The organism is Nocardia sp. NPDC087230, from assembly GCF_044744725.1.
GTDB lineage: Bacteria > Actinomycetota > Actinomycetes > Mycobacteriales > Mycobacteriaceae > Nocardia > Nocardia canadensis.
On the sequence record NZ_JBIUYV010000012.1, the window covers coordinates 1 to 55,810 of the forward strand.

Here is a 55,810-nt window from a genome sequence, read left to right on the forward strand (position 1 = left end):
TTGAAACACCCGAAGGCGAATCAGAAATATCTAAACTAGAGTCCGAAAACCTAGCAATGCCGAACACCAGCAAAAGTTTGCTGACATTCAAAATGTCCGACCTCGTCAACCGGGGGGTATGAGAGGCCGGAACCAATAAAATATTGGCACTGACATTCATCGACACACTATTGAGTTCTCAAAGAACACACGCACAAGCAGAACCACCGGCTCTCGTCCGGATCTTCTGCAGGGCAACTGTTCCAGCCTAACTGCGCTTCCAGGCGATGTCAATCGTAACGCTGGTCACGCAGTCGAGGCAACGCCAGGCGCTCCCCGTCCTACCTCGTTGTCCCTTGCCCGCCGACCCTCTGGATCAGCGTCTCGGCTCCGGGTTGGTGTCCGTGTCGCTCTGACTTCCAATAAGTTACGCGCCGGAAAACGCTGCGTCAAATCGCCTGGACAGCAGGGCAACTGCGCTGGTCAGCGCCGTGTGTCCGGCCCACGCGCAGGCCTGAATCACACGGGTGTGACTCAGGCCTCCACCGCGAGATCAGGCTATGCGACGCACGCCGGCCATGTTCTTCTTGCCCCGGCGCAGCACCAGCCACTCGCCGTGCAGGTAGTCGGCGTCGGACGGGGTCCAGTCGATGTCGCCGATGCGCTCGTTGTTCACCGACGCACCGCCCTCGGTCACCACCCGCCGGGCCGCTCCCCTGCTCTCGGCCAGGCCGGAGGCGACGAGCAGGTCGACGATCGTGTTCGGTTCGCCGGGCACCACTTCGGCGACCTTGCCGTCGATCGCGGTCTCGCGCAGCGCGGCCCCCAGGGTGGACACCGGCAGGTCACGCAGTTCGCCGCGACCGAACAGGGCCTGGCTGGCCAGTTCCACCGCCGCGGTCTCGGCTTCGCCGTGCACCAGCGTCGTCATCTCGGCGGCCAGGCGCTTCTGGGCCTCGCGCGCGAACGGACGTTCGGCGGTGGCCTGCTCGAGCGCGTCGAGTTCCTCGCGGCTCAGGAAGGTGAACCAGCGCAGGTAGCGCACGACGTCGGCGTCGGCGGTGTTCACGAAGTACTGGTACCAGGCGTAGGGGCTGGTCAGCTCGGGGTCGAGCCAGAGGCTGCCGCCGCCGGTGGACTTGCCGAACTTCTTGCCGTCGGCCGAGGTCACCAGCGGCACGGTGAGCGCGTGCACGTGCGCGCCGTCGACGCGCCGGTTCAGCTCGACGCCGGCGATGATGTTGCCCCACTGGTCGGAGCCGCCGACCTGGAGCGTGCAGCCGTACTCGCGGCGCAGCTGCAGGTAGTCGTTGGCCTGCAGCAGCATGTAGCTGAACTCGGTGTAGGAGATGCCCTCACCTTCCAGCCGCCGCTTGACGGTGTCGCGGGCCAGCATGACATTCACCGAGAAGTGCTTGCCGATGTCGCGCAGGAAGTCGACGGTCGACAGCGGACCGGTCCAGTCCATGTTGTTGGCGATGATCGCGCCGGTCGGCGAATCGTCGAGGTCGACGAAGCGCTCGAGCTGGGAGCGGATGCGGGCCGCCCATTCGGCGACGGTGTCGGTGGAGTTCATGGTGCGTTCGCCGACGTCGCGCGGGTCGCCGATCAGGCCGGTGGCACCACCGGCGAGGACGATCGGCCGGTGACCCGCGCGCTGGAAACGCTTCAGGGCGAGCAAGGGGACGAGGTGACCCGCGTGCAGGCTCGCCGCGGTGGGGTCGAAGCCGGCATACAGGGTCAGCGGGGCGGCGGCGGCCGCGGCTCGCAGTTCGTCCAGGTCGGTGGACTGCGCGATCAGGCCGCGCCAGGTCAGTTCGTCGAAGATGTCGCCGGTCACGGTGTTCCATCTTTCCGTACTCGTTCCGCCGCCCGCGCGCAGGTCGGGCGGTGTTCGACGAACGGGGCGCTCAGACCCGAGCCCGGGTGACCCAGGCGGTGAGGTCGGCCTCGACCTGGTCGCGATCGACCTCGTTGAGCACCTCGTGCCGGGCGCCCTGGTAGATCCGGTAGGTGATGTCGGTGAGCCCGGCGTCACGGTAGCGCTGGACGAGCAGGTCCGACAGCCGGGTGCCGTCGTTGAGCGGGTCCTGGTCGCCGACCATGACGTACACCGGCAGGTCGGAGCGCACGGTGCTCGGATCGGTCAGGCGCTGGTAGGCGGTGGTGGCCAGCAGCGCCATATTGGCGTCGTCGACCGCGAAGCCGCACCACGGGTCGGCGATGTAGGCGTCGACCTGAGCCTCGTCGCTGCTGATCCAGTCGGCGTCGGTGCGGGTCGGCTGGAAGCGCGCGTTGAAGAACGTGGTCAGGTCGCCGCCCGCGGCCACGATCGCGTCGAACAGCCCGTCCACCGCCGTCGAACCGCACAGCACGGCCTCGTCGACCAGGTCGGAGTGATCGAGCAGGTACTGCTGCACCGCGAAGGAGCCGAGGCTGTGCCCGAACAGGGTGAGCGGCAGACCGGGATGACGCTCGCGCAGCAGACCGGTCAGCGTCACCTGGTCGGCGACCAGCAGGTTCCAGCCGTCGGGGCCGAGCTGCCCGGGTTCGGAGAACATGCTGTATCCGTGACCACGATGGTCGGCGGCGTAGACCGCGTAGCCGAGGCCGGCGAGCGTGGCGGCGAGGTGGCTGTACCGGTCGGAATGCTCGCCCATCCCGTGCGCGATCTGCACGACGCCCACCGGTTCGGCAGCGGTGGGCGACCAGCTCCGGACGTGGATGGTGATGCCGTCGCTGCTGGTGAAGGTGAACACGAAGTCTCCTGCGAAAGGGGCGGACATGTAGGCCTCGATCGTCGCATCGGAAGTGGCCTGCGTCCCATAGGATTCGCCAACGAGTTCCGCGCCGAGACCTTGTGCCCGCGGACAACCCACCGTTGTCCGCGGACGCCGAAAATCGCCGGACCAGACGGTCCGGCGATACTCAGCGCGGTCGGCGACTCACCGCACCAGCGAGGTGAGGCTGCCGCGGCGCTCGTAGGCGATCCAGGCGAAGATCGCGGCCAGCGCCAGCGGGAAGATCGCCATCGAGGGCGCGTCGGCGATGAAGGCCTGAGTCGCGGCGGCGAGCACGGTGAGCACCGACAGTCCCGCGGCGGCCAGGGTGGCCAGCCGCGGCACCATCAGGCCGATGCCGCCGGCCACTTCGGCGACGCCGATGAAGATGAGCAGCCCCATCGGGATGGTCAGGTTGGCGGGGGCGTTGTCCATCAACAGGTGCGGGATGACCAGCTTCGGCCCGCCCGAGGCGATGATGAAGAACAGGCCGAGCACGACCTGCAGGGTCCACAGGACGCGGTTGCGGATCTTGCCGGGGCGGTAGGCGGTGCTGGAGAAGGTCGCGGAAGCGGTGGCGGTGGTGGTCATTTCGTGTCCTCCGGGTCGGTCGCGCTCGGTGGGTAGCGCGTTCACCAGATAGGACGGACCGGTTCCGCGGAATTCATCGCCCCCGGGAAGAATTTTTCGGCGCGAGTTCGGGAGCGCGTGGACTGCGGCGGTAGACCGACACCGCCGCCGACGGCAACCAGAACCGCCACGGCACCTCGGCGGCGACACTCACCCCGACGCGCGGACCCGCCTCGATCCGCGTCGCCGCGACCGGTTCGGCCAGGTGCAGCCGGATCTCGGCGAAGGGATCGAACAGCTCGGTTCCGTAGTCGGCCAGGCTGATTCCGAGCGCGCTGCCGACATTGCCCGGTCCGCGCGCCAGATCGGCGTCGCTGCGGGCCGCGGGTCGCCGTTGGCGAGCGATCTCCCCGCCGGCGACCACCTCCCCCGCCCGGACCAGCACCGCGCCGGCGATTCCGTCGAAGCCGGTGGTCACGTTGACGCACAGGTGGATTCCGTAGGAGCGGTACACGTAGAGCCGCCCGGCGGGGCCGAACATCACCGCGTTGCGGGCGGTCGGCCCCGGCCAGGAATGGGCGGCCGGATCGGGCCACGGGCCTGCCGGATCGCTGCCGTAGGCCTCGACCTCGACGATGCGCAGCGACACCGGCCCGGACGACAGGGTAGCGCCGAGCAGCCTGCGCGCGGCGGTGGGTGGATCGACGGCCAGTTCCTGAGCGGACACGACCGCCATTGTCACCCATCCCGGCGCGGGCGGGTCAGGCGTAGGCGCTGTGCTGACCCGCGCGCAGAATGCGCCGGTCGTCGAGGATGACGACCGCGTAGGCGAGGGTGACCAGCGCGGCGAGCTGCACCCACGCGACCGTGTGCACCCCGATCGGCGCGGTCGCGGCGACCACGACGGCCCCGATCAGCCTGGCGCGGGCACCGGCCAGGCCGAGCGTCGCGCGGAACCAGGCCTGGCCGGCGAAGTAGAGCGCGACACCGCCGGACAGCGCGCCCGCCGCACCCCAGCCCACCGGCTCGTCGCCGTGCGCGATGCTCAGCGCGATGCCCGCCGAGGTCAGGATGACGCCGATCAGCAGCGGGTAGTAGGCGTAGTCGTAGGCGACCAGGGCCGGGCGAACCCGTTCGGTCTCCGGGCGTGCGGCCAGGGCGTGTTCGCCGCGTTCGTCGTCGAAGCCGAAGTAGGCCCACCACAGCACGTACGCGAGCGCCAGACCGAGGGCGACCATCGCCATCAGCCCGACCGTGATCGGCTCCTCGGCCAAGCCGACACCGAGCGCGACGATCGACTCACCGAGCGCGACGATGATCACCAGTCCGTGCCGTTCGCAGAAGTGCGAGGCGCGCACCACGAATCCGCCGGCGTCGACCAGGTACGGGCTGAGGATCTGCACCGCGAACGCCGCCGCCCACAGCAGGTACTGCACCGGCGGATGGGTGAATCCGCCGCCGAGCACGAGCGCGGCCGACAGCGCGTTCAGCGGCCCGATCCGCCGGATCGCCAGGCTCGCCGACGCGCCTCCCGCGGAGGCGAACATCGCCGTGTGGATCGCGGTCACCAGCGCGTACCCCACGCCGAACGCGATCCCCGTGCCGTGGAAGGCATCCGGCACGGCGAGCGCGAGCACGAAGAACGCCGACATGCCGACCAGCAACCAGGTGCGGCGCGAGGAACTGCTCGGCGCGACCTCGTTGGTCAACCACACGTACCCGCCGTACATCCACCAGATCACCCCGAACATCAACGCCACCTGCAGCAGCGCCTCCCAGTTCGGGTGGTGCACGAAGACATGGGTCAGCTGGGTGATGGTGAAGACGAAGACGAGATCGAAGAACAGTTCGAGGGTGGAGACCCGCACCTGCCCGCCGTCGAGGCTGGGCGCCGGAGATGTATCTGTCACCGGCGAATAGTAGGTCGGCGGCGGGAGCGCCGCGCGGCATGGCGACCGGTCGGTTCAGCCGAGCAGCTCGGTGCCGCGGTAGAGCCCGGCCAGCTTGCCCGGGTTGACCTGGAAGCGCAGATTCTGGATGCGTCCGTCGACGAGGTCGAAGGTGAAGGCGGCGCCGGGGTTGCCGCCGAAGGAGGCGAGCGTGCCGAGTTCGCCGTTGATCTCGGCGGCGCTGAGTTCGGCACCCGCCGAGGACGGTTTGGCCAGCACGCCGAGAATCCAGCGGGCGACGTGGTCCGGGCCGTAGAGCGGCCTGCGCGCCGCGGTGACCACGCCACCACCGTCGGACCAGCAGGTCACGTCGGGGGCCAGCAGGTCCATCAGCGCGTTCAGGTCGCCGCCCGCGCAGGCGGCCATGAACCTCTCGGTGATGTGGGCGCGCGCGGCCTTGTCGGTATCGAAGCGCGGGCGCCGCGACTGCACGTGGTTCTTGGCGCGGTGCGCGATCTGGCGCACGCTCGCCTCGGAACGGTCCAGGGCCTCGGCGATCTCGGCGTGCGAGTAGCCGAAGACCTCGCGCAGCAGGAAGACCGCGCGTTCGACGGGGGTCAGGGTTTCCAGGACCACCAGCATCGCGGTGGAGACGGTGTCGGCCAAAGCGGTGTCCTCGGCGATGTCGGGTGAGGTCAGCACCGGCTCGGGCAACCAGGGGCCGACGTAGGTCTCGCGGGTCACCCTGGCGGAGGTGAGCCGGTTCAGCGACAGGTTGGTGACCGTGCGGACCAGGTACGCCTTCGGGTGCTCGACGGCGGCGCGATCGGTGGCGTTCCACTTGATCCACGCGTCCTGCAGGATGTCCTCGGCATCGGTGACGGTGCCGAGCATGCGGTAGGCGGTCGAGAACAGCAGCCTGCGGTGCTCGAGGAAGGGATCCTGGTCTGGCATGGGGTCAACCATGGCATGCTCGCTCGGTTCGCTCACGCGGTGGCGCGAGTCGCCTTGCCGCCCTTGGACAGCTGGACGTTCATGATCATCTTCCGGCTGGCCTTGAACGTCGGGACGGGGCTGCTGCTGACCATCTGCTTGTAGGTCCGGGCGGCCCAGCCGGTCAGATAGAACCGGCGCGGGGTGTCGTCGGCGTTGGTGAACTGGATGACCGCGTCGCGGCGGCCCAGGCTCACCGGCTGGTGGAAGTAGCCGAACCGGAACGGCCGCACCTGCTTGCCGCGCAGCTCGGCGGCGATCGCGTCGGCCGTGTAGGCGGCGGTGGGCAGGCCGCTCTGGCAGGTGCCGTGGATCTGTCCCCAGGCCTGGTGGATCGCGGCGGCGTCACCGATCGCGTGAACCGTGGGGTGCGACAGCGACTTCAGGGTGGGGTCGACGACGATCAGGCCGCGCTCGTCGGTCGCGATGCCCGCCTCGGCGGCCAGCGGCGAGACCCGCACGCCACTGGTCCACAGGGTGAGATCGGCCTCGACCCTGGTGCCGTCGGCGAGCTCGACCGCGTCGGGCAGCACCTTGGTGACGCGCAGGCCGGTCGCGCGCACGATGCCGAGCCGGTCCATCACCCTGTTCAGGTGGGCACGCGCCTGCTGCCCCATCATGGCGCCCGGCTCGGACGAGCTGATCAGGGTCACACGCAGGCCCGGATGGCTCTCAGCGATCTCGGTGGCCGCCTCGATGCCGGTCAGGCCGCCGCCGCACACCGTCACCGCACCGCCGGTCGCGGCGAGCGTGGTGAGTTCGCCGGCGAATTCGTGCGCCAGGCGAGGATCGTTCAGGGTCCAGGCGTGCTCGGCGACACCGGGGACGGTGGTGGTGTCGGTGGTGCTGCCCAGGGCGTAGACCAGTTCGTCGTAGGCGAGCTCGCCGATGCCCTCGACGTGCACACGGCGCGCGTCCGGGTCGACGGCGATCGCCCGGCCCTGCACGAAATCGATCCCGGTGCCGGCGAGCAGATCCGGGATGTGGTGGTTCGCCAGTTCCTGACCGGCGGCGATCTGGTGCATCCGCAGCCGCTCGGTGAACCGCGCCGACGGGTTGACCAGGGTGATCGCGACGTCGAGCTTGCGGGTCCGCCGGGCAAGGCGGATCGCGGCCAGCATGCCGGTGTAGCCGGCGCCGAGGACGACGATGCGGTGCGTGGTGGTGTTCATTGCGGTGCTCCTTTGTCGGTGGGATGTCGATAGGACAAACGACCTCGCAGGAACGTGACACCTCGTCTTTGTGACTCACATCACACAACCTGCCGGGGACCCGGACATCCACGGTGACCAGCCCGGATGTCGATCCGATCAGGGTGCGAGCCAGGGTCGGGTGGGGGAATCATCCCGATGTGCGCGCCCTGGCACCGTCCCTACCGTCGGGACATGGCTTCCCCTTCTCGCCCCGGCCGCGTGCGCCGGATACTGCTCGGCGCGGGCGCGCTCGCCCTCACCCTGGTACTCGCGATCGCCGGGCTGGTGACCTGGACCTGGGCCCGTGCCGACGTCTCCACCGTCGGCACCACGGAATTCGCGCGGCCGCTGGCGATCCCCCCGCTGGCACCCTCGACTGTCGACCCGGACGGCGCCCGGGTGTTCGCCCTCGACATGCGTTCCGGCACCACCGAATTCGAGCCCGGCCGGTCGACCGAGACCTGGGGATTCAACGGCAGCTACCTCGGCCCGACCCTGCGCGCGGCGCGCGGCGAGCAGGTGCGGGTCCGCGTGCGCAACCAGCTGCCCGAGGCGTCGACGGTGCACTGGCACGGCATGCACCTACCGGCGAAGATGGACGGCGGACCGCACCAGATGGTCGACGCGGGCCAGACGTGGACACCGGAATGGACTGTCGCGCAACCGGCTTCGACGCTGTGGTACCACCCGCACCCGCACGGCGCGACCGAGGATCACGTCCGCCGCGGCCTGGCGGGCCTGTTCCTCGTCGACGACGACGCGGCGACCGCCCTGCCGCTGCCGGACGCCTACGGCGTCGACGACATCCCGGTGATCGTGCAGGACATCCGCCTGCGCGGCGACCGCTTCGACGGCAGCCACGCGACCTTCCGCGATGTCGGCTTCCTCGGTGATCGACTGCTGGTCAACGGCACCCTCGCGCCGTACCAGGAGGTCGGCGACGAACTGGTCCGGCTGCGCCTGCTCAACGCTTCGACCGCGCGGATCTACAACTTCGCCTTCCGCGACAGCAAGCGGTTCTCGCTGATCGCCTCCGACGGCGGCCTGCTCGAACGTCCGGAAACGATGACGGCCGTGCGCCTTTCGCCGGGCGAGCGCGCCGAGATCGTGGTGCGGATGCACCCGGGTGAGCGCGCGGTGCTGCGCAGCGAGCAACTCGACGTCGGCCTGGACTTCTGGACCAACCGGTTCTCCGGGGGCGACGACCGGTTCGACGTCCTCGAGCTCAGAGCCGCCGACGCGCTGCGCCCCTCCCCCGCGCTGCCCGACACCCTCGTCCCGCCGTCGACGCCGGACGGCTCCGACACCGCGGTGGAGCGCCACTTCGATCTCACCCTCGCCGGCATCAACGGCGCGCCGATGGCGATGGACCGCGTCGACGCGACCGTCACCCGCGGCACGACCGAGAAATGGGTGGTCCGCAATGCCGACGGGATGCCGCACAACTTCCACGTCCACGACGTGCAGTTCCGGGTGCTCGACTACGCGGGCGCCCCGCCGCCGCCCGAGCTGACCGGCGCCAAGGACACGATCTTCCTCCCGCCGAACACCACCGCGACGCTGGCGCTGCGCTTCGACGGACCCGCCGACCCAGACACGCCGTACATGTATCACTGCCATCTGCTCTGGCACGAGGACCTGGGCATGATGGGCCAGTTCGTGGTCGTCGAGCCTGGTCAACAGGCCGGGACACCCCCTCGACACGCGCACTGACCCTTGTCCCGCCGACAGGGTCGCGCTAAATTCATCACGTAGTGAATTCAACACTCGATGAATTGAGGCGACCATGTCGCACCCCGCTCCGCCACCGACCGCGATCCGGGTCGACGGACTCACCGTCACTCGCGGAAAACGCACCGTCCTGCACGGGCTCACCCTCGACATCCCGCGCGGCTCGATCACCGGCCTGCTCGGCCCGTCCGGCTGCGGCAAGACCACCCTGATGCGCAGCGTCGTCGGCACACAGATCATCGAATCGGGCAGCGTCACCGTGCTCGGCGAACCGGCGGGCAGCGCCGGGCTGCGGCGCCGGGTCGGCTACGTCACCCAGGCGCCGAGCATCTACGCCGACATCAGCGTCCGCGAGAACGTCGGCTATTACGCCGCGCTCTACGGCCGCGACCGCGACGACGTCGAATCCGCGCTCACCGCAGTCGGTTTGGGCGAGTACGCCGATCAGCTCGGCGACCAGCTCTCGGGCGGGCAGCAGACCAGGGCGTCGCTGGCCTGCGCGCTGGTCGGCAGACCGGAGCTGCTGGTCCTGGACGAACCGACCGTCGGGCTCGACCCGGTGCTGCGGGTGGAGCTGTGGAAGCAGTTCCGCGAATTGGCCGCGGCGGGAACGACCCTGCTCGTCTCGAGTCACGTGATGGACGAGGCCGACCACTGCGATCGGCTACTGCTGATGCGCGACGGCCACCTGCTCGCCCAGCTCAGCCCCGACGAACTGCGTGAACGCACCGAGGAACAGAACCTCGAGACCGCCTTCCTCACCCTGATCACGATGGGAGAGCGCGCATGAGTACCACCCTGCGCCCCTACACCGCCACCACCGGCCGGATCCTGCGGCAGCTGCGCAACGATCACCGCACCGTGGCGATGATCCTGGTGGTCCCGGCGCTGCTGATGACGTTGCTGTACTTCATCTATCAGGACGCCCCGGGCCCGCCGCACGCCCCGCTGACGATCTTCGACCGGGTCGGCATCACCATGCTCGGGATCCTGCCGTTCATCGTCATGTTCCTGATCACCGCCATCGCGATGCAGCGCGAACGCACCTCGGGCACGCTCGAGCGTCTGCTCACCACCCCGTTGCGCAAGCTCGACCTGCTGGCGGGCTACGGCAGTGCCTTCTCGCTGGCCGCCGCCGCGCAGGCCGCCGTCGCCTGCCTGGTCGCGTTCTGGCTGCTCGGGATGAACGCGGCGGGCAATCCCGGCTGGGTCATGCTCATCGCCATGGTCGACGCGGTCTGCGGGGTGGCGCTGGGCCTGCTGGCCAGCGCGTTCGCGCGCACCGAGTTCCAGGCCGTGCAGTTCATGCCGGTGGTCGTGGCCCCGCAGATCTTCCTGTGCGGCTTGCTCGTTCCGCGCGATCGGCTGCCCGACTGGCTGGAGGCGATCAGCAATGTGATGCCGTTGAGCTATGCGGTGGACGCGCTGCAGCAGGTATCGCTGCATCCGGAGCCGACCGCGACCATGTGGGTGGACATCGCGATCGTCGCCGGGTTCGCGGTGGTCGCCCTGTGCCTGGGCGCGGCTACCCTGCGTCGACGGACCCCCTGACGGACGAGGAGACACGGATCCATGAGTGACGGCGAATCCGGTACGGGCCCTGCGCGCTCCGGTCGGACCGGGCGCAGGCCCGGCAATACCGATACCCGCGCGGCGATTCTCGACGCGGCCCGGATCCGGTTCGCCGACACCGGTTTCGACAAGACCTCGATCCGGGCGATCGCCGGCGACGCCGATGTCGATCCCGCCCTGGTGCACCACTATTTCGGCACCAAGCAGCAGTTGTTCGCCGCCGTCGTGGCGTTCCCTGCCGACCCGGAGGCGACGTTGGCCGCGGTCGATCGCGCGCCGCTGGACGAGCTCGGGCCGACGATCGTGCGCGCGGTGGTCGGGGTGTGGGACTCCCCCGCCGGGCCGGGCATCGTGGCCATGGTGCGCAGCATCTTCGGCGGCGGCGAGACGAATCTGGCCCGAACGTTCCTGCTCCAGGTGGTGCTCGAGCGGGTGCGCGTGCGGATCGCCACCCCCACCGACGACGGCCGCGCGCGGGTGGCGCTGGCGGCGTCGCAGATGGTCGGATTGCTCACCGCCCGCAAGATCGTCGACATCGAGCCGCTGGCCTCGATGCCGATCGACGAGGTCGTCGCCGCGGTCGGTCCCACGGTGCAGCGCTACCTGACCGGCGAGATCCGGTGAGGCAGGCTTTCGGCGGGCGCCCACGGCGGTAGCCAGCGGTCGGCCGGTTCGGCGGGGCGGTCGCGGGCGAGATGGTCGAGCAGGGTGGGCACGGCCGGATGCTGGTCGTCGGCGCGCACGCAGACCGACCAGGGGTAGCAGGGGGTCGGGTCGGTCAGCTCGATGCGGCGCAGGGTGCGGCGCGATCCGGCGTCGATGCGGGTGTCGACGCCGATCAGAGTCGCGGTCCGTGGGTCGTCGCCGATCGTGTCGAGGAGGTGTTCCATCCCGAAATTGGGTCCGGCGCGGTCGATGTCGAGGGCGAAGTCGGCGGTCAGGTCGCGGTAGTAGGCGTCCCATTCGGTGCCGGGCGCCAAACCCGGCATCCACAGGCGCACCTCGCGCAGTTCGGCCAGCCGGATCGAATGCCGTTCGGCCAGAGGATGTTCCGAGCCGACGAGCAGCTGCAGCGGTTCGTCGTAGACCCGGCGGGCGAGGACGGCCTCCGGTAGCGGCGTCGCGACCGCCAGCAGCGCCGCGTCGATCTCGCCGTCCGCGACCGCCCGCAGGGCGGCGTCCCCGCGCAGGGTCAGCACGTCGAGTTGCACGGCGGGATGGGCGTGATGAAAACGCCGCAACAGGGCGGCCGAACCGACCCGGGTGGCGATGACGTCGACGCGCAGCGGTCGCGTCGGCGGCCGCAGCGCTGCCTCCGCGCGGCGGCAGGCCAGCAGGATTTCGCGGGCGTGCGGCAGCAGCATCCGGCCGGTCGCGGTCAGCTCGGCGCCGTGCGGAGTGCGGCGGAACAGCTGGGTGCCGTACTCGGCCTCGAGGCCCGCGATGCGCTTGGACACCGCCTGCTGACTGATGCCGAGATCGGCCGCGGCCTCCTGGAACTGCCCGGTGTCGACGACGGCGACGAAGGTGGCGACGGCTCGGAAATCCACGGCACCCACCCTAGACAGGCGCGCGGACTTCGGCGGACAACCGCGGGTTGTGCGCATCGCGCGCTGCGGTTGTTTGATCGGCTGGGGTGCGCGGTGATTCGGTGTCGGGCATGCGTAGCACCGCCGTCTGGGCGCCCCGACTCGGCCGCGATTTCACCCGGCTGTGGACCTCGTTCGGGGTCAGTGGCCTCGGCAGCCGGATCGCGATGGATTCGTTCGCCCTGCTCGCGGTGACGCAGCTGCGGGCCGGGGCCTTCGCGGTGGCCGCGCTGGCCGCGATCGGGCCCGCGGCGGGCGCGGTGCTGGCGGCGCCGCTGGGTGGCTGGGCCGAACGCGTGCCCAAGCGCGCGGTGCTGATCGGCGCCGATCTGGTGCGGTGCGCGGTGCTGGCGAGCGTGGCCGTGGCGTGGTGGCTGGGGATGCTCGGGTACGGGCTGCTGGTGGTGGTCGCGGCTGTCACCGCCGCGGCGACGATCGTGTTCACCGCCGCGCGTGGTGCGCTGCTGCGCGCGGTGACGCCGCCGGAGCTGCTGCTGTCGGCCAACAGCAGGCTCGAGGCGACACAGTGGGCGGTCACCGCGACCGGGCCGCCCGTCGGCGGGGTGCTGTTCGGAATCTTCGGGCCGGTGATCACGGTCGTGATCGACGCGGTCAGCTATCTCGGGTCGGCCTGGGCGCTGGCCGGGATCCGGGCCCGCGAGTCGGTCGCGGCCGGGTCGGCGGTCGTCGGCGGGACCGGGGCGGGCCTGCGGATCATCCGCGCGGATCCGGCGCTGCGCCGGCTGTGCGTGCACACCTGCCTGGTCAGCGGGTTGATCATGGGCAGCGCGCCCGTGCTGACGGTGCTGCTCATCCGCGATCTCGGCTTCGCGACCTGGCAGTACGGCATCGTCTTGGGGCTGCCGTGTCTCGGCGGTCTCGCGGCGACCCGGCTGACCGGGCCGCTGGTGCGCCGGGTCGGCGCGGCCGCGGTCCTGCGCTGTGCGGGGATCGCGCGGGTCGGCGCGTCGATCTTTCTGGCGTGGACACCGCCCGGCGTGGCGGGGATGGTCGTCGTGCTGGTGATCCAGACCTGGATCGTGGCGGCGATGGCGGTGTTCACCCCGGTGTTCGCGACCTACCGGCTCGAACGGATCGCACCGGGGGTCACCACCCGCGTGCTGACCGCCTGGACCGTCACCAACAGCGCCGTCGTCGCCCTGTCGACGGTGGCGATCGGGGTACTCGCGCAGGTGTGGGGTGGACGAGCGGCGCTGCTGCTGACCGGGATCGCGCTGATCGCCGGGGCCGCGGCGCTGTTCGCCGTTCCGCTCAGGACTGAGCGGTGAAGAACTCGTGTTCGGCGTCGCTCACGTCGCGCGCCTCGTCGATCAGCAGTACCGGGATGCCGTTGTCGATCGGGTAGGCGCGGCGCAGGCGCGGGTTGTAGAGCACGCTCGCGTCCGCTTCGGTGCGCACCAGCTGCAGCGGGCCCTTGTCCTGAGGGCAGGCCAGCAGGCCGAGCAGGGTTGCGTCGAGGGTGGATTCGTGCGCCATGTCCCTAACCTACCGCGCCCGCCGGAACGAGATGTAGCGGTGCCCGAAGAAGCTGAGCACCGCAACCAGACCCATCACGATCACCGAGGCGGGCGCGGCCGGGAACCCCAAGGCCGTCACGGCCACCTCGACCAGGATCACGTTGAGGACCAATCCGCCCGCGTTCACCCCGCAGAAGGCGACGAAGTCACGCAGCAGGTGCCCGCGCACCCGGAACACCAGCGTCCGGTGCAGCACGAAGGCGATGACCGTGCTCACCGCGTACGCGGCGACGACCGCCAGACCCGGCCTGCCGTCGCCGAGCACGCCCAGCCAGAACACGGCCAGCGCCATGCCGAGCAGGGTGTTGAACCCGCCGACGATCGCGAACGCCAGCTCCTGACGCTTGACGATCCGCAGCAGCGGGCCCGGCGTCTCGAGCACGCCGCCGGCCGACGCCGCCTCGGTGGTCATCGCACCGCCTCCGCGAGCTCGGCGTCCTCGGTCGGGATCGACTCGGCCGTGGGCGCGTCCGGTTCGTCCTCGGGCTTGCGTCCGCGCACGTAGAGCCACTGGAACAGCCCGAGGCCGAGCAACCCGAGCGCGATGGCGGCGCCGCCGATCTTCCAGCCCGGCGGACGCCAGGTCAGCTCGAGGTCGCCGTTACGAGTGCCTGCCGGGATGTCGACCGCGACGAAGCTCTTGGCGACGACCTTGAACGGCACGTCCTTGCCGTCGATACTCACCCGGTAGCCCGGCCAGCCCAGCCGGGCGAACACCACCCGGCCGCCGTTGTCGGAACTGACCCGGACCCGGCTGGTGGTGTCGGTCTCCGACACCGAGACCGCGGTACCGCCCTCGACCACGGAGACGCGGCCGTTGCGGGTGGAGATCAGACCGTTCTCGCGTTCGAGCACCGCGATGTACTTCTCGTGGCCCGGGTAGTCGACCCACTTCCAGCCCGTGGGAGCTTCCTGGGCGCGCGCGTCCGGGTAGAGCGCGCGCTGCAGGACGACACGGTCGACGTTCATCAGGTCGACGATGGTCTTGCCGGTCGACGGCTCGACCGCGAACGCGCGCCGGTACGCGTCGGGGCAGACGCTGGTGTCCCAGCGCATGCAGAGCATGTCGCCGAACCAGTAGTGCCCGTTGGGGGTGTAGCCGCTGACGTAGGTGAGCTCGAGATCCTTGGCGTAGTTGCCGAACACCAGCGAGCCGTAGGCGCCGTCGAGCGTGCGTTCCCCCGGCTGGATCAGCGCGCGATCACCCAACTGCAGGGTGGTGCCCGCGAAGTCGGGGAACGCCGCCATGGCCGCGGCGCGGTCGCTGGGCAGGTTCCAGCTCATCGGCGTCGGTTGCGCCCGGTCGACCTGGAAGTAGGCGATCGGGAAGACCGCGACGATCGCCAGTGCGACCGCCGCCGAGGTGCCCCTGTTCACCGCCAGCCACACCACGCCCGCGCCGAGCGCGGCCAGCACCAGCGCGGCGCCGATGTGGACCAGCCAGTTGTGCGGGTCGGCCGAGAACGAGCGCACCCACAGCAGCCCGATCAGCACCGCCGCGGCGATGCCGCGCGAACGCCAGTCCTTGAAGGTGGCGAACCGTCCGAGCAGCACGCAGACCAGCAGCAGCAGACCCAGCGCGACCATCGGCAGCACGCGCGCCGGCCAGCGCAGCGGGCCGATCGTGCCGGGGCCGGCGGTCCACATCAGCGCCGCGATCGCGAACAGCGCGATACCGCTGAGCTCGCGCCAGGCGGCCCGCGCCCGGCCCCAGTCGATGAACGCCAGCGCCGGGATCAGGAACCAGGCGATGTAGACCACCGGCAGCGGCTGCACATAGCCCCACCACGAGGTGAAGGCGGGCAGCGTCGAAGGCAGGCTCGCGTTCAGCGATTCCGACCACGGCACGGTGAGGAACTGGTCGTTGTTGATCTGGGCGGTACCGCGCCAGGTCACCTTCGCCGACAGCATGGACGGCAGATACGTCGCCAGCCCGGCGAGCGCGGCCAGTCCGGAGACCATCAGCAGCTTCAGCGGGGGCCGCCAGGCCTTCTGGTAGATCAGCTCGCCCACCGCGACAGCGCCGATCATCAGACCGGCCTCGACCGCGGGGAAGATGTACTGCACCGAGATCGCCAGGTACAGGTAGACGAACACCGGGATCGGCCCGCCCCGGCCCCGCGCGTAGCGCACGCCCGAGGCCCACGCGTGCACCATCCAGGCGGTGCCGGTGAACGCGGTCATCCAGCTGGCCTCGTCGAAGAACAGCAGCCACCCGGTGAACGGGATCGAGACGCCGGCCAGCGCGGCCCACTGCACCTTCGCGCCGTAGGCCAGGCAGATCCGGTAGACGCCGAGGCCGAGGATGATCGCGAAGATCAGCTTCACCACGGTCGCGTACAGCACGAGATTGTCCACCGAGGGCGCGATCAGATCGATCAGCAGCTGCGGCGGATTCAGCAGTCCCGCTTCCTCGATCGCGTAGTTTCCGGCCATCCAGTGCTCGGGCACCATCACCGGCAGATCGCCGTCGCGCAGCCGCCTGCCGAGCATCACCCACAGCGGCACGTACTGGGATTCGGTGTCGTCGGTGTAGAAGTGTCTGGCGTTGGCCAGCAGAACCGCGCCGAAGCCCGCGATCACTCCGAGGGAGGTGATCAAGCCCCACAGGTACACGGCACGACGGGGAGGGGTTCTACTTTCCACCACGAGGACCAGACCCTACAGGCAAGCGACCACATCGGCACCGTCGCACGGGGCTTGGACCGGGTGTCCCCGATCGCCCCTGGCCACACCACGAGGTGTCGCATTCCGGTGTTAAAGTGCGCACCACCGCAGGAGTCTCTGCTGTCCTCGGCGCCCGCCGCCAAAACACACGAAAGTCGACGATGCCGCTTCCTCCCGCACCCTCGTCCCGCCCCGGCGCCGTCCTGCGTGCCGGTGCGCCCGACCGCGACGGATCGCGCCCGGTGCATTCGGTGTCGGTGGTCGTGCCGGTGTATCGCGGCGAGGAGACGATCGCTGCCCTGGTCGCCGAGCTGGATCGGCTGACCGGTCCGTCGACGTCCGCCGCCGGCGCCCGGTTCGCGGTCGAGGAGATCATCCTCGTGCACGACAACGGCCCCGACCGGTCGGACGTGGTGCTGCAGGAGCTGGCCCGCACGTACCCGCAGGTGCGCCCGGTCTGGTTGAGCCGCAACTTCGGCCAGGACGCCGCCACGATCGCGGGGATGGCGGCCGCGCGCGGCGACTGGATCGTCACCATGGACGAGGACGGTCAGCACGACCCGGCGTTCATCGCCGATTTCCTCGACGCGGCGCTGGCCTCGCGCGCGGACCTGGTCTACTCCAAGCCGACCAACACCCGCCCGCACGGTTTCCTGCGCAACCTCACCTCGCGTGGGGCCAAGATCGTGCTCGCGACGGTGTTCGCGTTCCCGGATTCGACGCGCTTCGAGAGCTTCCGGCTGATCCGCGGTGACATCGGCCGTCAGCTGGCCGAGGTCGCCGCCAACGGTGTGTACCTGGACGTGGCGCTGACCTGGGTGGTCGGCAACGCCGTGCAGGTGCCGGTGGTCTTGCGTGCCGAAGGCCGCGAGGAGTCCGGCTACAACTACCGCCGCCTGTTCTCGCTGTTCTGGAAGATGGTGCTGTGCAGCGGCACCCGTGGTCTGCGCCTGGTCAGCATGCTCGGGGTGACCCTGGCGCTGGCCGGAGTGATCATGGCCGCCGTGGTCATCGTGCAGGCGCTGACCCAGGACAACCACGATCCCGAGGGTTGGGCGTCGATCATCGTCGTGCTGCTGTTGTGCTCGGGGGCGACCCTGTTCTCGCTGGGCCTGATCGCCGAGTATCTCGGTGTGGCGCTGCACATCCTGGTCGGCAAGCCGCTGTACCTGACCGTCGAGACCCCGACTCCGCGCCCGGATACGATGCATGCGCCGGCTGTGCCTCATCGAGTCGACGCCGTGGCGCCGGCAGCCGCGGCGGAGAAGGGTCACCACGAGTGAACGAGCGCATCATCTTCAGCAGGCCGTTCCGCGCCGCCGCCGAGCGCGCCAATCTGCTGGCCGTGCTCGACTCCGATCACAGTCACGGTGACGGCACGTTCACCAAGTCGGCGACGGCGAAGATCAAGGCCATCACCGGCGCCGGGCACGCGCTGCTCACCACCTCGTGCACGCACGCTCTCGAACTCGGCGCGCTGCTGCTGGAACTGGGCCCCGAGGACGAGGTGATCGTCCCGAGTTTCGCGTTCACCTCGGCGGCCACGGCGATGGCGCTGCGCGGGTCGACATGTGTGTTCGTCGACATCGACGATTCGACCGGCAACATCGATCCGGCGGCCGCGGCGGCCGCGATCACCGACCGCACCAAGGCGATCGTCGTCATGCACTACGGCGGGGTGGCCGCCGACATGGAGCCGCTGCTCGCGCTGGCCGCCCAGCACGGCTTGGCGATCATCGAGGACAACGCGCACGGTCTCGGCGGCACCTGGCGCGGCAGGCAGCTCGGCACCATCGGCACGCTGGGTACCCAGAGCTTCCACGACACCAAGAACGTGCACTGCGGCGAGGGCGGCGCGCTGCTGCTCTCGGACGAGATCCTGATGGGTCGCGCCGAGATCATGCGCGAGAAGGGCACCGACCGCGCCCGCTTCCTGCGTGGTCAGGTCGACAAGTACTCCTGGCAGGACATCGGCTCCAGCTACCTGCCCAGCGAGCTCAACGCGGCGGTCCTCGACGCCCAGCTGGCCGAGTTCGACACCATCCAGCGGCAGCGGCACCGGGTGTGGGACACCTACGCGGCGGCGCTGCCGGAGTGGGCGGCCCGCAACGATGTGCGCCCCATGACGGTGCCCGCCGACCGCGGCCACACCGCGCACCTGTTCTACCTGCGGATGCCGACCGAGGAGAGCCGCGACCGCATCATCGGCCACCTCGCCGAGCGCGGCATCGTCGCGCCGTTCCACTACATTCCGCTCGATTCCAGCCCGGCCGGGCTCAAGTACGGCCGCACGCCGGTGCCGTGCACCCGATCGGCGAACTTCTCGGCGACGATCGTGCGGCTACCGCTGTGGCCGCTGCTGTCGCAGGCGCAGCAGGCTCGCGTCATCGACGCGGTCACCGAGTTCCAGGTGTAGTCGCCCGGCACCAGCCGGGTCTCAGCGGCCGAAGCGCGCGTTCACCCAGGCCAGCGCGGCGCCGTAGCCCGCGGCGAGCAGGCCGCGATGATCGACGCCGGGGTAGGTGTGATAGTCCACCGCGTGACCGGCCGCCCGCTGCCGGGCGACCATGGCATCGGTCGCGAGCGGCAGCACCACGGTGTCGCCGGAACCCTGCTGCACCAGCAGCGGGGTGGTCAGCGGCAGCGAGCTGGGGTCGTTGGCGTCGAGTACCCCGGCGAGCGCGTCGACCCGCGGATCCTCGGTGAACACCGTGCCCGGGTCGAGTCCGCCCCAGGAATCGGCCGCCCGCAGTTGCCCGATGCAGCGGTCGTCGGCTTGTCCGAGCATCGACAAGGCCTGCGGCGCAAGGAAAGTCGGCGGATCGATCGCGGCGACGGTCTCGGCGCCACGGAGGAACAGCGGCAGGAACGCCACCGACCCGGCCGGGACCACGTCCGCCGCGGCACCGGCCCGGCCGATCAGCCCCAGCCCACGCACCACCGGCCCCAGGTGCGACGCGGGCGCCATCGCCACCGCACCGAGCAGCCGCATCCCCGGCGCCCACTCCTGGGACCGCGCGTTCGCGAACACCGCGGCCTGTCCGCCCTGCGAGTGCCCCATCGCCACCCACCCGCTGCCGATCTCGGGCGCGATCACCCGTGCCGCCGTGGCCATATCGGCGACGGCGCGCTGCTCGGCCTCCCCGATCAGATAGCCGTGCGGGCCCGGCGTGCCGAGCCCCTGGTAGTCGGTCTGGGCCACCGCGTAACCGGCGGCCACCCACCGCGCCTGGACCTCGCGGGCCAGGGCGGTGTAGTCGTGCGCGGGGAACGTCGCGCCGGTGTCACGGGACGGCGCGCACACGTCGGCGGTGCCGGTGGTGCCGTGCGCCCACGAAATCAGCGGCCAGCCGCCTGCGGGCGGTTCGCCCTGGGGCACCGCGAGGGTGCCCGAGACCGCGACGGGGTTGCCCCGCATGTCCACCGAGCGGTACAGCACCAGGTGGTTGCGCGCACCCGGCACCCCGGGATCGCCGGTGAGCGGACGCGACCGGATCACCGAGCCGTGCTCGCCCGGCACCAGATCCGCCGCGGGCGTGAAGAACTCGGGCCCGGCCTGCCCGTCCTGGGCGACCGCGACCGGCGCACCGACCGCGAACATGGCGGCGAGCACGGCCACCGGGGCCGCCAGTCGTGCCGAGAGCGTCCGTGAACCGATCACTACCGAACCTCCGAGTCCGCCCACGCCGGAACGCGGGGATGCCGATCAGTGCCGCGGGCAATCTACCCGAGTCGACCGATCGGCCCGGATACCCGAGTCAGTGGCCGCCGAACAGGGTGGCGGCCGCCGCGTCGGTGAGCACCTCGTAGGTGTCGGTCTCCCGGTGGTAGATCCAGGTGTTCGGCCCCGCCTTCGGCAGACCCGCGGCCTGCACCGCCGTGGCCGAGGGCCGGAAGCTGGTGCTGCGCGGGATCTCGTCGACGACGTAGACCAGATCGGGTCGCTGATCGGGGGCCAGCGCACGCATCGCCTCGGTGACGTCACCCGGTTCGATCCGGAAGCCCTTGCGCACGCTCAGCGCGGCCGCGGCCAGGACGCCCGACGGCGTCGGCAGCCCGTAGGCGACCTCCATGTCGACCGGGGTGATGTCGTTGAGCACGTCCACGATCGGCTGGGTGAACACCGGTCCGCGCGGGGTGCGGATCACCGTGTCGCGGCGGTCGACCAACCAGTAGTCACCGTCGCTGTCGCGCCGGAACAGGTTCTCCGTCGGCCACCAGGCGTCCCCGGCGCGGAACACCCCGCGCAACCCACCGTCGGACAGGTCACCGCCGTCGACCGACTTGCCGAGCAGCAGACCCGGCTCGTTGTCGGCGCAGCGCCGCGCGAAACCGTCGTCGCCGACGAGAATCTGCTCGGTGACCGGGTCGTAGGCGACCAGCTCGACATGCGCGGTGCCCGGCACCGGCCTGCCCTTGGAGCCGATCTTGGCGCCCGGCACATTGGCCAGCACCACGTCGCCGTCGATGGAGGCGTAGAACTCCAGCACCCGGGCCGGGGCGAACTGCTCCACGGTGCGCCGCCACAGCCCAGCGGGCATACCGGAGCCGATGAACAGCCGGATCGGGTGGTTGTGCCCGGCCGGGAAGACCTGCGCGTCGAGCAGGTCGCGCAGCATCGTCCAGGTGTAGGTGATGACGGTGACGCCGTAGCGATGCACTTCCTCGGCGAAACGGCCCGGCTCCAGGTCCATCGGCCTGGCCAGCGCGATCCGGCTACCGCCCGCGATCGCGCCGCCGAGGCTCACCAGCAGCCCCGACGAGTGATGCAGCGGCGCGAGGCAGTACACGGTGTCGCGGCGGTCGAGGTCGGCCGCGCTCGCGGTGCCGAACGCCGACAGCGCCCAGCGATGGTTGGTGATGTATTTCGCCTCCAGCCGGTCACCGGTGCCGATGACGAGGATGAACGCGAGCTCGCGCGCCAGGCCCGGGTTGGGGCGGTACCACGCGGGCACCCGCACCGTGGACGGGTCGACCTGCTCGAGATCGATCACCCGGTCGGTGGTCGGCAGCGCGAGCCGCCGGGCGTCACCACCGCCGAGCACCAGCACCCTGGCCCCGGTCGCGGCGGTGGTGCGCAGGTTCTCCGGGTCGGTGATCAGCGTCTGCACGCCGGTCAGCTCCATGGCCCGGTCCAGCTCGGCGCCGGGGGCCAGCAGGACCGCGACGGCGCCGAGGCGCGAGAGCGCGGCGACGGCGGCCAGCGCGCTCGGCCTGGTCTCCATGACGACGCCGACCCGGGTGGCGGGCCGGATACCGACCGAGATCAAACCGCGCACCACATTGTCGATGCGCACCTCGACCGCGGCATTGGTGTGCACCCGGTCGTCGAAGAGGAACAGGTCCTTCTGCGGCGCCCGCTTGGCGTGCTCGTGCAGCAGCTTGCCCAGCGAGATGCGGGTGTGCGGCTGGATCATGCCGAGCCGGGTCAGGCGTGGCAGCGCCCGCGCGGCCTCGCCCGCCATCTCGAGCGAACCACGAATGGTGTTGCCGGCGATGCCTTCCAGCGCCTTGCCGACGCCGGCGCCCGCCTCGGCCAGCGACGCCGCGGTGTGCACCACCCGGGTCGCGGCGGTGCGCGGGGCGTTGCTCGCGACGTGCTCGCGCATGGGCACGATCTGCTCGGGCAGCGAGCCGTTGCCGTCCATCCAGGCGATCCAGTCGCGCACCATCGGCCAGGTGTGATTGGTCGCCGTCGAACCGGCGACGAGACCGAAATGCCCTGCCACCAAACTGGCTTCGTAGACCTCGGCGTTGGGCGCGGCCCGCACGATGCCACGCACGGCACCCGGCTGGCCGATGTCGTCGACCTCGCCGACGAAGGCCAGGATCGGGCAGCGCAGCTCGGCCAGCGAGATCGGGTGATTGCGGATCACGAAGCCGCCCAGCATCATCCGGTTGTGCGCGACGAACTGCTTGAGCAGATCGGCGACCGCGGGACCCGAATACCCCACCCAGCCATCGCTGTTGAGGAAGCGGCGCTGACGTTCCTTGGGCAGCAACGCTTCCCGGTCGTGCAGTTGCAGCAGGAAGTCGATCCGCGACTTGGCGGTCTTGACCGGGTCGAGCATCTGGAAGCCGATGCGCACCATCGACTCGGTGATCGGCAGCCGGTGCATCACGTGGTCGGCCAGGAAGTCGGCGACCTCGGAGACCACGCCGTAGGGCAGCCCGAACGGCATGCCCGCGACGATGTCGACCGGGCTGCCGAAGGTGACGATGGAGGCCACGCCCTTGCCGTACCGGTAGGCGGCGGTCTGGTAGGCGAACATGCCGCCCTGCGAGTAGCCCATCAGGTGCAGCTGCGCGCCGGTGGCCTCGCACACGGTGTCGATGGCCGAGTCCACCGCGAGCACATGGTCGGCCAGGTCACGCTCCCAGCCACCCTCCTCGGTGGCCGGCGAGCCGAAATCGATGACCCAGCAGTCGATTCCGCTGGCGTGCAGAATGCCGACCGCGCCGCCGGCGGCGTTGACATCCCAGATGTCGGCGTTCACCATCAACGGCGGCACCAGCAGCGCCACCGGACGGCCGGGCGTCGTATCGTCGGGGAAGTAATGGCGCAACCGGTACATGCGTCGGCGCTCGACGACCTCGAAGGGCGAGGACTCGACGTCGTGTGCCAATCCGCCGAAGCGGATCACCTCCAGCCCGTTCTGCGCGGTAGCCAGCAACCGCTGCATAGAACCGACCACACCTTTTGGACTGATATCCACCGTTCCCACCTGGCCTACCTGCTGAAAGTGACACACCTCACACACCCCGATGTGCTCATATGAGCTAACCACACCGGACCTCCATTATGTGTCGGCTGTGACAGGCCGCATGTTGCGGCGATTCGGGTCACACCGTGGCGGTTCAGCGGCCCATCACGTTCACGTAGACGCTGTCGAACGGCTCGCTGCTCACACTGAGATCACCGCGGAACGGATAATCCAGCGCGGCGATCAGAAAGATCATCGCACCGAGGAAGAACGCGAACAGTCCACCGAGCACCAGATGGGCGTGTTTCCCCAGGCAGAACAGGCACAGCAGCACCAGGTTCACCGCGCCGCCGACCAGGATCGTCCACCAGAGCACGTCCGGAATGCCGCCTTTGGTGGCATTGATCCGGTGCCTGCGGTCGGAATCGAAGCGAGCGAACTGGTCGATGGTGGCGGCGTGCAGGATTTCCTCGGCACTGCTCGCCGGCCGGAACTCGAGCAGGTGACCCTGGAACCTGGTCACCAGCGCGGTGCCGCCCATCGGCTCCTCGCCCTCCCGCAGCGCGGGCCAGACGACGTCGAGCACGTCGCGGGTGTAGTCGGCGAGATCGTCGCGCAGCAACTCCCGATACGGCTCCGGGTAGGCACTCACCTCCCGATACAGGGTGCCGACCGCGGCGGCCTCGTCGGCGACGCGGCTCTGCGCCACGTCGTAGGACTCGTAGGTCGCCGCCGCGATGAGCCCGAGCAGCAACCCGTAGAACACCCCACCGACGGTGAGCACCATGGTGACGGTCTCGTTCCAGCCGGTCTCGGGCCCGAACGCGCGCCGCACCGCCTGTCTGCTGAGCAGAATCGCGGTCACGGTGAGCCCCACGGCCGTGCCGGTGATGAGCAGGAAGTCCAGCCAGATCGGTAGCTCGTATATCCAGGTGAACATGGTCCGACGATAACTACTCCGAATCCGATCCCGGCATCGATCCGCGATTCATCCCAGGACATCTGGTGCGCCGCAATCGCCTCCCCCGCAACGGATCTCCCGGTCACAGCCATGTTTTCGCGAATAACTCGCGAACCGCGCCACCGACCACCTACCATCGATCTCGTCCGGAACGCACTGACACGCTTCTCATTTCGTGTAACACCGTTTCACAAGCCCGGTTTCATCCGCGCAGGACCATTCGATTCGCATCGTTGCCCACCCCCAGCCTGTCGCGCACCGTCGCGCCGCACAGGCCGATCGGCCGTGCCGATTTCCGTCCCGAGGTGAGGATCTCCATGACCATCGAAATGCCGCTGCCCACAGACAATTCCGTCCGTAAGAGCCTCAGCACCACCGCGGCGCATCAGCTGGCGCACACCACCAAATCCGAGCCGCAGATGCAGGGCATCAGCTCCCGGTGGCTGTCCCGCGCCCTGCCGTGGGTGCAGGTCGCGGGCGGTATCTACCGCGTCAATCGCCGGCTCACCCATACCGTCGGCAACGGCGAGGTCGAGTTCATCGTCGACGGTGCGCGCGCCAGGGTGATCCCCCAGGAATTGCGCGAACTGCCCCCGCTGCGCGATGTCGACGACGATCAATTGCTGCGCCCGCTGGCCGACAATTTCGTCCAATACGATCTCGACCCCGGCGCCGTGGTGGCCGAATTCGGCAATCCGATGGATCAGGTGATTCTGGTAGTCCACGGAAAACTCGCCAGGATCGGCTCCGGCGAATACGGCGAGGCCACCAAACTCGGCATGCTGTCGGGCGGCGACTACTACGGCGAGGACATGCTCACCGACCCGTCGGCGATCTGGCCCGACACCGTGAAAACGGCGACCAGAACGACGATTCTGTGTCTGCCCAGACAATCGTTCGAACAATTCCTGGAAACGAATCCCGACCTCGCCCGCATTCGCACCGATGCCGCGCGGACGCCGCAGCGGACACAGAATTCCAAGGGCGAGGCCGATATCGAGATCTCCTCGGGCCATTCCGGGGAGCCCCTGCTCGAGGGCACCTTCGTCGACTACGACGCCAGTCCCCGGGAGTACGAGCTCAGCCTGGCGCAGAGCGTGCTGCGCATCCACACCCGCGTCGCGGATCTGTTCAACGACCCGATGAACCAGGTCGACCAGCAGCTGCGGCTGACTGTCGAAGCGCTCTACGAACGCCGCGAGCACGACTTGGTGAACAACCCGGAGTTCGGCTTGCTGAACAATTGCGATCTCAAGCAGCGCATCACGACCGAGTCCGGACCGCCGACCCCCGACGACATGGACGAGCTGCTGAGCATGCGCCGCGGCACCAAGTTCTTCCTCGCGCACCCGAAGGCGATCGCGGCCTTCGGTCGCGAATGTTCGCGCCGCGGACTGTATCCCGACCCGGTGGAGTTCCAGGGCCATCGCGTACCCGGCTGGCGCGGCGTGCCGATCCTGCCCTGCGGCAAGATCCCCGTCAGCGGCACCCAGACCACCTCCATCATGGCGATGCGCATCGGGGAGAAGGACCAGGGTGTGGTCGGGCTGCACCAGACCGGTATCCCCGACGAGTACGAGCCGAGCCTGAACGTCCGGTTCAAGCAGATCGACGACCAGTCGATCATGTCGTACCTGGTGAGCTGCTACTACTCGGCCGCTGTGCTGGTCCCCGACGCGCTCGGCGTTCTCGACGACGTCCTCGTCGCGCGCCGGGCCGACTGAGCGGCGCGCGCCGTGTCGATCCTCACCAGGGCGGCGGCGCCCCACGCGAGTACCGAGCTCGCGGGCACGGTGGCCGCCCTGCTCCACGACGCGACCGCACCCGCGGTCCTGTTCGCCCGGCTCGGCACCTCGGCCGCCGTTCTCCCGCAGCGTGTTCCACCGGCGGTGCGTCCATCGGCAGGTCCGCGCCGGCTACCCGGCCCGACCGGAATCGGCACCACCAGTCTCTGGCGCAGTGCCGCCGTCGAGACGACACCCACCGCACCACAGCAGATTCCGGCTCTCTACTGTCCACCACCCGAACGTGACGACCCCGCCCTGGCCGAGGCCGTCAATGTCGGCCTGCTCGCCTGGGCCGCCGAGATCGGCCTCTACGAAGGACGACTCGACGAACTCGGCAAGGCCGACTTCGGCCGGCTGATCATGCTCGCCCATCCCGATTGCGACGACCCCGATCTGCTCCTCGGGGCCGCCCGCTGCGCGGTCGCGGAATGGTCGGTCGACGACTACTACTGCGAGGAGGACGCCCCTGGCGACACCGCACCCGACGGCACCCCGTCCAGCGCCGCCGCCGAACTCGGCCCCCGGCTCGAGCTCGCCGCGGCCGCGATGGACCCGGCGCACCTGCCCGCGCGGTACGCGCCCCGGCTCGAACAGGCCATGCAGGCCGACCCGATCCTGCGCGCCTTCCGCACCTCCTTCGCGTGCCTGGCGGGGTACGCGAGCCCGGCGCAGCTGGCCAGGTTACGCACCGAGATCGCGGGCTGGTTCATCGCGCTCGGCGCCGAGGCCGGCTGGCGCGCCGCGGACCGGATGCCACCGGTCTGGGAGTACCTGACCAACCGGCAGCCGCACAGCTTCCTGCCGTGTATGGCGCCGATCGACGTCGTCGGGGGTTACGAGCTCGGTGCCCCCGAGTACACCGATCCGGCCGTCCGACGGGTCACCACCACCGCGGCGTTGGCCGCCCAGATGGTGAACGACCTGTATTCGATGGCGCGCGAGGACCTTTCGGGCGGCAGGGAGTTCAATCTGCCGACGGTCCTGGCCGCCGAGGAGGGCTGTAGCCGCGCCGAGGCGGTCCTGCGGACCGCACAGATCCACGACGAGCTCATGCACCGCTTCGAACGGGAAGCGGCCCCGCTCGCCGCCGCGGGCTCACCCCAGCTGCGCCGCTTTCTGGCCGGCCTGTGGGCCTGGATGGGTGGCAACCGCGCCTGGCACGCCGGCAGCCGCCGATACCACGACATCGCACCAGGAGAGGACGACCGATGACCATCGCGAACCCCCGCACCGACAGCACTGTCCTGCGCACCACCTACCAGCGCTCCGTCGCGGCGTATTGGAACAACAATCCCAACGACGACCGGGTCAACACCAAACTGGGCGAGGTCGACGGTCTCTACCACCACCACTACGGCATCGGCGCCCCCGACTGGTCGGTCATCGAGGGACCGGAGTCGACCAGGCAGGACCGCATCGTGCGGGAACTGCACCGGCTCGAGACCGCCCAGGCCGACTACCTGCTCGACCATCTCGGTCCGATCCAGACCGCGGACCGCCTCGTCGACGGCGGCTCGGGCCGCGGCGGCACCAGTTTCATGGCGGCGGATCGCTTCGGCTGCCAGGTCGACGGGGTCTCCATCTCCGAGTACCAGGTGGGCTTCGCCAACGACCAGGCGGCGTCCCGCGGCGTCGGCGACCGGGTCCGGTTCCACTTCCGCAACATGCTCGACACCGGCTTCGCCGACGAATCGGTGCGCGGCATCTGGACCAACGAGACCACCATGTACGTCGACCTGTTCGATCTGTACGACGAGTTCAGCCGGCTGCTGGAACCCGGCGGCCGGTACGTGTGCATCACCGGCTGCTCCAACGACGTGACCGGGGGCCGCTCGGCCTCGGTGAGCTGGATCGACGCGCACTACGGCTGCATGATCCATCCGCGCAGCGAGTATTTCCGCGCCCTGTCCGACAACGGTCTGGTCCCCACCACCGTGGTCGACCTCACGCCCGACACCATCCCCTACTGGGAGCTGCGCACTCATTCCGAGCTCGCCACCGGCGTCGAGCAGCCCTTCCTCACCGCCTACCGCGAGGGGAGCTTCCAGTACCTGATGATCGTCGCCGATAAGGTGGCCAGGTGACCGAACAGCTCGCCGAACCGTCGACCGACCGCGAAGCCCTGCCCGTGGAGCTGGTCGACGACGCGGGTGTGGCGATCGGAGCGTGCTCGGTGGCCGATGCTCATCGGCCACCGGGCACGCTCCACCGCGCCTTCTCGGTGCTGCTGTTCGATCGCCACGGCAACGTGCTGATCCAGCAGCGCGCCGCGGTCAAGACCCGCTTCCCGCTGCAGTGGGCCAACACCTGCTGCGGGCACCCCGCGCCCGGTCAGCCGGTGCTCGAAGCCGCCGCCATCCGGTTGCGCGAGGAATTCGGCATGGCCGCCGAACTCACCGAGGTCGGCGCCTTCCGCTATCGCGCCGGCGACGAGACCACCGGCCGGGTCGAGCACGAGTACGACCACGTCCTGATCGGCGTGGCCGGTGAGGTGCCGCCGCAGCCCGACCCGGCCGAGGTCGCCACCTGGGCGTGGATCGCCCCGGGCAGCCTGCGGGCCGACCTCGCCGAACATCCGGGCCGGTACACGCCGTGGCTGGCCGAGGTGCTCGAGATCGCCGACCGGGCGCACGCCGCCGGCCAGGCCTAACCCCTCCTTGCCGCTTGTCCGGCCAGGACGCTGTCCGCCTACTCCGGGGAGGGATCCAAAGTTAGATGCGCATATCTATATCTGCCGATGTTTTATGTTCTTGGTGAAATCACAGGCTCGCCACAGTCGCCGACCAGGCCGGACGGGGACTCTGAACAGGGAACGGTTCCACCGACGGCGAGTGAGGTAGCGATGGTCGAGGTCGAGATCAACGACGACACGGTGACGGTCCATGTACTCGGCGGGCATCGCCTGCTCGCCCTGCGCCAGCAGGTCGTGATCGACCGCGCCGCCATCACCGGCATCCGCCCCGCCGAGGTCGACCTGCGCCCGCCGTGGGTCCGCGCCCCCGGCACCTTCATCCCCGGGGTGATCGCGGCCGGCGTCTATCGCGGCAAGGGCCGAAAAGAGTTCTGGGACACCACTTTCGGCGGCAGCGCCGTCCGCATCGACCTGGACGGACCCGACTTCACCCGCCTGGTCGTCGACGTCGACGATCTCGATGCCGTGCTGGCGGAGCTCACCCCCGAAGCCATCGGGGTCTGACCCGGCGCTCAGGAGCCGAACGACTCCAGCAGCCCGGTGTAGGTCTTCGGCGGCGGCGTGGCGAACTCTCCCCTGCCCGACTTGCGCAGGCCGAGCGTCACCAGTGACTGCACGGTCAGGGTCGCCGCCGCCACGCCGTCGATCACCGGGACGCCGATCTCGGCGCTGATGTGCGCGCACAGGTCGGCCATCCCCGCGCAACCGAGCACGACCGCGTCGGATCCGTCGGCGGACACGGCGGTCCGGCACGCCTCGGTCACGATCTTGCGGGCGTCCGGGTCGGTGTCGAGCGCGAGCACGGGGAGCTCGCAGGCGTGGATGCCGAGGCAGAACCGCTGCATGCCATAGCGTTCGGCCAGATCCGCGGCCCGGCCGAGGGTGCGGCCGAGGGTCGTCACCACACTGAACCCGCGGCCGAGGTGGCTCGCGGTGTGCATCGCCGCCTCCGCGATCCCGATCACGGGGCCCGCCGCCAGTTCCCTGGCCGCGTCCAGCCCCGGATCACCGAAGCAGGCGATGACGTAGCCGTCCACGCCGTCGGCTTCGCCGCGCCGGATCGCCGCGAGGAGCCCGGGCACGCTCATCGCCTCGTCGTAGTGACTCTCGATGGAGGCCGGACCGGTCTCGGAGGTGACCGCGTCGAGCAGCGTGCCCGGGCCCACGACGGCCAGGGCGCACTGCTCGATCGTCTCGGTCATCGCTCGCGTGGTGTTCGGGTTGACGACCCGGATCCGCATCAGGCACCGACCTCCTGGGCGGCCGCCGCGCGCTTGCCCGCGGTCAGCGCGTAGTAGGTGAGGAAGCCGAGACCGCAGCCGATGAACCAGCTGTACTGGGCGGCGGTGTGCATGCCGGGCAGGCTGTTGGCCAGCACCGGGAACACCGCGACGAGGGCGCCGACGGCGGTCGCGACGACCGCGGCCGGGTGATAGCCCTTGTGATACCAGTAGGTCCCCTGCTCGGACATGGTGAACAGATCGTCGACGATCACCTTCTGCTTGCGCACCAGGTAGTAGTCGCAGATCAGCACGCCGAACAGCGGGCCGATGAAAGCGCCGAGCACTTCGAGCGTGTAATGGATGACATCGGGATTGTTGTACAGATTCCACGGCGTGATGAGCACCGAACCGACCGCGGCGATCATGCCGCCCGCGCGCCAGCTGATCCGCTGCGGGCTCACATTCGAGAAATCGAACGCGGGCGAGATGAAGTTCGCGACGATATTGATGCCGATGGTGGCGATGGTGAAGGTGAGCGCACCGAGCACGATCGCGAAGGTGGAGTCGATCTTGGCGACGGTGGCGACGGGATCGGTGATCAATTCACCGTAGACCGGCACCGTCAGCGACGCGGTGATCACGACCAGCAACGAGAACACCAGGAAATTCACCGGCAGGCCGAGCAGATTGCCGGTCTTCACGGCCTGGAAACTCTTGCCGTAGCGGGAGAAGTCACCGAAATTCAGCATCGGCCCGGAGAAGTAGGACACTACCAGCGCGATCGCGCCGAGCATCACCGGCACCGATGCCCAGCCCGTGTAGGTCACCTCGCCCAGGTTCAGGTCGATCGCGCCCCAGCCGGCTTTCGCGATGAGATATCCGCACAGCACGAACATCACGACATACACAGCAGGACCACAGAAGTCGATGAACTTGCGGATCGCATCCATGCCGCGCCAGAACACGCACGCCTGCACCACCCAGAGCAGCAGGTAGCTACCCCAGCCGAGCAGCGACAAGCCCAGGAACCCGTAGTCGGCGGTGACGGCGTACGGCGCCAATCCCGGAAACAGTTTCACCAGTACGACATCCAGCGCCGCCGAAGCGAGGAAGGTCTGGATCCCGTACCAGGCGACCGCGATCAACCCGCGGATGATCGCCGGGATATTCGCGCCGAGCACCCCGAAAGCGCTGCGGCAGATCACCGGATAGGGCACGCCGGTCACCTGACTCGGCTTGGCCACCAGATTGCAGAAGAAATAGACGATGGTGATACCGATGAGCAAGGCCGCCAGCACCTGCCAGCTGGCCAGGCCGAGTGCGAAAAGGCTACCGGCCGTGACATATCCGCCGACGCTGTGCACATCCGACATCCAGAACGCGAAGATGTTGTAGGTGCCCCAGCTCTGCGTGCGCAGCGGCGCCAGATCCTCGTTGGTCAGCCGGGGATCGTAGGCGGGTGGATCACCGGCGGGTACGCCCGCCGAGGAGGTGATGGTATCGGTCATGGTCGTTCCCATCCGAAGGGTGAATCTGCTTCGCTGACGGTAAGTATCAGCAGTTGCCCTTCGGTTTCCCGACAATTTCCCGGCTATTGCACGGAAGATATATCTTCGGGCGCGAGCAATCCGGTATCGGTGGGCAGAGTCGCGATCACCGATTCCAGGCGCCGATGGTGTTCGTCGGCGACCGCGAGCAGCCGCTCGACATCGCGGGCCAGGAACGCATCGAGCATCGCGATGTGGTCGGAGTGCAATCGCTCCCGGTCACACCGATCGATGTGGACCATGGATTGCACGGGTTCGGTGACGTTCCAGGCGGCTTCGAGCATGTGCAGCAGCCGGAACATCCGCGACGGGCGGGTCAGCGCGACATGAAAGCTGCGCGACTGGCGCTGATAGGTCTCCGGGTCGTCGTCGAGGATCGCGCGCTCGAGGAGTTCGTTCACCGCGAGCAGATGCGCGCGTTCGGCCTCGCCGGCGTTGGTCGCCGCGGCCGCGAGCGAGGCGGTTTCCAAGGTGTCGCGCACGATGTACATCTCACGCAATTCCCGGGGCGTGAGCTGGGCCACTTGGTAGCCGCGCTGCGGGCGATGGGTGACCAGCCCCTCCCCGATCAGCGTCTTGAGCGCCTCGCGCACGGGGATGTGGCTCACGCCGAACAGCACGGCCACCTCACGCAGCGGAATCACGGTGGTCGGTGGCACGGCGCCGTCGAGGATCACCCGGCGCAGTTCGCCGAGGATCACCTGGGGGCGGCCGGGCTCGTCCACCACGAGCCTCGCGAGCAGCGCCGATCGTCTTCTCGGGGGCATACCCACATGCTATGGACGATGTATTGCGAGCGCTGTCCGCTATGTGACGGTCAGGAAACGATCACCGTACCGACCGGTCCTGTGTGCGGGGTGGCATGCTCGAACGATGGGAGTTTCGACAACGCAGTCGGTGGATCGCCGTTTCGTCAGCCTGGTCGCGATGTTCGACCGCCTCTTCCGCAAACCGTCGCACGGCGGCGGCGCGCTGTGCGTATACCTGCACGGCGAGCCGGTCGTCGACGTCTGGGCGGGGTACGCGAGTCCCGGGGTGCCGTGGGCGTCGGACACGGTCGCACTGGCCTTCTCCACCGGAAAAGGCGTCGCCTCCACCGTGATCCACCAGCTCGCCGAGCGCGGCCACCTCGACTACGACACCGCGGTGGCCGAGTACTGGCCCGAGTTCGCGGCGGCGGGCAAGGAACACATCACGGTGCGCGACGTGCTCACCCACCGCGCCGGCCTGCATCGGCTGCGCGGCCTGCTGCCCGGGCCCGTGGAACGCTTCCTCGACGACGAGGCCGTCACCGCCGCGCTGGCCGCGGCCACTCCCGATCCCCGGCACCGGGTCACCAGCGGCTATCACGGGATCAGCTACGGACATCTGGCCGCCGAACTGGTGCGCCGGGTGACCGGACGCGAATTCGTCGACGTGGTCCGGACCGAACTCGCCGAACCCCTCGGCGCCGAGGAGCTCTGGTTCCGGGTACCGACGGAGCAGCGTCACCGCATCGCCACCACCTTTCCGCGCTTGCGGGCCGCGGGCATGGACTGGGACCGGGGTTCGGATCTGCTCACCCGCACCAGATACGCGGCGGCCGCGGAGACCACCCCGCGCGGGTTCGCCGACCTCATCGTCGATCCGCGCGTGCACGACTCGGTCATGCCCGGGGTCAACGGTGTGTTCTCGGCGCGCGCGCTGGCCCGGGTCTACGCGGCGCTGGCGCACGACGGCGAACTCGACGGCACCCGCATCCTGGAACCGGGGTCGATCCGCCGCTTCGCCACCCGCCAGGTCTTCACTCCCGATTACGTGCTGGCCTTCCGCATTCCGTGGGCCCTCGGATTCCACGGAGTCCCGATGAAACCGTCCAAGGCCGAACCGATCTCGGCCTTCGGCCACTTCGGCCTCGGCGGCTCCGGCGCCTTCGCCGACCCCGAGACCGGGATGTCGCTGGCCTTCGTCACCAACCGGCTCGGCGGCAAACTCACGCCCCTCGGCGACGCCCGGCTCACCCGCCTCGGCACCATGGCCCACAACATCGCCAAGGCCGCCTAGCCGTCATCGCCATCGCCACCGGCGCGTGGTGATCACCGGTCCCCACGCCCGGCTGGCACGATGTGGCCATGGAGACCGTCGGACTCGAGCGGATCGAGGCGGCCGCGCGGCTGTTGGCGCCGGTGATCCGGCGCACGCCGACCGTGGGGTCGCGGGTGCTGTCGGAACGGGTCGGTGCGCAGGTGCTGCTCAAATGCGAGAACCTGCAGCGCACCGGCTCGTTCAAGCCGCGTGGCGCCTACAACCGGATCGCGAATCTCCCGGCGGCCGAGCGGGCGCGCGGGGTGGTGGCGGCCAGCGCGGGCAATCACGCGCAGGGTGTCGCGTGGTCGGCCGCCGAGCTCGGCATCACCTCGACGGTGTTCATGCCGATCGGCGCGTCACTGCCCAAACTGGTGGCGACCCGCGCCTACGGCGCCGAGGTGCATCAGGTGGGCGACACCATCGACGAATCCCTGCTCGCCGCACAGGAATTCGCCGAGCGGACGGGTGCGACGCTGATCCACCCGTTCGATCATCCCGATATCGTGGCCGGTCAGGCGACGGTGGCGCTGGAGATCCTCGAGCAGGTGCCCGACGTCGGCACCGTCGTCGTACCGACCGGCGGTGGCGGCCTGCTCGCCGGTGTGGTGGTGGCGCTGCACGCGCTCGCGCCGCGGGTCACGGTGATCGGGGTGCAGGCGGCAGAGGCCGCGGCCTGGCCCGATTCCCTGGCGGCGGGCAAGCCGGTCCGGGTGCCGCGCATGGCGACGATGGCCGACGGCATCGCGGTCGGCTTGCCCGGCGCGGTGCCGTTCGCGCACGTCGCGGAGCTGGTTGGCGAAATCGTGACCGTCGACGAGGACGCGCTGTCGAAGGCGCTGCTGCTGTGCCTGGAACGGGCCAAGCTCATCGTCGAACCGGCGGGCGCGGCGGGTGTGGCCGCGCTGCTGTCCCCGCTGCGCGACCGCGCGCTGCCCGGCCCGGTGGTGACCATCCTGTCCGGCGGCAATATCGATCCGCTGCTGCTCACCCGGGTGATCGGGCACGGCCTCAGCGCGGCGGGCCGCTACCTGGCGATGCGAGTGACCATCGCCGATCGGCCGGGCGCGCTGTCGGCATTGCTCGGGGTGGTCGGGCGCGCCGGGGCGAGCGTGGTCGACATCGTCCACTCACGCACCGGGATGTGGCTCGAGGTCGACGAGGTGGAGGTCTCGCTCACCGTCGAGACGCGCGGCCCCGCCCACCGCGACGACGTCCTGGAGGCGTTGCGCGACGCGGGATTCCGGGTCCGCGCGGAGCTGTAGCGCACCGACGTCAGTGCGCGCCACCGAGTTCCAGCGCGAGCACACCGAGAATCACCAGCCCGATCCCGCCGACCTGCACCAGGGTCAGCCGCTCCCCCAGCAACAGCACCCCGATCAGCGCGATCGCCGCGACACCCACCGCCGACCAGATCCCGTACGCCACCCCGATCGCCATGCCCCGCTTCAGCGCCTGGGACAGGAAGTAGAACGCGGTGGCGTAGCCGATCACCACGACGATCGAGGGAACGAGCTTGGTGAAACCGCCCGAGAGCTTCAGCGACACCGTCGCGGTGACTTCGGAGGCGATGGCCAGTGCCAGCAGGACCAGGGTCATGGCCGCAGGGTAACCGCCGCGCGGCGGTGACACGCCCGCGGTCAGTTCAGCCAGGCGCGGGCGTCTTCGGCGTTCTTGCGGACCTCGTCGAGCTGTTCGGCGACGCGGACACCGGCGGTGCCGCCGCGGGCGTTGCGGGAGGCGATCGAGCCCTGGACGGTGAGCACGTCGCGCACCCCCGCGGTCAGCGACGCGTCGACGGCGGCGAATTCCTCATCGGTCAGTTCGTCGAGACCGACGCCGCGCGCCTCGGCGGCCCGCACGCAGGCGCCCGCGGCCTCGTGCGCGACCCGGAACGGAACACCTCGGCGCACCATCCATTCCGCGATGTCGGTGGCGAGGGTGAAGCCGGCGGGGGCGAGCTCGGCCATCCGGTCGGTGTGGAAGGTGAGGGTGGCGACCAGGCCCGCGATGGCGGGCAGCAGCAGTTCGAGCTGGGCGACCGAGTCGAACAGGGGTTCCTTGTCCTCCTGCAGGTCGCGGTTGTAAGCCAGCGGCTGGGCCTTCAGGGTGGCCAGCAGACCGGTCAGGTTGCCGATCAGGCGGCCCGCCTTGCCGCGGGTCAGCTCGGAGACGTCCGGGTTCTTCTTCTGCGGCATGATCGACGAGCCGGTCGACCACGCGTCGGCGAGGGTGACGTACCCGAATTCCGGCGTGCTCCAGATGATGATCTCTTCGGCCATCCGGCTCAGGTCGACGCCGATCATGGCCAGCACGAACGCGGCCTCGGCCGCGAAGTCCCGGGAGGAGGTCGCATCGATCGAGTTGGCGGCCGAGGCGGTGAAATCGAGTTCGGCGGCGATCTGCTCGGGGTCGAGGCCCAGCGAGGAACCCGCCAGCGCGCCCGAACCGTACGGGGAGATCGCGGCGCGCTTGTCGAAGTCGCGCAGGCGCTCCAGATCACGCAGCAGCGGATGGGCGTGCGCGAGCAGATGGTGGGCGAGCAGCACCGGCTGCGCGGCCTGCAGGTGGGTCTTGCCGGGCATCACGGCGTCCGGGTGCGCGGCGGCCTGGGCGACCAGGGCATCGACCACATCGAGCACGCCGGCGGCGACGCGGCGCACACCGTCACGCAGCCACATCCGGAACAGGGTCGCGACCTGGTCGTTGCGCGAGCGGCCCGCGCGCAACCGGCCACCGAGTTCGGTGCCGACCCGCTCGATCAGGCCGCGCTCGAGCGCGCCGTGCACGTCCTCGTCGGACTCGGCGGGCCCGAAGGCGCCCGAGGCGACGTCGGCAGCGAGGGCGTCCAGGCCGGCCAGCATGCCGGTCAGGTCGTCGTCGGAGAGCAGCCCGGCCTTGTGCAGGACGCGGGCGTGCGCCTTGGAGGCGCGGATGTCATAGGGAGCCAGCGCCCAGTCGAAATGGGTCGACTTGCTCAGCGCCGCCATCGCCTCGGCCGGGCCGGACGCGAATCGCCCACCCCAGAGCGCACCTTCGTTGGTTCCACTGTGGGTCATGGTCGCGGTTTCCTCCGGTCGGCTGGCGGGCATGGCTGGGCACGGCACCGGCCGGTCCGCGTGGACCGGCCGGTGTCGAGACTACGACGTGCTCTCGTACTACTTCTGGTTGAGGTCGCGGCGGGCGGCGACCTTCGAGGACAGGCCGTGGATCTGCACGAAGCCCTTGGCCAGCGACTGGTCGAAGGTGTCGCCCTCGTCGTAGGTGGCCAGGTTGAAGTCGTAGAGCGACTGCTCGGAGCGGCGGCCGTTGACCACGGCCGAACCACCGTGCAGCACCATCCGGATGTCGCCGGTGACGTGCTGCTGGCTGTCCTGCACGAAGGCGTCCAGCGCGCGCTTGAGCGGGGAGAACCACAGGCCGTCGTAGGCCAGCTCGCCCCAGCGCTGCTCGACCTGGCGCTTGTAGCGGCCCAGCTCGCGCTCGATGGTGACGTTCTCCAGGGCCTGGTGCGCGGTGATCAGCGCGATGGCGCCCGGGGCCTCGTAGATCTCGCGGCTCTTGATGCCGACGAGCCGGTCCTCGACCATGTCGAGGCGGCCGACACCCTGGCGTCCGGCGCGGGTGTTCATCTCCTCGATGGCCTGCAGCACGGTGACGGGGCGGCCGTCGATGGCGACCGGCACACCCTTGTCGAAGGTGATGATGACCTCGTCGGGCGCCTCGAAGTTCACCGTCGGATCGGCGGTGTAGTCGTAGACGTCCTTGGTCGGCGCGTTCCACAGGTCCTCGAGGAAGCCGGTCTCGACCGCGCGGCCCCACACGTTCTGGTCGATGGAGAACGGCGACTTCTTGGTGACGTTGATCGGCAGGTTGTTCTGCTCGGCGAAGGCGATGGCCTTCTCGCGGGTCCAGGCGTAGTCGCGGACCGGGGCGATGACTTCCAGATCGGGCGCGAGCGCGCCGATGCCGACCTCGAAGCGGACCTGGTCGTTGCCCTTGCCGGTGCAGCCGTGCGAGACGGTGGTCGCGTTGTGGAACTTCGCGGCCTCGACCAGGTGCTTGACGATCAGCGGGCGGCTGATGGCCGACACGAGCGGGTACTGGCCCATGTACATCGCGTTGGCCTGGATGGTGGGCAGGCAGTACTCGTCGGCGAACTCGTCGCGCGCGTCGACCACGATGGCCTCGACGGCGCCGCAGTCCAGGGCGCGCTGGCGCACCACGTTCATGTCCTCGCCGCCCTGGCCCAGGTCGATGGCCACGGCCACCACCTCGGCACCGGTCTCCTTCGCGATCCAGCTGATGGCGACGGAGGTGTCAAGCCCACCGGAGTAGGCGAGTACGACGCGATCGGACATGTCTGTTGTGCTCCTCGAAGTGTGTGGTCGTTCCGCTGCACGGGCTGCCTGGAGCAGTATGAATGCTCCGGCCGCCGGTCGGCTCGCGCCGCTGCTGCAAATGATTATGCACGATGATGCAATCTCATTCATACCCGGGGGTAGTGACGTCGCGCCCGACCTCGTCCGATTCCCACGAAATCGCCTGCTACCTGCGGTGACATCGCGTCAGCAACTTGGCAGCAAGCATCAACTGTGAGACGCTGGTCACACCAACTACCCATCGGTCGGGGTCGAGGAGTGGACATGCAGCAGCTACGTGATTTCGCCCAGGCGAACTACGACCTCATCGGGGCCGTCGTCATCGGGTTGGGCAATCTGGGGTTGACGGTCGCCAAGACGGTGATCGACCTCGGAACGCCGATTCTCCAGGGCTTCTTCGCCTGATCCCCGCCCTCACCACCCCGGGAGCATCCATGGTCGACACCATCCTGCAGTTCCTGTCCGACAACTACGAAGCGGGCGCCACCGCGGGCCTGCACGTCGGCCGCGTGCTGTTCGACCTGAGCGCCCCGCTGGCGCTCGCCATCCTGAACTTCCTCGCCTCCTGACCGGGCCGGGCGGTCAGCGCCCGGTCGCGCGCAGGCGCTCGGTGAGCCCGGCCCGCACCCGCGGCCAGTCCTCGGCGGTGATCGAGAACAGCACGCTGTCGCGCACGGTCCCGTCCTCGCGCCGGAACTGACGCCGCAGCGTGCCCTCGTACTGCGCCCCGAGCCGCGCGATCGCCTGCTGCGAACGATGATTGCGCACATCGGTCTTCAGCTGCACCCGACCCACGTGGAGCTCGTCGAACGCGTATTCCAGCAGCAGCAGTTTGGCTTCCGGGTTGACCGGACCGCCCCAGACCGACGGCGTGTAGGCGGTGAACCCGATTTCCAGCGCCGCGTCCCGCGGGCGGACATCCAGGTAGGACGTGACGCCGAGCACCGCGCCCGCCGCTCGATCGCCGATCTCGGTGCGCGCGCGGACGATCCAGACATGCCAGTCGGGGTGGGCGTTCAATTCCCGGAGATGATCGGCGAATTCGCTCGCCGCGCGTGGGCGCCAGGGCAGGTGCGCCCAGACCGCGTCCGCGTCGAGGGCGGCGAAGAGCTCACCGGCGTCCGCCGACGGATCGACCGTGGTCAGCCGCACCGTCTCGCCGCGCAACCGGGCGCCGTCGGGCACCGGCCACACCATGTCCGGCCAGGGCTTGTCGTCGGGCCGGGGATCGGGCACGGGCTGGAATCGGACGGTCGCGGAACTCTCGGGCACGTGTGCAATGTAGTGCCCCTGCCGGCGGTGTGTGGCACTCTGGGAGAGCACTATTCGGCTCGCCAACGTGAGGACGAACAAGATGCTCCATTACGTCGCACAGGAATTCTCCACTCTCGGCAACGGTGTGCTCGATGTCGGCCGTGCCCTCGTCGCCCTGGTCCAGGACATCATCGACGTCGCCACTCCGGACTCTCCGGGCGGCGGCGCGGGCGGCGGCCAGTATCCGTTCAACTGATCCGGCGTGGGCTCCCGCCGCTGAGCGGAGCGCGCCGCTAACCTCCCCGGCATGGCCGCCGACGACGTGCGTCTCCACGCGGGCACCGCTGGACTGACCATCGCTCCGGGAGACGGCGGCGCGCTGCACAGCCTCACCGTCGACGGGACCGAGCTGCTCCGCCAGGACCCCGGGACCGGGTGTTTCGTCATGGCGCCCTGGGCGGGCAGGCTCGGCTACGGGACCTTCACCGTCGGCGACCGGACCTATCGGATGCCGATCAACAATCCGCCGCACAGCATTCACGGCACCGCGCGCGAGGGCGCGTGGGATGTCGTGTCCGCCTCGGCGACCGAGGCGACGCTGCGGCACCGGCTGACCGATCCGTGGCCGTTCGCGGGTACCGTCACCCAGCGGTTCGCCCTCACCGACACCGGCCTCACCCTCGAGTTGCGCATCACCACCGACGCCGATCCCTTTCCCGCCCAGGGCGGTTGGCATCCGTGGTTCCTGCGCGAGGTCGCCGCGGCGTCCGGGCCGCTGGTCCTCGAGTTCCAGCCGGGGTGGCAATACGAGCGTGGGCCGGACTATCTGCCCACGGGCCGCCGCCTCCCGCCGTCTCCCCCGCCGTGGGACGACTGCTTCGGGATGCCCGACGGTGTCCTCGCGCGCCTCACCTGGCCCGGCTTCCTGGAATTCACGATCGCCGCGCCCGTCACCGATGTCGTCGTGTGGACCCTGCCGACGGAGTCGCTGTCGGTGGAGGCCCAGTCGGGTCCGCCCAACGGCCTGAATACCGATCCCCGGATGGTCACGCCGGACACGCCGCTGGATGTCCACGTGGACTGGACCTGGCGACGGCTCTGACACTCCCGGCGCGCGACCTCGACGACGGGCGGGCCACCACCCGGTAGGGCGCGTCGGCCGCGGGGCCCGCTCGTCGCCCTCTTCCTCGGCGCGCTCACCCACCTCGACTAGGACTCCCGCACGCAGACAGCCGGTTTCGTGGTCGAGCACTGGTCGCTTTCGCGCGTCCCGCTCGTCGAGGTGGATCAAGGCTTTCGGTCTACTGCGATGATCGGATACTGCGGAAGGTGAGGGCGACCACGAAGGTCAGGGCCGCGATCACGGCGGCGGCGCCGAACGCGGCGGTCATCCCGCCGACGAGGGCGTGCGTCGGTGAACCGCCCGCCTCGCGGGCCGCGGTGCCGAAGACCGTCACCAGGACGGCCAGACCCAGCGCGCCGCCGGTCTGCTGCATGGTCTGCAACGCACCGCCTGCCGCGCCCGCCTCTTCCGGTGACACCGTGGACATGATGATCACGTTCAGCGGCGAGAAGGCCAGCCCGATACCGCAGCCCATGGCGAGCATCGCGACGAACAGCAGCGGGAAGTAGCCGCTGTCGGCCGACAGCCGGGTCAGCAGTACGAGCCCGGTCGTCATCGCGATGGTGCCCGTCACGGTCACCGGTTTCGGGCCGAAGCGGGCCAGTAACCGGGGAATCAGCCGGATCATCGCGAACATCAGTCCCGCCGTCGGCAGGAAGGCGAATCCCGTTGCCAGCGCGCTCATCCCGCGCACATCCTGCAGATACTGGGTCAGGAAGAAGAACATCGACATGCCCGCCATCGGCCCGAGGAACATGTTGAGATAGGCGGCGGCCCGGTTGCGGTCGGCGAACAGGTGCAGCGGCAGCAAGGGCTGCGGCGCACGGAGTTCGATCGCCACGAACGCCGCCAGCAGTGCCGCGCCGACCGCCAGGGAGATGTCGGTGCCCGGCGCGCCCCAGCCCTCCGCGGCCGCGCTGATGAACCCGTAGACCAGCGCGGCGACACCGGCCGTCGCGGTCACCGCGCCAGGCAGGTCGAGCTGGGCGGCTCGCCGCGGCGCGTCGGGCAGATAGCGCAGCGCGAGCAGCACGATGAGCAGTCCGAACGGCACATTGATGAACAGCACCGAGCGCCAGCCGACCCATTCGGTGAGCAGCCCGCCGACGATGAGCCCGATGGCGAATCCGGCGCTGGACATGCCGGAGAACAACGCGAGGACGCGGATGCGTGCTTTGGGCTCGGTGAACGTAGTCGTCAGCAGCGCAAGGGTATTGGGCGCGGCCATCGCGCCGCCGATGCCCTGCAGGACCCGGGCCGCGAGCAGCCAGCCCGCCGAGGGCGCGAGCCCGCCCGCCAGCGAGGCGAGGGTGAACAGCGTCGTGCCCACGATGAACAGCCTGCGCCTGCCGAACAGGTCGCCCGCGCGGCCGCCGAGCAGCAGCAGACCGCCGAAGACGAGGGTGTAGGAGTTCATCACCCAGGACAGGCCGGTGGCGCTGAACTCCAGGTCGGTGCGGATGCGCGGCAGGGCCACGTTCATCACGGTGACGTCGAGAATGATCATGAGCTGGCAGGTCAGCAGGGTGGCCAGGACGATGCCCGGCCGGGCACGCGCGACCTGGGCGTTCGCCGCAAGTGTGGTGGTGGTCAAGTGAGCTCCATCGAAGGGGAAGCTAAACGGAGAGAGTCTCCGTTTATGACAGAGCTAGCATAGGGAGAAAGTCTCCGCTTCCGCAAGCCTAAACGGAGACTTCATCCGTTTCCAGTGGAGGATCGAGTGGACGCACCGTCGCGGCCGATGCGCGCCGACGCGCGCCGCAACTACGAACGCATCGTCGAATGCGCGCGCGACGCCTTCGCCGAGCACGGCATCGAGGCGCCCCTCGACGACATCGCCCGTCGCGCCCGCGTCGGCCCCGGCACGCTGTACCGCCACTTCCCGAGCCGCACGGCGCTGATGGAGGCGGTCTACCGCGCCAATATCGAGGCGCTGGCCGCCCGCGCCGCCGAATTGCGCGAAACCCGCACTCCCTCGGACGCTTTCACCGAGTGGTTCGGCGAGCTGGTCTCCTACATCCTGCACCGGCACGGCCTGGCGGCCACCCTCAAGGCCGCGATCGACCGCACCTCCGACGTCTTCACCGCCTGCTCGACCCTGCTGGCCGAGTCCGCCGAATCCGTCCTGGTCCCCGTCCAGGAGGCCGGGCTCGTGCGCCGTGACGTCGGCCCGCGCGACATCCTGCGGCTCGGCCACGGCATCGGCGCCGGTTGCCAGGCCGCCCCCGAGTCGGCTCCCCTGCTCACCGAGATCGCCCTGGCCGGCCTGCGCGCCCCGGCTGCGCCGGCAGGATGACCTGATGCGGATCAGCGTCACCGGCCACATGAACCTCACGCCCACCACCGAAACCCTGGTGCGCGAAGCGATCTCGGACCTGCTCACCGACTGCCCCGACCTGACCGGGATCACCTGCCTGGCCCGCGGCGCGGACTCGATCTTCGCCGAGGCCGTGCTGGCTGCCGGCGGCCGCCTGGAAGTGGTCCTGCCCTCGCGCGACTACCGCTCGGCCGAGGTGAAGCCCGACCACGCGTCCCAGTTCGACGCCCTGATCGACCGTGCGAGCACGGTGCGGGTGATGGACTTCGACACGGCGGGCAAGAGCGCCTACGAAGCCGCCAACCAGATCCTCGTCGCCGACTGCGATCGCCTCCTCGCGGTCTGGGACGGCGACGATGGCGAACGCGGCGGCACCGCCACCGTCGTCGCCTCCGCCCGCGCCCACGGCATCCCGGTGGACGTCGTCTGGCCGGACGGCGCATCCAGGCAATAGCCGGCTTATCCGGGCAACCGGTTCGGCATCTGCGCGGACTGCCTGGGCAACGGGCCAGACCGACGGCCAGCGCGTGCGCGAGCAGTCGATCGCGCGGGGGCGAGAAGGATCACGCCAATTCTTCTATGCGGGCGGCGAGTTCGGCGCCGGTGAGGGGCTCGCGGGCGATGACGGCGATGGTGTCGTCGCCGGCGATGGTGCCGACGATGAAGGGCAGGGCGGCGCGGTCGAGGGCGCTGGCCAGGAAGTGGGCGGCGCCGGGTGGGGTGCGCAGGACGGCGAGATTGCCGCTGGCGTCGGTGGAGACCAGCAGGTCGCCGAGGAGCTTGGAGAGGCGGCCGGTGCCGCCGGTGACGCCGCGGACGGGGCTGCCGTCCTCGGGCACGACGTAGACACCCGCGCCACCGTCGGCGGCACGCAGCTTGACCGCGCCGAGTTCGTCGAGGTCACGCGACAGGGTCGCCTGGGTGGTCTCGATGCCCTCGGCGGCCAGCAGCGTCGCCAGTTCGGTCTGGCTGCGGACCGAATGCGCGGACAGCAGCTCCACGATGCGCGATTGGCGGCCGGCGCGGGTGCGGGCGATGGCGGGCGACCCCTTCTCGGGCGCGCTCATCGACCGACCCCCACGCCGGCCCCGGTTCGCGGTCTCATGCGGCGGCTTTCGCGAGCAGCCAGACCAGCAGCGCCTTCTGCGCGTGCAGCCGGTTCTCGGCCTCGTCCCAGACCACGCTGTGCGGGCCGTCGAGCACCTCGTCGGTGATCTCCTCACCGCGGTGCGCCGGAAGGCAGTGCATCACAATGGCTTCCGGATCGGCGGCGGCGAGCAAGGCGTCGTTGACCTGGAACGGACGGAACGGGCCGACCCGGTCGAGGCCGTCGTTCTCCTGGCCCATCGAGGTCCAGGTGTCGGTGACGAGCACGTCCGCGCCGGTCGCGCCCGCCACCGGATCGTCGGTGACGCTCACCGTCGCGCCGGTCTCCGCGGCCCGCTTGGCGGCGGCCTCGAGGATCCACGGCAACGGCTCGAAACCGGCGGGCGCGGCGACGGTCACGTGCATGCCCGCGGTGACCCCGCCCAGCAGCAGCGAGTGCGCCATATTGTTGGCACCGTCGCCGAAGTAGGTGAGACGAAGCCCGGCGAGGGCTCCCTTGCGCTCGCTGATCGTCTGCAGATCGGCGAGCACCTGGCAGGGATGGAACTCGTTGGACAGCGCGTTCACCACGGGAACCGTCGCGGTGGACGACATCTCGTCGAGGCGCGACTGTTCGAAGGTCCGCCAGACGATGGCCTCGACATAGCGCGAGAGCACGCTGCCGGTGTCGCCGAGGGTCTCCTCCCGGCCCAGCTGGGTGTCGCGGCCGTCGACGACGACCGCGTGCCCGCCGAGCTGGGCGATGCCCAGCTCGAACGAGAACCGGGTGCGGGTGGAGTTCTTCTCGAAGATCACCCCGACCCCGCGCGGACCGTCGAGCGGCCGGTGCGCGAACGGGTTCTTCTTCAGATCCGCGGCGATGGCGAGGATTTCGGCCTGTTCGGCCTGGGTCACATCGTCGTCGCGCAGGAAGTGGCGCAGGGTCACTTGCTGGCTCCCTTCGCATCGGCGGCGGCCTTGTCGAGGATCTCGGGCAGGTCGGCGACGAAGTTGTCGGCCTGGGTTTCGGTGAGCACCAGGGGCGGTGCCAACCGGATCACGTTCGGCTTGGCGGGGTTGATCAGGTAGCCCGCCTCCCGCGCCCGCTCGTCCACAAAGGCGGAGATGTCGTCGCGCAGCACGATGCCGATCAGCAGACCCGCGCCACGGACGTGATCGATCTCGGGATGCTCGAGCAGCGCGATCCCGTCGCTGAGCTTCTTTCCGACCCATTCCACATGGGAGAGCAGGTCTTCGGCATCGATCGTGCGCAGCACGGCCAGCGCCGCCGCGGCGCACACCGGGTTGCCGCCGAAGGTGGTGCCGTGCATGCCCGGGGTGAGCAGCTCGGCGGCCCGGCCCTGCGCCAGCACGGCACCGATCGGCAGACCGCCGCCGAGCCCCTTGGCCAGGGTGATCGCGTCGGGCACGATGCCCGCCGCCTGGTGCGCGAAAAACGTTCCCGTACGGCCGATTCCGGTCTGCACCTCGTCGAGGATCAGCAGCGCGCCCGCCCGCGAGGTGATCTCGCGAGCCCGGGCCAGATAGTCGAACGGCGGGACGACCACCCCGGATTCGCCCATCATGGGCTCCAGGAACACCGCGGCGGTGTCGCTGTCGACGACGGCCTCGAGCGCGGCGGCGTCACCGTAGGGCACGTGCACCACACCGGGCGGCATGGGCGCGAACGGCTCGCGCTTGGACGGCTGCCCGGTGAGTGCGAGCGCGCCCATGGTCCGGCCGTGGAAGGCCTCCTCGGCGGCGACGATCTTGGACCGGCCGGTCAGCCGGGCGATCTTGAACGCGGCCTCGTTGGCCTCGGTGCCGGAGTTGCAGAAGAACGCCTTGCCCTCACCGTCACCGAAGTGCGCGAGCAGCTTCTCGGCCAGCTCGATCACCGGTTCGCTGGCATAGATGTTCGACACGTGGCCGAGCGTGCCCAGCTGCTGGGTGACCGCTTCCAGGATGGCGGGATGGGCGTGGCCGAGGCTGTTCACCGCGATGCCACCGAGGAAGTCGACGTAGCGCTTGCCGTCGGCGTCGTAGACCACCGCGCCCGCGCCGCGGACCAGCGCGACCTTCGGGGTGCCGTAGTTGTTCATCATCGCGGCCGACCACCGCTGCTGCAGCTTCTCTACTTCACTCATGCGGTCACCATCGTTCCGATTCCTTCTCCGGTGAACAACTCCAGTAGTACCGAATGCGGCACCCTGCCGTCGATCACATGGGCGCTGGGCACCCCACCCTGAACGGCGCGCAGGCACGCCTCCATCTTCGGCACCATGCCCGCATCCAGGCGCGGCAGCAACTCCGCCAGCGCCGTCGCGTCGATCTCGCTGGTCAGCGAGGAGCGGTCGGGCCAGTCGGTGTAGAGGCCCTCGACATCGGTCAGGACGACGAGCTTCTCCGCGCCGATCCCCTCCGCCAGCGCGGCGGCGGCGGTGTCGGCGTTGATGTTGTGCACCACGCCGTCGGCGTCGGGCGCGATGGTGGACACCACCGGGATGCGCCCGGCATCGATCAGGTCGAGCACGGCACCGGGGTTGACCTCGGTGACGTCGCCGACCAGGCCGATGTCGGTGGCGACGCCCTCCACGGTCACGGTGCGCCGGGTCGCGGTGAACAGGTGCGCATCCTCACCGGAGATGCCGACCGCGTACGGGCCGTGCGCGTTGATCAGCCCGACGAGCTCGCGCCCGACCTGGCCGAACAGCACCATCCGCACCACGTCCATCACCTCGGGGGTGGTGACGCGGAAGCCGCCGCGGAACTCCCCCGCCATGCCGAGCTTCTTCAGCATCGCGTTGATCTGCGGGCCGCCGCCGTGCACCACCACCGGGTGCACGCCGACGGTGCGCAGGAACGCCATGTCGGCGGCGAAGGCGGCCTTGAGTTCGTCGTCGACCATGGCGTTGCCGCCGTACTTCACGACGACGACCTTGTCCCGGAACTTCTGCAGCCACGGCAGCGCGTCGGCGAGCACATGCGCCTTGTCCAGCGCCGACAGGGATTGCACCACACCGCTGCTCATGAGCTGTACGCCGAGTTCTCTTCGACGTAGGCGTGCGAGAGGTCGGTGGTGCGCACCATCGCGGTGCCCTCGCCGACATTGAGCTCGATCAGCACGTCGATGTCCTCGCCGGACAGGTCGACCTCGCGCGCGCCGGGCGCGCCGACGCTGTCGACACACACCGGATTGCCGTTGAACGACACCGCGATCCGGTTCGGGTCCAGCGTCACCGGGGCGATGCCGACGGCCGCGAGCACCCGGCCCCAGTTCGGGTCCGAGCCGAACAGCGCGGTCTTGACCAGGCTGTCGCGCGCGACCGCCCTGGCGACGGTGAGGGCCTCGTCCTCGGAGGCCGCGCCGCTGACGGTGACCCGTACCCGCTTGGTGACGCCCTCGGCGTCGGCCATCAGCTGGGCGGCCAGGTCGTCGCACACGGTGAAGACGGCGGCCTCGAGGTCCTCCTGGGACGGGGCGACGCCGCTGGCACCGTTGGCCAGCAGCAGCACGGTGTCGTTGGTGGAGCAGGAGCCGTCGACGTCGAGCCGGTCGAAGGTGTACTTGGTGGCCTTACGCAGCGCCTGGTCGAGCTGCTCGGGGGTGGCCGCCGCATCGGTGGTGAGTACGACGAGCATGGTGGCCAGTGACGGGGCGAGCATGCCCGCGCCCTTGGCCATGCCGCCGACGTTCCACTTGTCCTCGTGATGGAACGCCGATTCCTTCGGCACGGTGTCGGTGGTCATGATGGCGTGCGCGGCGTCGGAGCCGCCGGACATGCCGCCGCCCATCTCGTGCACGATCTCGGTGACGGCGGGGATCAGCTTGTCCATCGGCAGCCGGTCACCGATCAGGCCGGTCGAGCAGACCGCGATCTCGCCCGCGCCGGTCTCGGTGCCCCAATTGCTCAGTGCCGCGGCGAGTTCCTCGGCGGTGCGGTGGGTGTCCTGGAAACCGCCGGGGCCGGTGCACGCGTTCGCGCCACCCGAGTTCAGGATGACCGCGCGCACGCGACCCGACTTCAGCACCTGCTGCGACCACAGCACCGGCGCGGCCTTGACCTGATTGCTGGTGAACACGCCGGCCGCCGCGTACTCGGGGCCCTCGTTGAGCACCAGCGCGAGGTCGGGCTTGCCGCTGGCCTTGATGCCCGCCGCGATACCGGCGGCGCGGAAGCCGAGCGGGGCGGTGACGCCCTGGGTGTGGATCAAATTGCCGTGGTCCGTCGTGTGCGGATCAGGGGTCGTCACGGTGCCACTCCTACGGTGGAAAGTCCTGCGGTCTCGTCGAATCCGACGGCCAGATTCATCGATTGCACCGCGGCGCCCGCGGTGCCCTTGGTCAAGTTGTCGATCGCGCCGATCACCACGAGCAGGCCCGCGTCGGTGTCGACGGCGACCTGCAGGGTGATGGCGTTGGAGCCCAGGACCGCACCGGTCTGCGGCAGGACGCCTTCGGGCAGCAGGTGCACGAAGGGTTCGTCGGCGTAGGCCTTCTCGTAGACGGCCCGCGCTTGCGCGGCGTCGACCTTCACCGGGGCGGTGCAGGTGGCCAGGATGCCGCGCGGCATCGGGGCGAGCACCGGGGTGAACGACACCGAGACATCCACGCCGCCCGCGGCTTTCAGGTTCTGCGCGATCTCGGGGGTGTGCCGGTGCGCGCCGGCGATGCCGTAGGCACGGACGCTGCCCATCACCTCGGAACCGAGCAGGCCGATATCGAGCTTGCGGCCCGCGCCCGAGGTGCCGCTGACGGCGACGACGTTGACGGCAGGCTCGATGATGCCCGCGGCGATGGCCGGCGCCAGCGCGACGCTGGACACGGTCGGGTAGCAGCCGGGCACGGCGATGCGCCGGGCGCCGGTGAGCCGCGCGCGGCCACCGGGCAGCTCGGGCAGGCCGTAGGGCCAGCTGCCCGCGTGGGCGCTGCCGTAGTACTTCTCCCAGGCGGCGGCATCGGTGAGCCGGAAGTCGGCGCCGCAATCGATGACGACCGTGGACTCGGGCAGTGCCTGCGCGATGGCGCCGGACTGGCCGTGCGGCAGGCCGAGGAACACGATGTCGTGCCCGGCCAGGACGTCGGGGGTGGTTTCCTGCAGGACGCGGTCGGCCAGCGGCAGCAGATGCGGCTGGAGCGCGCCCAGGGCGGTGCCCGCGTTGGATCCGGCGGTCAGCGCCCCGATCTCGAGGCGCCCGGTTCGGTATTCGGGGTGGGCCAGCAGCAGACGCAACACTTCGCCACCGGCGTATCCACTCGCACCGGCAACCGCCACCCGCAGTGCGGGTCCTCCCGACGAATCAACCATGTGATGATTATGCACGACTATGCAAGCTCATTCATGGGCAGGTGCGGTCGCGAGCGGCGCCTTCCCCCCGATCAGCCGCGCGACCAGCGGAAACAGCAGCACTGTCGTCGCGCCGGCGGCGACCAGGACCGACGCGGTATCCGCGCTCATCAGCTCCGTCGACACCGCCACCTGGGTGACGGCGACGATGATCGGCAGGCCGGTGGCGGCGAACAGGGCGAGCTGGGCGCGCTCGTGCGGCGATGCCAGATTGCGCCCGTGCGGGACGAACCGCTCGCTCAACCACACCGGCAACCCGCGAGCCACCGCGATGGCCGCCACGAACGACACCCACAGCAGCGGCCGGTCCGCGACGGCGGACAGATCGATCGCCATGCCCGAGACCACGAAGAACACCGGGATCAGCAGCCCGAAGCCGATGGTCTCGAGCTGCTCGTCGACCCGCGGGTGGCCCGCGGCGATGAGCCTGCGCAGCACCATGCCCGCGGCGAACGCGCCGAGCACCACATCGAGGTCGAAGCGTTCGGCCACCACCATGAGCACCAGCAGCAACAGGATCGACCCGCGTACCGGCAGCTGGGAGGTGCCGCCGTCCATCCTGGCCAGTGCCGCCCCGAGGTCGGGGATGCGCCCGAACAGCCGCACCGGGATCACCCCGACCAGCAGCGCCGCCAGCACGAACAGGGCGAGCACCACCAGCGCGGCGCCGATATCGTGGCTGCTCAGCAGCACCGACATGGCCACGATCGGGCCGAGCTCACCGACGGCGCCGTGCGCGAGCACCGCCCGGCCCAGCGCGGTGTCGAGCAGCCCGGCCTGCTTGATGATCGGCAGCAGGGTGCCCAGCGCGGTGGAGGTCATCGCGATGGCGACCGCGATGTGCTCGGTCGTCGACTCACTGTCGGCCAGCACGGTGACCAGTCCGAACGCGAAGACGAGACCGGCCAGCCACACCAGCCAGGCGACCCGCCCGGACTTGCCGCCGAGCAACCGGGGATCCAGCTCGTAGCCCGCGAGCAGGAACAGCATGCCCAGCCCGAGTTCCTTGATCAGGTCGACCCCGCCGTCCGCGGTGGCCCAGCCGAGCGCGAACGGCCCGAGGACCGTGCCCGCCACCAGCAGGATCACCACATCCGGCACGAACCCGCGCAGCGCCCGCGACAGCAGCGGCGCCAGCACCGCGACGAGCGCGATCCAGAACAGCGAGACGATCGGCGACGGGCCGTCGGCGGCGGCGAGCAGCTCCATGCGCCTCATCGTGGCACGGCGAGTCGGGCGAACCGGGACACCTCGCTGGAGGTCCGGACGAGAATCGGATCACCCGCGCCTGTCGAAACGGCGTCGTCCCGTTCGTCTAGGAGATGAAGCCCCACCACGCGAAAGGACGATCATGAAGCAATACCTGCTGTGCGTCTACCAGCCCGACGGACCGGCGCCCGCGAACATCGACGCCATCCTCGACGAACTGTCCGCGCTGAACGAGGAGATGCGGGCGGCAGGCGCCTGGGTGTTCGCGGTCGGCCTGCACGAGGCGAGCACCGCGACCGTCGTACGCGCGAAGGAGGGCGAGGTACTGATCACCGACGGCCCCTTCGCCGAGGGCACCGAACATATCGGCGGCTTCACCGTCATCCAGGCCGCCGACCTGGACGAGGCCCTGGACTGGGCGGGCCGGCTGGCCGCGGTGCTCACTCTGCCGATCGAGGTGCGGCCGGTGGCGAGCGGCTAGATGGACATCGAGGCGGTTTTCGCCGAGCACTACGGGCGCGCGGTCGCGTCGCTGATCCGCGTCTTCGGCGACATCGGCGTCGCCGAGGACGCGGTGCAGGAAGCGTTCGCCGCCGCGGTGGTGCGCTGGCCCGTCGACGGTGTGCCGCCGAGCCCGGCGGGCTGGATCATCACCACGGCCCGCAACCGCGCGATCGACCGGCTCCGCCGCGAGGCGACCCGGGCCGACCGGCACGCCGAAGCCGCTCTGCTGCACGCGGACCCGGCCGGACCCACCGACGGATTCCCCGACGATCGGCTACGCCTGATCTTCACCTGCTGTCATCCGGCGCTGGCTCCCACCGCCCGGGTCGCGTTGACGTTGCGGCTGCTCGGCGGACTCACCACCGCCGAGGTCGCGCGCGTGTTCCTGGTCTCGGAATCGACGATGGCGCAACGGCTCGTCCGCGCCAAGGGCAAGATCCGCGACGCCCGCATCCCCTACCGGGTGCCCGCCGACGCCGAACTGCCCGCGCGGCTCCCCGCCGTGCTCGCCGTGGTGTATCTCGTGTTCACCGAAGGCTATTCGGCGACCGCGGGCCCCGATCTGATCCGCGCCGACCTGTGCGCCGAAGCGATCCGGCTCGCTCGACTGCTCACCGATCTCCTGCCCGGCGAGCCGGAGATCATGGGCTTGCTCGCGCTCCTGCTGTTCACCGAAGCCCGCCGGGCCGCGCGCACCGACGGTGGGCGCCTGATCCCGCTGCCCGACCAGGACCGCACCCGCTGGGACGGTGATCTCATCGCCGAGGCGCGGGCCCTGCTCCGAGAATGCCTGCGCCGCAATGCCCCAGGCCCCTACCAGCTCCAAGCCGCCATCAACGCCGTCCACACCGACGCCCCCACCGCGGCCGCCACCGACTGGCCCCAGATCCTCACTCTCTACGACCACCTGTACACCCTCACCCCCACCCCCGTCGTCGCCCTGCACCGCACCGTCGCCCTCGCCGAAGTCCACGGCCCCACCGCAGCCCTGGCCGAACTCACCACCATCGACCTCCCCGACCACCACCTCTACCACGCTCTCCGCGCCGACCTCCTCCGTCGCGCAGGCCGCTTCGCCGAAGCCATCACCGCCTACGACACCGCGCTGGCCCTCACCCCCAACGACATCGAACGCGACTACCTCCGCCACCGACGAGATTCCCTGCGCGATGCCTGAGCGCGTCGTCGGCCCGGCTCGCCGGAATTCGGTGATCACCGGTGATCAGCCGCTCGATCGCGAGTACGGTGCGGGTTCATCGAACTCGTCTAGCTTCCACGGACCCCTTGCTCAGACCCTGCGAGAAGTAGGCCGGGACGAAGGTTTGGTGCTGCTCGGGCCAAGGATGTGCTGCTGATTCTTCGGTGTCGCGGAGTTCAGGTACCGGCGGAGGCGGCCGAGCGAGTCTCCGCGTGCCGCGATCAGCAGGTGTTCGACTGAGAAGCCGGGTCCGGGGCGTCAGCGTAGGTCGGCGAGGTCCAGGCCGAGGGTTTCGGTCAGGCCGGTTTCTCCGGTGGGGGTGACGCGGACGGCGCGGCCGGTGCCGGACGGGGTGATCCAGCCGAGAGTCAGGAGGCGGCGGTGCAGGAGGACCGCGGCGGGGCCGCCCAGGTGGGTGCGGCGCTCGGTCCAGTCGAGGCACGGGCGGGTGAGGGGGCGGCGGGCGCGGGTGAGGGTGGGCTCGTCGATGCCGAGGGTGTCGGTCAGCCAGGTGATGCCCTCGGGTGTCAGGGTGTGGGCGCTGTCCGGGTCGAGGAGGCCTCGGTGGGCCATGGCGTCGGTGATGGTGACGCCGAGGCGACCGGCCAGGTGGTTGTAGCAGGTTCGGCCGCGGGCCAGCGCCGCGTCGGCGGTCGCGGCGCGCAGGTTCTTCGGCGGGGTGGGGGTCGGATCGAGTTCCGCCAGCAGGGTTTCCAGGAGTTGGGCGATCGCGGGGCTCGCCAGTTCGACATAGCGGTGCCTGCCTTGTTTGCGTTCGGTGATCAAACCCGCGGTACTCAGGCGGTCCAGGTGGGCCGTGGCGGTAGAGGGAGCGACGCCGGTCAGGCGGGCCAGTTCGCCCGCGGTCCAGGCGCGGCCGTCGAGCAGGGCCAGGCACATGTGGGCTCTGGTCCGGTCGGCGAGGACGGCGGCCCAGTCGGCGAGGGCGGCGGCGCGGGCAGGCATCTCCCCATCATGCGACCGCGATTGTTCGGCGGCCATCGAAAGGTCGCGGACCTACCGTCGACGGCGTGATCAGCGATCCCGAGCTCGTCCGCGAACTTCTGGCCACCGCGCCGATGCCGCCGGTGCCTGTTGCGCCCGGACCGGGCATCGCGTGGCTGCGGGCGCACGTCCCCCGGTTCTGCGACGGCCCCGTCCATCGGCGCCGCCGGGCAGCGCTGCAACGCGAGCTGGATCGGTTCGATCCCCTAGTCCTGCGCGCCGAGGCCGCGGCCAGGGCCGGGCAGCCACTGGCCCATGTCCGCGTGCTGCTCGCCGCGATGGGGATCCCGCAGCGTGCGGTCACGGCGGTGTGCGCCGTCGCCGACGCCTATCAACCCCACCAACCGATCACCCCGGCGGCGGATGCGGCGGTGGGGGAACTCGTGGCGTTGTGCGCGGAGCCGGCGAATGCCTCCCCACACACCGGCACACCGCCGGCCGGAGCGCTGCATCAGCCGGTCCGCGCACACGTCGCCGCCCGCGCAGCGGTGGTCGACGACATGGCCTTTCCGGACCGGACAGCGAGTCCGGTGCACGCGGACCGAGGCCCGGGCGATGACGAAGAGTCCGGGAGCGAGCCCCCGACCGAGGATGAGCGAATCGCGGCACGGATCTGCATCCTGGTCCAGGCGTGCGCGGCCACCGGCGAATTGCTCGCGGCCGCCCGCGCGTCACACCTCGGCGCCCCGGCGGACCGGCCCGCGCTGATCATGGCCACCACACCGCCGCTGCGCGCCACCCGGCGTCTCGTCGACGGCGTGGTGACCGAACTAGATCTGCGGCACCCGGGCCTGGGCTTCGGCGCGGGACCGCACCGGTGCCCCGGGAGCGAACTCGCGGTCGCCCTCGCCGGCGGGATCCTCGCATCCGAAACCGCACGCCACCCGGCCGACCCGCGTCACTCCGCCGAGCCACACCATCCCGCCGACACACACGATTCGCTCAATGCAAGCCCGGGCAACACCTCGGTCGCCACAGGAAACGGCGGGGCGACGAAACACCGATCGCGAGGCCGAAACACGGTGTCTTCGAATGCCTTCCATGCCCTCCACCGCGATGGGCGCCCCCTCGTTCTCCCCAATGCCTGGGACTTCACCTCCGGTGCTCTGCTCGTGGATGCGGGATTCCCGGCGATCGCCACCACCAGTCTCGGGGTAGCCGCGGCCGCGGGCCTGCCCGATGGAAAGGCCGCGTCGGCGGACGAAACCTTCGCCCTCGCCGCACGATTGACGCGGTTGCCGGTCCTGGTGAGTGTCGATATCGAAGCCGGGTTCGCCGAGGATCCCGCGGAGGTGGCCGACTATGTCGCCCGGCTGGCCGACCTCGGTGTCGCCGGAATCAATATCGAGGACGGGCGCGACAACACCCGGCTGGCCGCGCCGCACCAGCACGCCGACCTCATCACCATCATCAAGGACCGGACACCACACCTGTTCGTCAACGCCCGGGTCGACACGTACTGGTTCGGCATCGACGAGGACTCGACGGTCCATCGGGCACGGCTGTATGCGGCGGCGGGCGCCGACGGATTGTTCGTTCCGGGTGTCACCGACCCGACCACGCTGCGCACGCTCGTCGCCGCGACGACGCTCCCGCTGAACACGTTGTACGCACCAACCGGCCCCGATATCGATACCCTCGGGGCACTGGGTGTCCGCCGGATCAGCACCGGGTCGGCCCTGTACCGGGCCGCCCTCGGCGCAGCGGTCGGGCTGGCCCGCACGGTCAGAGGCGACCCCGGTGAACGGTCGGCCCCACCCGACTACCGACGCATCCAGGCCCTGCTCGCGGCGGCGAACACCGACTAGCGCGGTCAGTGTTTGCGGACCACCTGTTCGCCCGCGCCGGGCTTCCACACGGTGATGTCGAGGTGGTCGTCGTCGACCTCGACGGTGGAGGCTCCGGTGAGGTCGGCGACGAAGAAGTGGTCGAACTTCTCGCCGCGGATGTCGAAACCGCTGTCGTCGAACAGTTTCTGGGCGAAGCGGGCGTGCACGGATTCGTCGGTGATGTCGGTGACCGTGCCGAACAGTTTGGCGTCACCGTCGGTGACCTTGGTGTCGACGGTGGCGGTGTGCAGACAGAAGCGCGGGTCGCGGGCGAGGTCGTCGAACTTCCTGGTGTGGGGCATGCCGGCCAGCACCAGCATGCCCTCGAAGATGGTCGGCTCGATCGGGCTGATCCGGGGCGACCCGTCGGCGCGCACGGTGCCGAGCATGCACAGATTGCCGGTCGCCTGGTGCCTGCGCAGGAACAGGGCGGAGATTCGCGGTGCTTCCTCGGTGAACTGGCTCCATGTGGTCATAGTCGAACAGTACGACGCAACCTTGACATCCTGTGTCAAGGTTTGCGGCTAGTGTCGAGAACATGCGAGCGAGCAGGTTGGTGCAGCTACTGCTCCTGTTGCAGGCCAAGGGCGGGGCGACCGCGACCGAGCTGGCGCGGGAGCTGGAGGTGTCGGTGCGCACCGTGTACCGCGATGTCGAGGCGCTCTCGGCGGCCGGGGTGCCGGTGTACAGCGAGCCGGGCCGCGGCGGCGGAGTGCGGCTGGTCGACGGATACCGGACCCGGCTCACCGGCCTCACCTCCGACGAGGCCGACGCCGTCCTGCTGGCCGGACTGCCCGGCGCCGCCGCCGACCTCGGTCTCGGCACCGTGCTGGCCACCGCCCAGCTCAAGATGCTGGCCGCGCTGCCGCCCGAACTGCGCGGTCGCGCCACCCGCATTGCCGAGCGCGTCCACATCGACATGCCCGGCTGGTTCCACCGCCCGGACGACACCCCCGCGCTGGCGGACGTCGCGGACGCGCTGTGGCACGACCGCCGCCTGGCGATCAGCTACCGGCGCCGCGACAAGATCGTCGAGCGCACGGTCGATCCGCTCGGCCTGGTCATGAAGGCGGGCA

Annotated in this window: 55 protein-coding genes (1 of these 55 cut by a window edge); 24 read left to right on the forward strand and 31 right to left on the reverse strand. The window is 69.9% G+C overall.

The genetic code is table 11. From position 1 onward, the window contains the following. Positions 1-532: 532 nt before the first annotated feature. The 7 genes from tyrS to ACIO52_RS28440 form a co-directional block, all read right to left on the reverse strand. Complete coding sequence (tyrS, locus tag ACIO52_RS28410; protein WP_402648139.1) at positions 533-1,819, reverse strand: tyrosine--tRNA ligase; 1,287 nt, start codon at positions 1,817-1,819, stop codon at positions 533-535. Between the two features lie 70 nt (positions 1,820-1,889). Beyond that, on the reverse strand, positions 1,890-2,765 hold the full coding sequence (locus ACIO52_RS28415) for an alpha/beta fold hydrolase (protein WP_402648142.1): 876 nt from the start codon (positions 2,763-2,765) through the stop codon (positions 1,890-1,892). Positions 2,766-2,924: 159 nt separating this feature from the next. Then, entirely contained in the window at positions 2,925-3,350 is a 426-nt protein-coding gene (locus ACIO52_RS28420; protein WP_218718131.1) for a DoxX family protein, read from the reverse strand. Positions 3,351-3,423: 73 nt separating this feature from the next. Beyond that, positions 3,424-4,056: a DNA-3-methyladenine glycosylase gene (locus ACIO52_RS28425; RefSeq protein WP_402648145.1), complete on the reverse strand. Its 633-nt coding sequence runs from the start codon at positions 4,054-4,056 to the stop codon at positions 3,424-3,426. A gap of 34 nt (positions 4,057-4,090) precedes the next feature. Further along, positions 4,091-5,239: a low temperature requirement protein A gene (locus ACIO52_RS28430; protein WP_402648148.1), complete on the reverse strand. Its 1,149-nt coding sequence runs from the start codon at positions 5,237-5,239 to the stop codon at positions 4,091-4,093. Between the two features lie 54 nt (positions 5,240-5,293). Further along, on the reverse strand, positions 5,294-6,172 hold the full coding sequence (locus ACIO52_RS28435; protein ID WP_218718134.1) for an RNA polymerase sigma-70 factor: 879 nt from the start codon (positions 6,170-6,172) through the stop codon (positions 5,294-5,296). A 32-nt stretch (positions 6,173-6,204) separates the two neighbouring features. Further along, positions 6,205-7,383, reverse strand: coding sequence for an NAD(P)/FAD-dependent oxidoreductase (locus ACIO52_RS28440; protein WP_402648152.1), 1,179 nt, complete (start codon positions 7,381-7,383; stop codon positions 6,205-6,207). 213 nt (positions 7,384-7,596) lie between these two features. On the opposite strand from ACIO52_RS28440, the gene ACIO52_RS28445 reads away from it, so the two are divergent. The 4 genes from ACIO52_RS28445 to ACIO52_RS28460 all read left to right on the forward strand — a co-directional run bounded on the left by ACIO52_RS28445 (position 7,597) and on the right by ACIO52_RS28460 (position 11,331). Then, positions 7,597-9,117, forward strand: a complete 1,521-nt coding sequence (locus ACIO52_RS28445; RefSeq protein ID WP_218718136.1) for a multicopper oxidase family protein — start codon at positions 7,597-7,599, stop codon at positions 9,115-9,117. 73 nt (positions 9,118-9,190) lie between these two features. Further along, positions 9,191-9,925: an ABC transporter ATP-binding protein gene (locus ACIO52_RS28450; protein WP_218718137.1), complete on the forward strand. Its 735-nt coding sequence runs from the start codon at positions 9,191-9,193 to the stop codon at positions 9,923-9,925. Beyond that, the gene (locus ACIO52_RS28455; RefSeq protein ID WP_218718138.1) at positions 9,922-10,686 is read left to right on the forward strand and encodes an ABC transporter permease; all 765 of its coding nucleotides are present in this window, start codon (positions 9,922-9,924) and stop codon (positions 10,684-10,686) included. The genes ACIO52_RS28450 and ACIO52_RS28455 overlap by 4 nt, the downstream gene beginning before the upstream one ends. A 21-nt stretch (positions 10,687-10,707) precedes the next feature. After that, positions 10,708-11,331, forward strand: coding sequence for a TetR family transcriptional regulator (locus ACIO52_RS28460; RefSeq protein WP_218718139.1), 624 nt, complete (start codon positions 10,708-10,710; stop codon positions 11,329-11,331). On the opposite strand, the gene ACIO52_RS28465 is transcribed toward ACIO52_RS28460, so the two are convergent. Next, the gene (locus ACIO52_RS28465; RefSeq protein ID WP_342802105.1) at positions 11,307-12,257 is read right to left on the reverse strand and encodes a LysR family transcriptional regulator; all 951 of its coding nucleotides are present in this window, start codon (positions 12,255-12,257) and stop codon (positions 11,307-11,309) included. The genes ACIO52_RS28460 and ACIO52_RS28465 overlap by 25 nt on opposite strands. Before the next feature lie 110 nt (positions 12,258-12,367). On the opposite strand from ACIO52_RS28465, the gene ACIO52_RS28470 reads away from it, so the two are divergent. Further along, positions 12,368-13,585, forward strand: a complete 1,218-nt coding sequence (locus ACIO52_RS28470; protein ID WP_402648158.1) for an MFS transporter — start codon at positions 12,368-12,370, stop codon at positions 13,583-13,585. Here the strand turns inward: ACIO52_RS28470 and ACIO52_RS28475 are convergent. The 3 genes from ACIO52_RS28475 to ACIO52_RS28485 are packed head-to-tail and all read right to left on the reverse strand — an operon-like array spanning position 13,569 to position 16,450. Beyond that, positions 13,569-13,793 (reverse strand): Trm112 family protein, encoded by a 225-nt coding sequence (locus ACIO52_RS28475; RefSeq protein WP_218718142.1) that lies wholly within the window; start codon positions 13,791-13,793, stop codon positions 13,569-13,571. The genes ACIO52_RS28470 and ACIO52_RS28475 overlap by 17 nt on opposite strands. Before the next feature lie 9 nt (positions 13,794-13,802). Next, entirely contained in the window at positions 13,803-14,246 is a 444-nt protein-coding gene (locus ACIO52_RS28480; protein WP_402648161.1) for a GtrA family protein, read from the reverse strand. Continuing rightward, entirely contained in the window at positions 14,243-16,450 is a 2,208-nt protein-coding gene (locus tag ACIO52_RS28485; protein WP_402648321.1) for a hypothetical protein, read from the reverse strand. The genes ACIO52_RS28480 and ACIO52_RS28485 overlap by 4 nt, the downstream gene beginning before the upstream one ends. A 293-nt stretch (positions 16,451-16,743) precedes the next feature. Between ACIO52_RS28485 and ACIO52_RS28490 the strand changes: the two genes are divergently transcribed. Both ACIO52_RS28490 and rffA read left to right on the forward strand, forming a co-directional pair. After that, positions 16,744-17,784: a glycosyltransferase gene (locus ACIO52_RS28490; protein WP_218718196.1), complete on the forward strand. Its 1,041-nt coding sequence runs from the start codon at positions 16,744-16,746 to the stop codon at positions 17,782-17,784. Further along, a complete protein-coding gene (gene rffA, locus ACIO52_RS28495; RefSeq protein ID WP_218718145.1) occupies positions 17,781-18,917 on the forward strand; it encodes a dTDP-4-amino-4,6-dideoxygalactose transaminase in 1,137 nt (378 codons plus the stop codon). Before ACIO52_RS28490 ends, rffA begins: the two co-directional genes overlap by 4 nt. Before the next feature lie 21 nt (positions 18,918-18,938). Here the strand turns inward: rffA and ACIO52_RS28500 are convergent, their stop codons facing one another. From ACIO52_RS28500 to ACIO52_RS28510, 3 genes are all read right to left on the reverse strand, one after another. Continuing rightward, entirely contained in the window at positions 18,939-20,162 is a 1,224-nt protein-coding gene (locus tag ACIO52_RS28500) for an alpha/beta hydrolase family protein (RefSeq protein ID WP_402648164.1), read from the reverse strand. A gap of 97 nt (positions 20,163-20,259) precedes the next feature. Then, positions 20,260-23,217, reverse strand: coding sequence for an AMP-binding protein (locus ACIO52_RS28505; protein ID WP_402648167.1), 2,958 nt, complete (start codon positions 23,215-23,217; stop codon positions 20,260-20,262). A 142-nt stretch (positions 23,218-23,359) separates the two neighbouring features. Further along, positions 23,360-24,145 carry a DUF4239 domain-containing protein gene (locus ACIO52_RS28510; RefSeq protein WP_218718148.1) on the reverse strand — a complete coding sequence of 262 codons (786 nt, stop codon included), beginning with the start codon at positions 24,143-24,145 and terminating at the stop codon, positions 23,360-23,362. Between the two features lie 338 nt (positions 24,146-24,483). Between ACIO52_RS28510 and ACIO52_RS28515 the strand changes: the two genes are divergently transcribed. The 5 genes from ACIO52_RS28515 to ACIO52_RS28535 all read left to right on the forward strand — a co-directional run bounded on the left by ACIO52_RS28515 (position 24,484) and on the right by ACIO52_RS28535 (position 29,149). Beyond that, on the forward strand, positions 24,484-25,890 hold the full coding sequence (locus ACIO52_RS28515) for a family 2B encapsulin nanocompartment shell protein (protein WP_402648171.1): 1,407 nt from the start codon (positions 24,484-24,486) through the stop codon (positions 25,888-25,890). 12 nt (positions 25,891-25,902) lie between these two features. Next, on the forward strand, positions 25,903-27,165 hold the full coding sequence (locus ACIO52_RS28520; protein ID WP_402648174.1) for a family 2 encapsulin nanocompartment cargo protein terpene cyclase: 1,263 nt from the start codon (positions 25,903-25,905) through the stop codon (positions 27,163-27,165). Continuing rightward, on the forward strand, positions 27,162-28,037 hold the full coding sequence (locus ACIO52_RS28525) for a geranyl diphosphate 2-C-methyltransferase (protein WP_218718151.1): 876 nt from the start codon (positions 27,162-27,164) through the stop codon (positions 28,035-28,037). Before ACIO52_RS28520 ends, ACIO52_RS28525 begins: the two co-directional genes overlap by 4 nt. Further along, the gene (gene idi / locus ACIO52_RS28530) at positions 28,034-28,603 is read left to right on the forward strand and encodes an isopentenyl-diphosphate Delta-isomerase (RefSeq protein WP_316574117.1); all 570 of its coding nucleotides are present in this window, start codon (positions 28,034-28,036) and stop codon (positions 28,601-28,603) included. The genes ACIO52_RS28525 and idi overlap by 4 nt, the downstream gene beginning before the upstream one ends. Positions 28,604-28,795: 192 nt before the next feature. Beyond that, a complete protein-coding gene (locus ACIO52_RS28535; RefSeq protein WP_218718153.1) occupies positions 28,796-29,149 on the forward strand; it encodes a hypothetical protein in 354 nt (117 codons plus the stop codon). Positions 29,150-29,157: 8 nt separating this feature from the next. Here the strand turns inward: ACIO52_RS28535 and ACIO52_RS28540 are convergent, their stop codons facing one another. From ACIO52_RS28540 to ACIO52_RS28550, 3 genes are all read right to left on the reverse strand, one after another. Beyond that, positions 29,158-29,886, reverse strand: coding sequence for an aspartate/glutamate racemase family protein (locus tag ACIO52_RS28540; protein ID WP_218718154.1), 729 nt, complete (start codon positions 29,884-29,886; stop codon positions 29,158-29,160). Then, positions 29,886-31,376: an NCS1 family nucleobase:cation symporter-1 gene (locus ACIO52_RS28545; RefSeq protein ID WP_218718155.1), complete on the reverse strand. Its 1,491-nt coding sequence runs from the start codon at positions 31,374-31,376 to the stop codon at positions 29,886-29,888. Before ACIO52_RS28545 ends, ACIO52_RS28540 begins: the two co-directional genes overlap by 1 nt. An 83-nt stretch (positions 31,377-31,459) precedes the next feature. Next, complete coding sequence (locus ACIO52_RS28550; RefSeq protein ID WP_218718156.1) at positions 31,460-32,182, reverse strand: GntR family transcriptional regulator; 723 nt, start codon at positions 32,180-32,182, stop codon at positions 31,460-31,462. 106 nt (positions 32,183-32,288) lie between these two features. Between ACIO52_RS28550 and ACIO52_RS28555 the strand changes: the two genes are divergently transcribed. Together ACIO52_RS28555 and ilvA are read left to right on the forward strand one after the other, a co-directional pair. Continuing rightward, positions 32,289-33,458 carry a serine hydrolase domain-containing protein gene (locus ACIO52_RS28555; RefSeq protein ID WP_402648180.1) on the forward strand — a complete coding sequence of 390 codons (1,170 nt, stop codon included), beginning with the start codon at positions 32,289-32,291 and terminating at the stop codon, positions 33,456-33,458. Between the two features lie 68 nt (positions 33,459-33,526). Beyond that, a complete protein-coding gene (ilvA, locus tag ACIO52_RS28560; protein WP_218718158.1) occupies positions 33,527-34,744 on the forward strand; it encodes a threonine ammonia-lyase in 1,218 nt (405 codons plus the stop codon). Positions 34,745-34,754: 10 nt separating this feature from the next. On the opposite strand, the gene ACIO52_RS28565 is transcribed toward ilvA, so the two are convergent. The 3 genes from ACIO52_RS28565 to ACIO52_RS28575 form a co-directional block, all read right to left on the reverse strand. Continuing rightward, positions 34,755-35,078 (reverse strand): DMT family transporter, encoded by a 324-nt coding sequence (locus ACIO52_RS28565; protein ID WP_402648183.1) that lies wholly within the window; start codon positions 35,076-35,078, stop codon positions 34,755-34,757. Between the two features lie 41 nt (positions 35,079-35,119). Further along, positions 35,120-36,538, reverse strand: coding sequence for an argininosuccinate lyase (gene argH / locus ACIO52_RS28570; RefSeq protein WP_316574114.1), 1,419 nt, complete (start codon positions 36,536-36,538; stop codon positions 35,120-35,122). A 99-nt stretch (positions 36,539-36,637) separates the two neighbouring features. Next, on the reverse strand, positions 36,638-37,840 hold the full coding sequence (locus tag ACIO52_RS28575; RefSeq protein ID WP_218718161.1) for an argininosuccinate synthase: 1,203 nt from the start codon (positions 37,838-37,840) through the stop codon (positions 36,638-36,640). A 285-nt stretch (positions 37,841-38,125) separates the two neighbouring features. On the opposite strand from ACIO52_RS28575, the gene ACIO52_RS28580 reads away from it, so the two are divergent. Further along, entirely contained in the window at positions 38,126-38,266 is a 141-nt protein-coding gene (locus tag ACIO52_RS28580) for a hypothetical protein (RefSeq protein ID WP_218718162.1), read from the forward strand. A 29-nt stretch (positions 38,267-38,295) separates the two neighbouring features. After that, the gene (locus ACIO52_RS28585; RefSeq protein WP_255587635.1) at positions 38,296-38,430 is read left to right on the forward strand and encodes a hypothetical protein; all 135 of its coding nucleotides are present in this window, start codon (positions 38,296-38,298) and stop codon (positions 38,428-38,430) included. A gap of 13 nt (positions 38,431-38,443) precedes the next feature. Here the strand turns inward: ACIO52_RS28585 and ACIO52_RS28590 are convergent, their stop codons facing one another. Then, positions 38,444-39,133 (reverse strand): GNAT family protein, encoded by a 690-nt coding sequence (locus tag ACIO52_RS28590; protein ID WP_316574113.1) that lies wholly within the window; start codon positions 39,131-39,133, stop codon positions 38,444-38,446. A gap of 82 nt (positions 39,134-39,215) precedes the next feature. Between ACIO52_RS28590 and ACIO52_RS28595 the strand changes: the two genes are divergently transcribed. Together ACIO52_RS28595 and ACIO52_RS28600 are read left to right on the forward strand one after the other, a co-directional pair. Continuing rightward, a complete protein-coding gene (locus ACIO52_RS28595; protein WP_218718163.1) occupies positions 39,216-39,371 on the forward strand; it encodes a hypothetical protein in 156 nt (51 codons plus the stop codon). Between the two features lie 51 nt (positions 39,372-39,422). Next, positions 39,423-40,217 carry an aldose 1-epimerase gene (locus tag ACIO52_RS28600; RefSeq protein ID WP_402648189.1) on the forward strand — a complete coding sequence of 265 codons (795 nt, stop codon included), beginning with the start codon at positions 39,423-39,425 and terminating at the stop codon, positions 40,215-40,217. 199 nt (positions 40,218-40,416) lie between these two features. On the opposite strand, the gene ACIO52_RS28605 is transcribed toward ACIO52_RS28600, so the two are convergent. Beyond that, positions 40,417-41,832 (reverse strand): MFS transporter, encoded by a 1,416-nt coding sequence (locus ACIO52_RS28605; RefSeq protein ID WP_218718165.1) that lies wholly within the window; start codon positions 41,830-41,832, stop codon positions 40,417-40,419. Between the two features lie 126 nt (positions 41,833-41,958). Here ACIO52_RS28605 and ACIO52_RS28610 point away from each other — a divergent pair, with 126 nt between their 5' ends. Next, entirely contained in the window at positions 41,959-42,534 is a 576-nt protein-coding gene (locus ACIO52_RS28610; protein ID WP_402648192.1) for a TetR/AcrR family transcriptional regulator, read from the forward strand. A 4-nt stretch (positions 42,535-42,538) separates the two neighbouring features. Beyond that, complete coding sequence (locus ACIO52_RS28615; RefSeq protein ID WP_402648193.1) at positions 42,539-43,009, forward strand: hypothetical protein; 471 nt, start codon at positions 42,539-42,541, stop codon at positions 43,007-43,009. Positions 43,010-43,118: 109 nt separating this feature from the next. Here ACIO52_RS28615 and ACIO52_RS28620 read toward each other — a convergent pair whose 3' ends face one another. Genes ACIO52_RS28620 through ACIO52_RS28650 form a run of 7 tightly spaced genes read right to left on the reverse strand, consistent with a single transcriptional unit; the run spans position 43,119 to position 50,198 of the window. After that, entirely contained in the window at positions 43,119-43,622 is a 504-nt protein-coding gene (locus tag ACIO52_RS28620; RefSeq protein ID WP_218718167.1) for an arginine repressor, read from the reverse strand. A gap of 34 nt (positions 43,623-43,656) precedes the next feature. Beyond that, complete coding sequence (argF, locus tag ACIO52_RS28625; protein ID WP_316574110.1) at positions 43,657-44,589, reverse strand: ornithine carbamoyltransferase; 933 nt, start codon at positions 44,587-44,589, stop codon at positions 43,657-43,659. Beyond that, the gene (locus ACIO52_RS28630; protein WP_218718169.1) at positions 44,586-45,788 is read right to left on the reverse strand and encodes an acetylornithine transaminase; all 1,203 of its coding nucleotides are present in this window, start codon (positions 45,786-45,788) and stop codon (positions 44,586-44,588) included. The genes argF and ACIO52_RS28630 overlap by 4 nt, the downstream gene beginning before the upstream one ends. Next, positions 45,785-46,672, reverse strand: coding sequence for an acetylglutamate kinase (gene argB, locus ACIO52_RS28635; protein WP_218718170.1), 888 nt, complete (start codon positions 46,670-46,672; stop codon positions 45,785-45,787). Before argB ends, ACIO52_RS28630 begins: the two co-directional genes overlap by 4 nt. Beyond that, on the reverse strand, positions 46,669-47,895 hold the full coding sequence (gene argJ, locus ACIO52_RS28640; protein WP_308248458.1) for a bifunctional glutamate N-acetyltransferase/amino-acid acetyltransferase ArgJ: 1,227 nt from the start codon (positions 47,893-47,895) through the stop codon (positions 46,669-46,671). Before argJ ends, argB begins: the two co-directional genes overlap by 4 nt. Then, positions 47,892-48,950 carry an N-acetyl-gamma-glutamyl-phosphate reductase gene (gene argC, locus ACIO52_RS28645; RefSeq protein WP_218718171.1) on the reverse strand — a complete coding sequence of 353 codons (1,059 nt, stop codon included), beginning with the start codon at positions 48,948-48,950 and terminating at the stop codon, positions 47,892-47,894. The genes argJ and argC overlap by 4 nt, the downstream gene beginning before the upstream one ends. A 27-nt stretch (positions 48,951-48,977) precedes the next feature. Continuing rightward, positions 48,978-50,198, reverse strand: a complete 1,221-nt coding sequence (locus ACIO52_RS28650) for a cation:proton antiporter (protein WP_218718172.1) — start codon at positions 50,196-50,198, stop codon at positions 48,978-48,980. 142 nt (positions 50,199-50,340) lie between these two features. Between ACIO52_RS28650 and ACIO52_RS28655 the strand changes: the two genes are divergently transcribed. Both ACIO52_RS28655 and ACIO52_RS28660 read left to right on the forward strand, forming a co-directional pair. After that, positions 50,341-50,679 (forward strand): YciI family protein, encoded by a 339-nt coding sequence (locus tag ACIO52_RS28655; protein ID WP_218718173.1) that lies wholly within the window; start codon positions 50,341-50,343, stop codon positions 50,677-50,679. Continuing rightward, on the forward strand, positions 50,680-51,879 hold the full coding sequence (locus ACIO52_RS28660) for an RNA polymerase sigma factor (protein WP_342801096.1): 1,200 nt from the start codon (positions 50,680-50,682) through the stop codon (positions 51,877-51,879). It begins immediately after the preceding gene. Positions 51,880-52,158: 279 nt separating this feature from the next. Here the strand turns inward: ACIO52_RS28660 and ACIO52_RS28665 are convergent, their stop codons facing one another. After that, complete coding sequence (locus ACIO52_RS28665; RefSeq protein WP_402648200.1) at positions 52,159-52,866, reverse strand: ArsR/SmtB family transcription factor; 708 nt, start codon at positions 52,864-52,866, stop codon at positions 52,159-52,161. A 1,061-nt stretch (positions 52,867-53,927) separates the two neighbouring features. On the opposite strand from ACIO52_RS28665, the gene ACIO52_RS28670 reads away from it, so the two are divergent. Next, the gene (locus ACIO52_RS28670) at positions 53,928-54,713 is read left to right on the forward strand and encodes an isocitrate lyase/phosphoenolpyruvate mutase family protein (RefSeq protein WP_402648324.1); all 786 of its coding nucleotides are present in this window, start codon (positions 53,928-53,930) and stop codon (positions 54,711-54,713) included. A 5-nt stretch (positions 54,714-54,718) separates the two neighbouring features. Here the strand turns inward: ACIO52_RS28670 and ACIO52_RS28675 are convergent, their stop codons facing one another. After that, positions 54,719-55,210 (reverse strand): pyridoxamine 5'-phosphate oxidase family protein, encoded by a 492-nt coding sequence (locus ACIO52_RS28675; protein ID WP_218718176.1) that lies wholly within the window; start codon positions 55,208-55,210, stop codon positions 54,719-54,721. A gap of 62 nt (positions 55,211-55,272) precedes the next feature. On the opposite strand from ACIO52_RS28675, the gene ACIO52_RS28680 reads away from it, so the two are divergent. Continuing rightward, positions 55,273-55,810: the 5' portion of a helix-turn-helix transcriptional regulator gene (locus tag ACIO52_RS28680; RefSeq protein ID WP_402648203.1), read on the forward strand. The gene runs 437 nt beyond the window's last position; only the first 538 of its 975 coding nucleotides appear in the window; its start codon is at positions 55,273-55,275; its stop codon lies beyond the right edge, outside the window.

Excerpts from the sequence above, each read along its gene's own strand:
- ACIO52_RS28415 (WP_402648142.1), bottom strand. The coding sequence starts at position 2,765 with ATGTCCGCCCCTTTCGCAGGAGACTTCGTGTTCACCTTCACCAGCAGC.
- ACIO52_RS28420 (WP_218718131.1), bottom strand. The coding sequence starts at position 3,350 with ATGACCACCACCGCCACCGCTTCCGCGACCTTCTCCAGCACCGCCTAC.
- ACIO52_RS28435 (WP_218718134.1), bottom strand. The coding sequence starts at position 6,172 with ATGCCAGACCAGGATCCCTTCCTCGAGCACCGCAGGCTGCTGTTCTCG.
- ACIO52_RS28440 (WP_402648152.1), bottom strand. The coding sequence starts at position 7,383 with ATGAACACCACCACGCACCGCATCGTCGTCCTCGGCGCCGGCTACACC.
- ACIO52_RS28445 (WP_218718136.1), top strand. The coding sequence starts at position 7,597 with ATGGCTTCCCCTTCTCGCCCCGGCCGCGTGCGCCGGATACTGCTCGGC.
- ACIO52_RS28450 (WP_218718137.1), top strand. The coding sequence starts at position 9,191 with ATGTCGCACCCCGCTCCGCCACCGACCGCGATCCGGGTCGACGGACTC.
- ACIO52_RS28455 (WP_218718138.1), top strand. The coding sequence starts at position 9,922 with ATGAGTACCACCCTGCGCCCCTACACCGCCACCACCGGCCGGATCCTG.
- ACIO52_RS28460 (WP_218718139.1), top strand. The coding sequence starts at position 10,708 with ATGAGTGACGGCGAATCCGGTACGGGCCCTGCGCGCTCCGGTCGGACC.
- ACIO52_RS28470 (WP_402648158.1), top strand. The coding sequence starts at position 12,368 with ATGCGTAGCACCGCCGTCTGGGCGCCCCGACTCGGCCGCGATTTCACC.
- ACIO52_RS28475 (WP_218718142.1), bottom strand. The coding sequence starts at position 13,793 with ATGGCGCACGAATCCACCCTCGACGCAACCCTGCTCGGCCTGCTGGCC.
- ACIO52_RS28480 (WP_402648161.1), bottom strand. The coding sequence starts at position 14,246 with ATGACCACCGAGGCGGCGTCGGCCGGCGGCGTGCTCGAGACGCCGGGC.
- ACIO52_RS28510 (WP_218718148.1), bottom strand. The coding sequence starts at position 24,145 with ATGTTCACCTGGATATACGAGCTACCGATCTGGCTGGACTTCCTGCTC.
- ACIO52_RS28515 (WP_402648171.1), top strand. The coding sequence starts at position 24,484 with ATGACCATCGAAATGCCGCTGCCCACAGACAATTCCGTCCGTAAGAGC.
- ACIO52_RS28525 (WP_218718151.1), top strand. The coding sequence starts at position 27,162 with ATGACCATCGCGAACCCCCGCACCGACAGCACTGTCCTGCGCACCACC.
- ACIO52_RS28535 (WP_218718153.1), top strand. The coding sequence starts at position 28,796 with ATGGTCGAGGTCGAGATCAACGACGACACGGTGACGGTCCATGTACTC.
- ACIO52_RS28540 (WP_218718154.1), bottom strand. The coding sequence starts at position 29,886 with ATGCGGATCCGGGTCGTCAACCCGAACACCACGCGAGCGATGACCGAG.
- ACIO52_RS28545 (WP_218718155.1), bottom strand. The coding sequence starts at position 31,376 with ATGACCGATACCATCACCTCCTCGGCGGGCGTACCCGCCGGTGATCCA.
- ACIO52_RS28550 (WP_218718156.1), bottom strand. The coding sequence starts at position 32,182 with ATGCCCCCGAGAAGACGATCGGCGCTGCTCGCGAGGCTCGTGGTGGAC.
- ACIO52_RS28555 (WP_402648180.1), top strand. The coding sequence starts at position 32,289 with ATGGGAGTTTCGACAACGCAGTCGGTGGATCGCCGTTTCGTCAGCCTG.
- ilvA (WP_218718158.1), top strand. The coding sequence starts at position 33,527 with ATGGAGACCGTCGGACTCGAGCGGATCGAGGCGGCCGCGCGGCTGTTG.
- ACIO52_RS28565 (WP_402648183.1), bottom strand. The coding sequence starts at position 35,078 with ATGACCCTGGTCCTGCTGGCACTGGCCATCGCCTCCGAAGTCACCGCG.
- argH (WP_316574114.1), bottom strand. The coding sequence starts at position 36,538 with ATGACCCACAGTGGAACCAACGAAGGTGCGCTCTGGGGTGGGCGATTC.
- ACIO52_RS28575 (WP_218718161.1), bottom strand. The coding sequence starts at position 37,840 with ATGTCCGATCGCGTCGTACTCGCCTACTCCGGTGGGCTTGACACCTCC.
- ACIO52_RS28580 (WP_218718162.1), top strand. The coding sequence starts at position 38,126 with ATGCAGCAGCTACGTGATTTCGCCCAGGCGAACTACGACCTCATCGGG.
- ACIO52_RS28585 (WP_255587635.1), top strand. The coding sequence starts at position 38,296 with ATGGTCGACACCATCCTGCAGTTCCTGTCCGACAACTACGAAGCGGGC.
- ACIO52_RS28595 (WP_218718163.1), top strand. The coding sequence starts at position 39,216 with ATGCTCCATTACGTCGCACAGGAATTCTCCACTCTCGGCAACGGTGTG.
- ACIO52_RS28600 (WP_402648189.1), top strand. The coding sequence starts at position 39,423 with ATGGCCGCCGACGACGTGCGTCTCCACGCGGGCACCGCTGGACTGACC.
- ACIO52_RS28615 (WP_402648193.1), top strand. The coding sequence starts at position 42,539 with ATGCGGATCAGCGTCACCGGCCACATGAACCTCACGCCCACCACCGAA.
- ACIO52_RS28620 (WP_218718167.1), bottom strand. The coding sequence starts at position 43,622 with ATGAGCGCGCCCGAGAAGGGGTCGCCCGCCATCGCCCGCACCCGCGCC.
- ACIO52_RS28630 (WP_218718169.1), bottom strand. The coding sequence starts at position 45,788 with ATGAGTGAAGTAGAGAAGCTGCAGCAGCGGTGGTCGGCCGCGATGATG.
- argB (WP_218718170.1), bottom strand. The coding sequence starts at position 46,672 with ATGAGCAGCGGTGTGGTGCAATCCCTGTCGGCGCTGGACAAGGCGCAT.
- argC (WP_218718171.1), bottom strand. The coding sequence starts at position 48,950 with ATGGTTGATTCGTCGGGAGGACCCGCACTGCGGGTGGCGGTTGCCGGT.
- ACIO52_RS28650 (WP_218718172.1), bottom strand. The coding sequence starts at position 50,198 with ATGGAGCTGCTCGCCGCCGCCGACGGCCCGTCGCCGATCGTCTCGCTG.
- ACIO52_RS28655 (WP_218718173.1), top strand. The coding sequence starts at position 50,341 with ATGAAGCAATACCTGCTGTGCGTCTACCAGCCCGACGGACCGGCGCCC.
- ACIO52_RS28660 (WP_342801096.1), top strand. The coding sequence starts at position 50,680 with ATGGACATCGAGGCGGTTTTCGCCGAGCACTACGGGCGCGCGGTCGCG.
- ACIO52_RS28665 (WP_402648200.1), bottom strand. The coding sequence starts at position 52,866 with ATGCCTGCCCGCGCCGCCGCCCTCGCCGACTGGGCCGCCGTCCTCGCC.
- ACIO52_RS28675 (WP_218718176.1), bottom strand. The coding sequence starts at position 55,210 with ATGACCACATGGAGCCAGTTCACCGAGGAAGCACCGCGAATCTCCGCC.